Origin of the sequence: Microbacterium sp. (assembly GCF_041909575.1) — a bacterium.
Classification (GTDB): Bacteria; Actinomycetota; Actinomycetes; order Actinomycetales; family Microbacteriaceae; genus Microbacterium.
The window spans coordinates 47,443-98,255 of record NZ_JAYRDE010000001.1; the positions used below are offsets into that span (position 1 = coordinate 47,443).

The following is a 50,813-nucleotide window of genomic DNA, read 5'->3' on the forward strand; positions in this document are numbered from 1 at the left end:
GGCGGCGACGGTCGGACAGCTGCCGGTCGTCTACACAGGCCCCGTCGACCGCTACTTCGACTACGCCGAGGGCGCGCTGTCGTGGCGCACGCTGGACTTCGAGGAGGAAGTGCTCGAGGTCGGCGACTTCCAGGGCACCCCCGTCATGAACTACGCCGACGCGGACGTGCCGTACACGCGCATCCACGAGTTCAAGCACTTCCACCCCGAGCGCGCCGACCGGTACCCGGCCGACCGGACCGTCGTGATGCGCGAGTACTCGCGGTTCGCCACGCGCGAGGACGAGCCGTACTACCCGGTCAACACCCCGGAGGACCGCGCCGGGCTGGTCGCCTACCGCGAGCTCGCGAGGGGCGAGCGGGGCGTGCTGTTCGGCGGCAGGCTCGGCACGTACCAGTACCTCGACATGCACATGGCCATCGGCGCCGCGCTGTCGATGTGGAACAACCAGCTCGCGTGAGCGGCGCTGCGCGCGAGCCGCGGCGGTTCCTCAGTCGCTGAGCAGTGCTTCGATCTCGTCGGCCAGGTACGGCGCGACGGTGCGGGCGTAGGTGTCGGTGATGTGCCGGCCGTCGCGGTACACGACGACGTTCCCGATGACCGGTCGGCACAGGTCGTCGCAGTAAAGGTGCGTCAGGTCGATCGCGTGCGCGTTCTCGGCGATCGCGACCGCTTCGCGCACGCCGTCCGGCGGCATCACCGACGACAGCGGCAGAGCGCACTCCTGCGCGCCCCGCTCGCCGCTGCGCACGACGCAGTCGACCGTCTCGGCCGTCAGGCGCGGGTTGTCGACGAGGGCGATGAGGGGGATGTCGAGGTCGCCTCGCGCGTTCCACGCCGATGCCATTCCCTCGACCATCGTCGACATGGCGACGGCCGGGTCTGCGATGTCGACCTCGTCGGCGAGCGCCCGTCGCGCCTTCACCGCGAGGATCGCATCGAGCCCAGCCTGCTCCTGGACGTACTCCTGCAGACTGGCGCGCCATTCGGTGCATGCGTCGGCGAGCGCCCTGCTGTCCTGATGAAGGTCGTGCGTGGTCCAGTAGCACGCCGCGCGCCCCGCCAGGTCGATGCGCCAGTTCCGATCTTCGGCAACCTCTTCGAGGCCCGCGAGAAGAGCTTTCGCGTGGGAGTCGCCGACGACCAGGAGGTGGCGCTCGTAACCGGACGCCGGCCCCAGCGTGCACACGTTGAGGGTCGCGTCGGTGCCCGTCGACCAGCAGTCGGGCCGAGCGGAGATGTCGTTCGGGGCATCCTCCGGCGCGGGGAGCAGCACGCCCTCCAGTGCCGCTGAGTGGGCGCAGCCGGGATCGGCCATCGACGCCGCCCCGAAGCACGGCAGATCCTGCTGGAGGATCTCACCCGCCAGCAGGGCACGGTTGGAGGCGTCCTGAGCCGCCACCACCAGTCCGCTCGCGGGGATCGCCGCGACGGCGACCATCGAGACGGCCATCACGATGGCGACGGTCCTCGGTCGCGCGCGGCCGAGGAGCCGGGGCGAGAACCGGATCGGGTCCTCCCAGAACTTCGTCGAGAACCAGGCGACGGCGAACGTCCCTGCGAGGATCGCGACCTTCTCCAGATTGGTCAGCGGGTGGCCGGTGACGTAGGGGAGCAGCACGATGGGCGGCCAGTGCCAGAGGTAGATCGCGTACGACGTGCCGCCGATAACCGCGATCGGGCGAAGCCTGCCGCCCGCGGCGAGGATCGATCCCGCCCCGGCGTACAGCACGAGTGCCGTGCCCAGCACCGGCAGCGCAGCGGCGTATCCGGGGAACGGCGTCGCCGCGCCATAGCCGGCGATCGCGACGAGGATCATCGCGACTCCGGCGGTCACCGCGACCGCCTTCACGAGCGTGTGCTTCGCCAGTGCGAGCGCACCGACGAGCCCGCCGATGCCGAACTCCCACATCCGCGTGGCGGTCGAGAAGTACGCAGTGGCCCCGGACCAGCTGGTCAGCCAGATGCTGTAGCCGAAGGACAGAGCGGTGAGTATCGCGAGGCTCACGACGATGGATCGCCGCGCGCCCCACTTCATGCGGCGCGCCCACGCGGCGACGCCGAGCATCACCAGCGGAAGGGCGATGTAGAACTGCTCCTCGACCGACAGCGTCCAGAAGTGCTGCACCGGCGACGCGATGTTGTCGGCGGCCAGGTAGTCCACGCTGCTCTGCGCGAGTGCCCAGTTCTCGACGTAGAAGATCGAGGCCAGCGCCTCCCGCAGCGTCTGGGCGAGCACGGTCGGCGGCATGACCATGAGGGCGGCGACGGAAGTCAGTGCCAGCACGAGCAGGGCCGCCGGGAGAAGTCGCTTCGCCCGGCGCGCCCAGAACTGCCCGATGCGGATCCGTCCCGTCTCCGAAACCTCCCGGAGCAGATGCGCGGTGATGAGGAAGCCGCTGATGACGAAGAAGACGTCGACGCCGACGAACCCGCCCGTCACGCGGTCGGGCCAGAGGTGGAAGAGCACGACGGCCAGCACGGCGAGTGCTCGCAGGAGCTGGATGTCGGGCCGGAACTCCTCCCGGGCGCGGGCGGCTCGACGCGTCGACAATGACCGCCGCGTGCCGGCCGAGCCGGTCGCGTCGATGATGGCGACCCTCTCGGAGGAGCCAGCCGGAGCGGCCATGCCCTCTCCATTCGTCGGTACCGCGCGCAAGTCTAGGTGACGCGGACCGGTGCATCCGCCCGCGCCCGTGGGTCGCCGGCGTCGAGCACCGGGACGATTCGGACTGGCCCCTAGAATCGAGACCGTGACCACCGCAGCAGTCGGCGCGCCCGGATCGCCGAGGCGGTATCTCCACTCGCTGTGGCTGCTGTCCGCACGCGACCTCAAGGTGCGGTACGCGACGAGCGCGCTGGGCTATCTGTGGTCGATCCTGGATCCGCTCGTGATGAGCGCCATCTACTGGTTCATCTTCACCCAGGTGTTCCAGCGCTCCGCGGGCCTCGAGCCCTACATCGTCTTCCTCATCACGGCGCTGCTCCCGTGGGTGTGGTTCAACGCGTCGGTGTCGGACTTCACCCGCGCGTTCAACAAGGATGCGCGGCTCGTGCGCTCCACGGCGATCCCGCGGTCGATCTGGGTCAACCGGATCGTCCTGTCCAAGGGGATCGAGTTCCTCTGCTCTCTGCCCGTTCTGGCGTTGTTCGTGATCGGTGCCTCGTTCACCAGCACCCCCGTCCAGCTGAACTGGGGCCTGCTCCTGTTCCCGGTGGCGGTGCTGCTGCAGACGGTGCTGCTGGTCGGACTCGGCCTGCTCGTTGCTCCGCTCTGCGTGATCTGGACCGATCTCGAGCGCACCACGAAGCTGATCCTGCGCGCCCTGTTCTACGCCTCGCCCGTGATCTACGGCGTTTCCGACCTCCCCGGTATCTTCGAGACGCTCGCGGCGTTCAATCCGCTGGCCGGGATCTTCGCGCTGTACCGAGTCGGTTTCTTCGCCGAGGAGTGGGACCCCTGGGTCATCGGCGTGGGAGCGGCTATGAGCGTCGGGTTCCTCGTGCTCGGCCTGCTGGTCTTCCGCCGGCTCGAGCGTCCCCTCCTGAAGGAGCTGTGATGACGGCATCCGACCACGCCATCGAGGTTCAGGGCCTCGGCGTGCGCTTCCGCCGCAACCGGCGCGGACGCCGCAGCCTCAAGGACCTGTTCGCAGACTCGTCGCGTCGCTCCAAGCCGGGCGAGTTCTGGGCGCTGCGCGACGTGTCCTTCGACGTGCGTCCGGGCGAGTCGATCGGGGTCGTCGGGCGCAACGGCCAGGGCAAGAGCACGCTGCTCAAGCTCGTGGCAGGCGTCCTCATCCAGGACGAGGGCACGGTGACGGTCAACGGCGGCGTCGCCCCGCTCATCGAGATCACCGGCGGCTTCGTGGGGGATCTGACGGTGCGCGAGAACGTCCGCCTCACCGCGGGACTGCACGGGATGCCGAAGGCCGAGGTCGCTCGCCGGTTCGACGGGATCATCGATTTCGCCGAACTCCGGGAGTCCATCGACACGCCCTACAAGCACCTCTCCAACGGCATGAAGGTGCGGCTCGCCTTCGCCGTGGTGTCCCAGCTCGAGGAGCCGATCCTCCTCGTCGACGAAGTGCTCGCGGTCGGCGACAAGGCCTTCAGGGAGAAGTGCTACCAGCGCATCGACGAACTGCTCGCCGAAGGTCGCACGCTGTTCTTCGTCAGCCACAGCGAGCGCGACCTGCGACGTTTCTGCACGCGCGGCCTGTACCTCGACAAGGGGCGCCTGCAGATGGATGCCCCGATCGGCGAGGTGCTCGACAGGTACAACGCCGACTACGGCACCTGACAGGCAACCTCCAGCAGGACCTCGGCTAAGATGCTGAGGGCCGCAGCTGTGACCGAGTTGCTCATCGTCCTCACCTCGGCCACGGCATTCGCCTCGCTCCCCGCCGGTTCTGCGGAAAGACCAAGTATCCCAATGCGCGTATTCATCCAGATCCCTTGTCTGAACGAGGAGCAGACCCTGCCCCTCGTCCTCGCGGGGATCCCCACTCACATCGACGGGGTCGACGAGATCCACATCCTGATCGTCGATGACGGCTCGACCGACCGCACCGTGGAGGTCGCCCGCGAGCTCGGCGTCGAGCACTTCGTCTACCACACCCGCAACATGGGCCTCGCGCGGTCGTTCCGCGACGGCGTCGACTACGCCCTCCAGCACGGCGCGGACATCGTCGTCAACACCGATGGAGACAACCAGTACCCGCAGGAGCGGATCGCGGACCTCGTCCAGCCGATCCTGCGCGGCGAGGCGGACATCGTGATCGGCGACCGGCAGACGAAGACGATCGCGCACTTCTCGCCGTTCAAGAAGCTCATGCAGGGAGTCGGCAGCGCCGTCGTGAACTTCGCCGCGGAGACCGACCTCCCGGATGCCGCGAGCGGCTTCCGCGCCTACTCTCACGAGTCGCTGATCCGCCTCAACGTCGTCACGCAGTTCAGCTACTGCATGGAGACGATCATCCAGGCCGGCAACAAGCGGCTGCGGATCGCGAGCGTGCCCGTCACCACGAACCCGAAGACTCGCGAGTCCCGCCTCTTCAAGAACATCTTCCAGCACATGGGACGCTCCGCGCAGGCGATCATGCGCAGCTACGTGATGTTCAAGCCGCACGCGGTGTTCCTCACCCTCGGCGCACTGTTCTTCATCGGCGCGGCGATCCCGTTCGGGCGTTTCATCGTGCTCACGGCGATGGGCGTGGCGGGTGACCACATCCAGTCACTGATCCTGGGATCCGCGATGCTCGTCGGGGCACTGCTGAGCATCGCGCTCCTGGTCATATCCGACATGCTCCGCACCAACCGGACGCTCGTCGAGGACGCCCTGGAGAGGATCAAGCTGCTGCAGTATGCGCCCGATCGCACTCTCGACCCCCGCCAGGTCACCGCAGCCGAGGGAGCCCAGCACCCCTCACTGACCGTGAGCGCCGTCGCCGTCGAAGCGCGAACGCCCTCGCAGCATCGAGCGACACGAGGATGACGACATCCTCGCCGACGACGTTCCGGGAAGCGGCGTCGTCGGGCGAACGGGTGATGACGGGATTCCGTCCCGAGATCCAAGCCCTGCGGACGGTCGCCGTGCTGGGCGTGATCGTCTTCCACCTCTGGCCCGGTGCGCTCCCCGGCGGATACGTCGGCGTGGACGTCTTCTTCGTGATCTCCGGCTACCTCATCACCCTGCACCTCGTGCGAGAGCACGAGCGGACGGGGCGGATCGCGCTCAGCCGGTTCTATGCGCGCCGGATCCGTCGCCTGCTGCCGGCGGCGATGCTCGTGCTGATCACGACGGCGATCGCCGTGATCGTCCTCGTCCCGATCGATCGCATGATGGGATTCCTGCGGCAGATCGCGGCCAGCGCGCTCTATGTGGAGAACTGGGTCCTGGCCGCCGAGTCGGTCGACTACTTCGCCACTGACGGCCCCGAGTCACCGGTCCAGCACTACTGGTCGCTGTCGGTCGAGGAGCAGTTCTACCTCGTCTGGCCGCTGCTGATCATCTTGGCCCTGGTGGTGGCCGCGCGACGCGGCGGGGACGCGTCCCGCGTCGTGCTCGGCATCCTCGGGGCCGTCGCGATCGCGGGATTCGGGTTCGCCGCGTTCGCGACCGCCCTCGCTCCGCAGCCCGCCTACTTCTCCACGTTCGCCCACGTCTGGGAGTTCGCGGCGGGAGCGATCCTGGCAGTGATGCACGCCCGCGGGTCGGACCCCGGCCGAGTAAACGCCGGCTGGGGTGCAGGGCTCCTGTGGGCGAGCTTCGCGGCGATCGCCGCCTCGATGTTCCTGTTCTCGTCGGGCACCGCCGTCCCGGGACCGTGGACCGCAGTGCCCGTGGCGGCGGTGATCATCATCATCGCGGTGGGACAGTCATCCGCGAGGTGGTCGCCGACGCCGCTCGTGAACTCCCGTCCTGTGCAGTTCCTGGGAGACACGTCCTATTCGGCGTATCTGTGGCATTGGCCGCTCATCGTGCTGATCCCGTACGCGATCGGGCGCGAACTCGACCTCGTCGACAATCTGATGATCTTCGCCGCCACGATCGTGCTCGCGTGGGGGACGAGGGCGCTCATCGAGAAACCACCCGTGCGCAGCGCCTTCTGGTCGAAACGATGGGTCAGCTACGGGTTCGCCGCCGTCTCCGCCGCCGTCGTCGTCGCGGTGTGCGTGGTGCCTACGGTGGCCATTGCCGAGCAGTCGTCTGACGCCGTGGATCGCATCATCGCAGGGGTGGACGACCCGACCTCGTGCGTCGGCTCGCGCAGCCTGGCGCCCGCGGCGGTGTGCGAGCCGAGTGCGGCCGAGGTCGCCGACCCGACGCTCGCCCTGGGAGAGACCGAATACGAGGACCTTGCGGTCGACGTCGCGGCACGGACGGGTTCGGCGGCAGACTGCGCGGCAGGACGATTCGACTCCCGCGTGTGCACATTCGAGCCTGACGTGGCATCTGGAACGACGATCGCCGTGGTGGGCGACTCGCACGTCGAGCACCTGCTTCCGGCCCTCGCCTGGCTCCCCGCGAGCACCGGCTGGACCGTCGATGTGTACGACAAGCGGTCGTGCCCCTTCATCGATCCCGCGTGGCGGGCCGAGGGCGGCGCGGAGTACAAGCAGAACGAGCCCGACTGCATCCGCTGGAGGGAGCAGATGCTCACGGACCTGGCCGCCGATCCCGAGATCGCCGCGGTCGTCACGACGACGTACGCGCATCGGGTCGGCGTGGACGGCGACGCCGCCGCCCAGGAATCGATGACGGCCGCTCTCCGCCAGACCTGGAAGGTGCTCGAGGATGCCGGCAAGCGCGTGGTCGTGATCGCCGACACCCCTCTGGCCAGACAGAATGACATGACGCAGTGCCTGGAGGACGCGGGATCCCCTCTGGACTGCGCGTGGGACCGGGAGTCCGCACTGCCGTCCGATCCACTCGCGGCGTCGGTCGACGCGTCGTCGACGGCGCAGACCCTCGTCGACCTGACCGACGATTTCTGCCGTCCCGAGGCGTGTCTCGCGCTGGCGGGAGGGATGCCCGTGTATGCCGACCGGCACCATATCCTTCCCGGGTACGCGCTCACTCTGGCGCCCGCTCTGCGGGTCGGGATCGAGCGATCACTCGCCCGGTGATCCTGTTCGGAGCGGCCGTATCAGGGGTGTACAGTCGCACGGGTGGAAAGCACGGCCGTAACCCCCGAGCTCGTCATCCGCGCCGCGCTGGAGTGCCTGTTCGTGGTCGCGGTGCTCGCTGGGCTCCTCTGGTTCACCGACCTGCGAAAGCGCTTCTTCGCCCTCGGGGCCGGCGCCCTGGCGGTGGTGTACATCGTGGTCGGCGCCTGGTTCGTCGTGCAGATGGTGGACCGCTGGCAGTACGACTACGCGCAGAAGGTCTCGTACATCCCGCTCACCAGATTCGCCATGTACCAGGCGCAGCTCGCCGAGTCCGTCGAGCAGAGCTACTCCTGGCAGGCCACGCTGGCCGATGGCACCCAGAGGGAGGTCAATATCGCCGAGGAGTTCTCGGCGATCGGTCTGCCCCCGTTGTCGACCCGCATGCGGGTCCTGCTGGAGTGGGTTCAGGAGCCGGACGGCTCCGAGCACCGCGCGCAGGCCGAGGAAGAGCTCTCCCTCTACGCGCTCGCGCTCGCCCGCGCGCTCGAGGAGGACGGCGTGGAGCCGGTCGAGATCGGGTTCTACCGCGTCACAGGAACTCCGGGCGACGTGACGTCTGAACTCATGACGTCCTGGCCCGTCGAGGAGTTGGTCGAACGATGATCCGTGTGAGACTCCACGAAGGCGCCACCGCCGAATCCCTCGGCCTCGCGAGGATCCTGATCTTCGCGATCTGGGCCGTGTACGTCCTCGTGGACCCGATCCAGCGTCTCGCGCTGATTCCGAGCGAGCTCTTCCATCCGTTCGGGGTCTTCCAGTGGCTGCCGACGGAGTTCTGGACGGCGCTGCTCACGCCCGCGGGTCTCCTTGGCCTGACGCTCGTGTGCCTCGCCCTGTTCGTCTGGGCGGGGATCGGTCTGCCGGCGGCACGATGGGCTGCAGGCGCGGCGGTGGTGTGCGCACTGGTGTACCTGCAGGTGAAGAAGGGGTTCGGGGGCCACTTCGATCACCGCGAACTGACTCTGGTCTACGTGACAGCGGCGCTGCTGCTCACTCCGGCATGGGATGCCTTCGCTGTGCGACGGCCTGCGGCGCGCCCACGACGGCAGGATGTGTACCGCGCGTCGCTGATCCTGCTGAGCCTCGTGGTGATCCTGCAGTACGTGTTCATCGGCGCCGCGCGCATGTTCATCGGCGGGCCCGGGGTGTTCATGGGCGGCACGCTGCAGAACTGGATCGAGAACCGAAATCTCCGCCCGAATCCGTTCGGGTTCGACATCGGAACCGCCTTCCTGGATCCCGTCTGGGCCGTCCCGCTCGACCTGCTCTTCCTCGGGGGAACGATCCTCGAGATCGCCGCGATCATCGTCCTGTTCCTGCCGCCCGGCTGGTTCAAGATCCTGTTCGTCGTCGGGTTCGCGGTGTTCCACATGTCGATCTTCCTGCTGATGAACGTCGCCTTCCCCGAGAACATCGTCCTGCTCCTGCTGTTCTTCGATCTCGCGTGGCCGCTGCGTCGGATGCGGCGAGGCCACGAGGACGCGGGCGTCGCGTTCGTCGACCCCGGCAACGCGCGCGCGACGACGGTGCGCCAGCGAGCGGCCGATGCATCGCGGATCTCGTTCGAGGATCGCATCGACGCACGGGGCGGACTCGAGTTCCGCGCGGAGTCGGGGGCGATAGCCGAGGGCGAGGCCGCCCGCACAGAGATCCTCTACCGCACTCCCGGGCGACTGGTTGCCGCGTGGACGCGCGACCGCATCCTGCGACGTCGCGGGCCCCTACGGTCCGACCGATCCGGGGTCGGGCGATGGCTTTTCGGCCCCGTCGCCTCGTGAGATCTCAGTCGTCGACCCCGAGTTCCGGTGCGCCGAGTCCGAAGCGGTCGCGGAGGGCGAACAGGGCCGCCTGATAGCCGGACATGCCGTGGACACCCGTCGCCGGAGGGGTCGAGGATGAGCCCAGGTAGACGCCCGGGATCGGAGTGCGCCACGGCACCGGCGAGAGGATGGGACGTCGAAGCAGCTGCGCTAGTGTGACTGCGCCCGCCGAGATGTCGCCGCCGACGTAGTTCGGGTTGTAGTCGGCGAACTGTGCCGCGCTGCGTGCGGCGCTGCCGAGGATCGTGTCGCGGAACCCCGGTGCGTGGCGCTCGATCTGGGCGGTGACGATCTCCGTGGGGTCCAGCGTGGATCCGCGCGGCACGTGCGTGTACGCCCAGACCACGTGTTGCCCGGCCGGGGCACGGCTCGGATCCACGACCGTCGGCTGCGAACCGAGGACGTAGGGCCGGGACGGGTGGCGTCCCGCCGCCACCTCGGCCTCGGAGTGGGCGATCTGTGCGCGCGTGCCGCCGATGTGGAAGGTCGGCGCGGCGCGCAGGTCGGGGTCCGCCCACGGCACCGGCTCGGACAGCGCGAAGTCGACCTTCGCGACGGCGTCACCGTAGCGGAATCGTGACAGCGCGCGGCGGTACGACCCGGAGAACGTCGTGCCGCCGAGCTCGAGGAGGCCCCGCGCGCTCACATCCAGCACGGTCGCCCGTGCGGCGGGCAGGTCGCGGAGATCGACGATCCGCGTGCCCGTGGTGATGCGGCCACCATGCGCGATCAAGTCGGCAGCCATCGCATCCGCGATCGTCTGGCTCCCTCCGATCGGGATCGGCCAGCCGTGGGCGTGCGCATGGCCGGCCAGCGTGATGGCCACGCCGGCCGGGGCTATGCCGGGCAGTCTGCCGATGGAGTGGGCGGCGACCCCCGTGAGCATCGCTGGCGCGATGTCCTCCCTGAACCGCAACGACCACGCGGGGGATCCTTGCTCGAGCACCCGCAAGCCGAAACGGGCGACCGTCACCGGGTTCGCGGGAATCCTCAGCAGAGGGGATCCGGTGAACCGGCCGATCCGGTCCGGGTGAGCCGACACCGGAGCGAACAGACGGCGCCATGCCGTGCCATCGCGCCCCAGGCGCTCCGCCGTGCGGTCGAGATCGCGGTAGGCGATTCCGGCGGGTCTGCCTTCGAGGGGATGCGCGTACGAGATCTCGGGTACGACCATTTCCACCCGTCGCTCCAACTCGAACGCGCGGAAGAACGGAGATGGGGGAGCCATGGGATGAACGGCCGAGCAGACGTCATGGCGAAAGCCGGGCAACGTCAACTCCGCGGTCCGGGTGCCGCCGCCCACGGTGCCCGCCGCTTCGAACAGCTCGACCCGGAGACCGGCACGGGCGAGGGTGACCGCGGCGGCGAGCCCGTTCGGCCCGGCCCCCACGACCACGGCATCGACTGAGCTCACGGGAACCCACCCTAGTCGCAGCCCTGCGCGCAGGGCGATCAGCAGGCGCCCGGGGCGATTGCGGTAGGCTGTCTCGGTCCCCGCGCCGTCCCCCACGGCTGTTCCCTGCCACCCGCCACCTCTGGAGCGCTCCTCCGTGTCTGAACCGAGTCTCGGCGATGCCGGAGAGATCGACCCCGCCGTGTCGCGTCGACGGCGGAGGCGCCGCCTCGTGCGGTGGGTCGTCACCATCGCCGTGCTGGCGATCGTGGGGTGGTTCTTCGCGAACTCCCTGGTGCAGAACTGGTCAGAGGTCGCGGCCCAGGACCTCGAGTTCCATCCGCTCTGGATTCTCACGACGGTGCTGTTCATCATCGCCGTTCCGGTGTCGGGCGTGCTGTGGGGAGGCATCGTGCGGACCTTGGACAGCTCCGCGAGAGTCAGCCTCCGGGAGGCTGTCGCGGTCCAGTGCGCGTCGTGGGTGCTGAAGTACGTCCCCGGTCAGGTCGGCTCCGTCGTGAACAAGACGGTGTGGGCGGGGAAGAAGAGCATCAGCCGGACGCTGGTCATCATCAGCTTCATCTATGAGAACGTGTTCCTGCAGCTGGCGTCGCTGGTGCCGGGGACGATCATCATCCTCATCAGCCTCGGCCCCGATGTCTTCGGGGACAACGTCACGCTGCTCCTGCTGCCCGTGCTCGCGATCGTGCCGCTCGCGATCGTCAGCTGGAAACCGGTGTTCCACCGGATTCTCGATTTCCCGGCTCGGCGCGTGCTGAAACGGGAGATCCCGCGGGAGTACTTCCTGTCGACCCCCCGGACCATGCTGTTCGCGGCGGGCTTCGGCGTGCCGCGAGCCATCAACGGCGCAGGGTTCGTCGTTCTCGCGGCGACGATCGTTCCACTGTCGCCCTCCGACTGGCTCCCCTTCGCAGCGGCGTACGTCCTGGCAGGGGCGATCGGCGTACTGGCGGTGTTCGTCCCCAGTGGCCTGGGAGTGCGCGAGGCGGTCATCGTCGCCATCCTCAGCGCGTACATCCCCGTCCCCCAGGCGATCGTGCTCAGTCTGATCGCGCGACTGCTCGCCACGGTCGGCGCCGCCGGCGTCGCCCGGGTCTAAGCCCGCGTCCCTCTCACCATCCCCAAGGAGCATCGCCCATGACCGGCCCCCGCATCACGATCATCGGCTCGGCGCTGTCCGGCAACAAGGGGGCGGCGGCCATGCTGGAGGCGGCGATCCAGACGCTCGAGGAACGACTCGACGACCCGCGATTCACCCTGTTCAGCATGTATCCCGCCGAGGATGCAGCACAGAACCCCTATCCGAACCTCGACATCGTCGCGGCATCCCCCCGGCAGCTCGGCGTGACGATCAACAGCCTCGCCCTCGCCTACCGGATCCTCCCGTTCCTGCGTCCGCTGCTGCGCCGCCGGTCGAAGGCGATCGACGCCCTCGCGGGCAGCGCAGTCCTCCTCGACCAGGGCGGGATCACCTTCACCGACGGTCGTGAGAAGTTCCTCCTGTACAACATCGCCTCCATCCTCCCGGCGCTGAACACCCGGACGCCGGTCTTCAAATGCGCGCAGGCGGTCGGCCCGTTCACCAATCCGGTGAACCGTCGTGCGTCCCGCACGTTCCTGCCGAAGGTGCGCACTCTCGTGACCCGGGGGCGAATCACCCACGAGTACGCGGAAGGCCTCGGCCTCCGCAACCTGTTCGCCGGGGCCGACTACGCCTTCTCCCTCGAGCTCGACGGGACGGAGGAGGCGGCAGTGGCGGCGCACGTCGATCTCGGCTTCTTCGACGGCGACGTCGTCGGCGTGTGCCCGAGTGTCGTCCTGCAGAAGAAGGTGGACCAGCGCGGCGGCGACTACGTCGGCCAGCTCGTGACGTTCATCGAGGCGGTCCGCGCGCAGGGCAAGCGGGTCCTCCTCATCCCGCACAGCGTCCGCACCGGCACGGAGAAGACGCACAACAACGATCTCCCGCTGTGCCGCGACATCCACGCCCGGCTCCAGCCGGGCGACGACCTCCTCTTCGTGGATCGCGAGCTCACCTCGCAGCAGCTGCGCTACCTGATCGGTCGGTGCGGGCTGTTCGTCGCGAGCCGCTTCCACGCCATGGTCTCCTCGCTGGCCATGGCGGTGCCGACGCTGGTCATCGGATGGAGCCACAAGTACCGCGAGGTCCTGGAGATGTTCGACCTCGAGGAGTGGGCCTTCGGACACGACCAGCTGACCCCGGAGCATCTCGCCGCGCGCTTCGCCGACCTCGACGCGCGGCGGGCCGAGGTGAAGACGAAGCTGGACGACCACCTGCCGGGCGTGAAGCGCACATCGGTCAGGCAGGCCGACCTCATCGCCGACCTCGTTCGAAGCCGGTCGTGACGGGTTCTGCGCCCGCAGCCGCCGCCGACGATGTCGGAAGCCGCGCGTCGGGGCGCTTCGCGTACCCGGCCGCGGTGCTCGGCCTGGTCCTGCTCGTCCTCGGTCTCGCGGGCTCCTGGGCCCTGACCATCCCTCCGTTCCAGGGCCCGGACGAGGTGGCGCACTACAACTCCGTCGCGCGTCTCGTGGAGGGCGGCGGCTGGCCCCGCCCGTATGACGCGAAGATCACGGACGCCACCGTCACGGCCGTCGCGGAGTCGGGCTCGGCCTACCAGGATCAGGGCCTGCCCGTGCTGCCCCGCCCGGATGACAGGTCACTGCTCCTGGAGGGGCAGGAGTGGGAGCGCAACGGCACGGACCAGATGGTGCAGCATCCGCCTCTCGCCTACGCGGTGATCGCGTCGGTGGTGAAGGTGCTCGGTGGGGCCGACCTCCGCTGGGATCACGCCCAGCTGATCATGCGCGCGGTGTCCGCTGTGATGCTGTGCGCGTCGGTGCCGTTCCTCGTCGGAACCGCGCGCCGTATGACTGGGAGCCGGATCGCCGGCGTCGTCGGCGGGGCCGGCGTGCTGCTCGTCCCGTTCTTCTCGAACGTCGGAGGCTTCGTCACCAACGATGCCCTTCTGATCACCCTCTGCTCAGCTGCGCTCTTCTTCGCCGTGAGCGCGACGACGGGCAGGCGCCCGCTCCTCCTGCTCGCGGCGGCCGGGGCCGCGCTGGGCCTGGCTCTGCTCACCAAGGGCCTCGCTCTCTTCCTCATTCCGGTCATCGCGGTCTTCGCGATCATGACGGCGGTCACGCTGACGGGCTGGCTCCGCAGATTCGCGGCCGTCGCGATTCCGCTCGCGGTCGCCTTCTGCGTAGGCGGCTGGTGGTGGCTGCGCAACATCCTGATTCTCGGGCGGATCCAGGCCAACCAGCTGGGGGACAGGGAGTCGCGCCTGGAGGCTGCCGACGGGTACGACCCGTGGCTGTTCGTGGGCAACTTCATCGTGCGCTTCAACCGGACGTTCTGGGGCCGGGGCGCTCGCGAGGATCTCGCCTTCCCGACCTGGATCGTCGACGCCGCGGGCGTGCTCCTGGTGCTGGCGGTCATCGCCTCGTTCTTCCTCGCGCGCCGTCGACTCGCGCTGGCGGTGCTGTGGGCGTTCCCCGTGCTGATCCTCGCCACGATCGCCGCGAATGCGCACTCGATCTACTGGGACCTCGGGGATCCGTCGCGGGGTGTGCAGGGCCGGTACATCTTCGCGGGCATCGCCGCAATGGCCGCGACCCTCGGCATCCTGTTCGCGGCGCTCTCCAAGCGGCTGCCGATCCGGGCGGGTGTCAGCGGGGCGGTCGCCCTCATCGTGGGTGGCGTGGTCTCCGCCGCGGGACTCGTCTGGGTGTTCGGCCGCGTGTGGGGAGCAGCGGGCGTGGCTGCCGCCGGGCAGGCCCACGGAGTGGCTCCGTGGCTCTACGTCGCCACCGGCGTTCTGGGGCTGTGCGGGCTGGTGATCGCGGCTGCCGCGCTGGTCTCCGCCGAGGATGCCCAGGGGCGTCTCCGCTAGACTCGAGCCGGGTAACGGTCGGCCGTCCGTGCGTGGTCGGTGCAGGAAGGAAGCGATGCGCGCTGGCGTCAAGACTCGGGTGATGAACAGAGCGAAGGCGCTTGCGCTCTCCCGGCGACTGGACGGTGTCCTGAATCTCCTCGCCCTTCCCGTCGCCATGCGCCGCCGGGGTGTCAACCCGGTCGTCGCCGACTACTACGGCATGGTCATCGGGCGCCGGTTCGAGAGCGACGAGGCGGCGGCGGAGCACTACTTCCGCGAGGGATGGCGCCTCGGCGTCATTCCGACGCCCTTCCTGCACGTGCCGGCGGCACGAGTTTCCACGGCGATGTCCTTCCTCCTGCGGCACGAGCTCGCGAGGCTCGCCCGCGGCGCCGAACCGCGCGGTGCGATCATCGGCGATCCTGCGCGGATGCTGGACCTCGTCGACCTGCAGGGGTTCGTCGGGGCCCGTGGCGGCTGGCTGGCCGAGCTGACGCGGCGCGTGCGCGCCGATCCGCAGTCCGTGACCCTCGTCCTCGGCGTGAGGCGCGTGGTCTGGCGTGACTTCCTCGCGAGCTGCCGCGACCTCGTCGACGCATCACGGGCCGTTGTGGCCAACGGTCTGATCGACCGGCCCCTCTACGAGCACCAGGTGCGGGGCTACGTCTTCCTCTCGGACGAGGCCGCGCTCGACGATTACATCGATCGCGGTGAGCTCGACGGCCGCTCGATCAACCCGTTCTTCGAAGCCGAATGGTACGAGGTGAGCGAGAAGTCGCAGGTGCGCCGTGGCCGTCCCGCGAACCAGTTGCTCGATTTCGTCGCCCGCGGAGAGGTCGGCCAGGCGAGTCCGCAGTTCTGGGGCAAGCGCTACCTGGACGGCCTGCGCGGCGGCACGCGTCCCGCGAGCGTGCTTGCGCACTTCGCAGCGACCGCGGGAGCAGAGGATCCGACCCCGGCCTCAGAGGGTGTGGCGGCGGTGTCCCGCGCGACCGCGGAGCAGACGACGCGCGCCCGCGTGAGCGAGTATCACCGGCATCTGGGCAGACTGACGGCCTCGGGCCCGCTGATCCGCCGTCATCGACAGGTCGCCGCGACGCCGACGGCGGAGGGAACGTGCCTCGTCGTCGTCGACGAGCGCCACATCCGTTCGGGCGCGGCGGTGGCGGGGCTGAAGAGGGCGGCGGATCAGACGATGCGCGGCGCGCGTTTCGTCGTCGTGGAGTCGGATGCCGTCGCCCGCCGCTCCGACCTCCAGGAGCTGGTCGACACGACGCTCGCGATCGACTTCCTCCCGCGGACCGCCGGTGAGGAGTTCGGGGCATGCGTTGCGAGAGCGCTCGCGGAGTCCCCTGCCGAGGCGTGGACCCAGTGGACGCCGCGCCAACGATGGAGCAGCGGCTACCTGGGAGCCGCTGTCGGCACGCTGCGCGGCAGCAAGGATGCCGCAGCCGTCGCCTTCACGAACGGCAGCCTTCCTCAGCCGTGGCTGAGCACCGAGGACCCCACCTGGCTGGACGAGCTCGACGCGGGCGGCGTGATCCTGCGCGCGCCTCGCGCCGGCGGCCTCGAGCCCGATGCCGGGCTGGACGCCGGCGTCATCTTCGACCTCGTTCTCCGGATCGGCGCGTCGGAACGGGCCGTCGCGGTCCGCTCGAATGACGTCGTGGCGACGTCGTCGGCTGATGTCTCGGCGCACGAGGATCGAGCCGGAGCCAATGCAGCGCGCTCGAAGGTCATCGTGGATTTCGCCTCAGAGCCTCGCCCGGGGGTGGCGGTCGTGGTCCCGACGTTCGAGGACTGGCACATGACCTTCGTCGCGGTCCGTCGCGTGTTGGACAGCACGAGCGACGCCGAGGTGGTCGTCGTGGACAACGGCTCGCGTCGTCCCGTCGCGTCGATCCTCGCCTCCGCCTTCGCGGGCGAGCCGCGCGTGCGGGTCGAGCGGCTGCCCCGCAACACCGACTTCGCCACCGGGTCCAACCACGGTGCATCACTCGCGCGCGCTCAGCTGACGGTTTTCCTCAACAACGACACGGCCGTGCTCGACGGCTGGCTGGAGCCGCTGCGTGCCGCGCTGCAGGACGAGTCCGTCGCGGCTGCGCAGCCGCTGCTCCTGTTCGGCGACCGGACGGTGCAGACGGCCGGCACCATCTTCCTCGGCGGGATGACCATGCCGCGGCACCTCTACGTCGACGTGCACCCGTCCGACATCGACCCGTCGCTGGACGACTACGAGTTCTCCGCCTTGACCGCGGCCTGCCTCGCTGTGCGCTTCGAGGACCTCGCCGCTGTCGGCGGGTTCGACCCCGATTACATCAACGGCATGGAGGATGTCGACCTCTGCCTGCGGCTCAAGCAGCACACCGGAGTCTCGCTCCACGTGCGGACCGCGTCGCGCGTCGTGCACTTCGAGAGCCGGACCGCCGGTCGCCACACCCACCAGACGACGAACCGCGATCGCTTCGCCGCACGCTGGCGACGCGAGCTCGTGGAGGAGCTCGACGACCGCGCGGTGTTCGACACCGGCCGGATCCGGCTGGACGACATCGTCTGGTCCCGCGAGCCGGAGAGCCCGATGTGGACGCCCCAGCTCGTGCTCGGACTCCGGCGGCCGGCCATGAAAGTCGATGAGCCCGCTCCCCGGCTGCGGTGGGCGATCAAGTCGTCCGCCACGGGCGATCTGGCCGGCGACAGCTGGGGAGACACCTTCTTCGCCGCCGCCCTCGGCGACGCCCTGGCCCGACTCGGGCAGGAGGTCGTCGTCGACCGGTCCAGCTCCCACGCGCGCGACACCGGATCGTGGGACGACGTGACGCTCGCACTGCGTGGCCTCGCGCGATACATCCCTCAGCCCGGCGCCGTGAACCTGCTCTGGGTGATCAGCCACCCGGACCTCGTGACGAAGTACGAGCTGGAGTCCGGCTACGACCGCATCTACGCCGCCGGCCAGGGGTGGGCGGACTTCGCGCGCGAGCGGTGGGGAACAGACGTGTCGGTGCTGCTGCAGGCGACGGACTCGACCAAGTTCAACCCGCAGGCGCGGACGGCGGCTCAGCGATCCGGGACGATCTTCGTCGGCCGCACGCGCGGCGTAGCGCGCCCCATCGTCACCGACGTGATCGCCGCGGGCGGCGAGCCCCGCGTCTTCGGAGACGACGGCTGGGAGCAGTTCATCGATCCCGTGTTCCTCGCGGCCTCGGGCATGGACAACGACGAAGTGCCGGCGGCGTACGCGAATGCCGGCATCGTGCTCAACGACCACTGGCGCGACATGGCGGACTACGGATTCTTCTCGAATCGGCTGTTCGATGCCGCGGCCGTCGGCGCCAGGATCGTCAGCGACGACGTTCCGGGAATGGGGGATGTGTTCGGCCGGCAGGTCCAGTCATACGCCTCGCTGGACGACCTGCGCACGCTGCTCGACCCCTCCTCGGACGCCTGGCCGTCCGAGGAGTCGCTGTCGGAATCCGCGGAGAAGATCGTCACCGACCACTCGTTCGACCGGCGGGCGCGCACCCTGCTGGACGACGCACTCGCCCTTCGGAAGGAGCGCCGCTCATGAGTGATCCGAAGATCGTCATGACGCTCATGGTTCGCGACGAGGCCGACATCATCGCGGCGATGGTCGAGCACCACCTCGCGCAGGGCGTCGATCTCATCATCGCCACCGACAACGGCTCGATCGACGGGACGCGCGACATCCTCGCGGCGTACGCCGAGACCGGCCGGCTCGAGCTGCACGACTACCTCACGCACGACAAGAACCAGTCCGCTGTCGTCACCGAGATGGCAGCCCGCGCTGCCACCGAGCACGGTGCGACGTGGGTGATCAACGCGGACGCGGACGAGTTCTTCCTTCCTGTCGATCCTGCGCTCACCCTCCGGGACGCGCTCCGGCACATCCCCACCGGAATCGGCGCTTTCGAGGCGAAGGTGGTCAACTTCACGGGCGCGCCGGCGAAGTCCGGCGGCGCGCTGACGCGGCTCGTGCGGCGCGACCAGCGCCCCGAGGAGAGCCTCATGGAGACGGTCGCGCTCCACGCGCACCCCTCGAGCGACATGATCCACGTCGGCCGGGCCGACGTCCAGGTGGTGCAGGGCAACCACAGCGTGAACATCCCGAGCATGGGTGAGCCGCCGAAGGGCTTCGCGATCGAGGTGCATCACGTGCCATGGCGCACATACGAGCAGTACAGCACGAAGATCATGAACACCGGACGCTCCTACGACGCGAACCCGACGCTCAATCCGAGCCCACGGCACCACGGTATGCGCGATTACCGGCTCTGGAAGGCGGGGCTCCTCGAGCACCTCTACGTCGTGCGCCACCCGGGCGATGACCCCGGCCCGTCCTTCCCGCTGGACGACCGTGTGGTGCGGGGTCTGCTCCGCTCCGTCGACACCGGCACCGCTCTGCGCCCCGACCTGCTCGCTCCGAGCCTCTCGATGGAGTGGGAGGAGTACACCGCCGAGGAGCGCGCCACCGCGCGACAGATCGCCGACCTCGTCATCCCGCTCGAGGTCGAGCATCTGGCGGCGAGCACCAAGTGGCGGGACCTCTACCGAGGAGAGGCGGCGGCACGCCGTCGCGACCTGGCGGAGAAGGACCGCGCGGTCGCCCTCGCCGACCGGCTGCAGCGTCGGCCGGAGGCCCGCCTGCGCTCGCTCGTCGGACGTGTGGTGCGCGCGCCGCGGGCGCTCGCGCGCCGGGTGCTCGCGCGGATCTGACTCAGGGCAGGCGCAGGCGCGTCTTCGCCCTGTCCATCGACTCGAACAGCTGCCAGCGCCGGCTCGCGCGGATCGCGTCGAGCTCGGACCTGATCGTGTCGGTCCGCTTCGCTGCCGCGTCGACCAGTGCTCGCTGCCGCTCGACGCGCTCGGCAGCCAGCCGGATCTCCGCGGAGGCCCGCTGCGCGACCAGGGCCGCGTCGTCCGCTTCCTCGCGGCAGGCCGCGAGCCTGGTCCGGACGGCGGCGGTGCGGTCACCGGCGACGGCGGCGTCGAGGGCGCCGGCGACGACGGTGAAGTTCTCGAGCGACTGACGCGCCAGGTCGTCTCTGGGCGCGGATTCGGCCGCGAGTGCTGCGGCGATGGCCTCAGCCAGCGTGTCGATCGTCGCGCCGTACGGCTGCTCGGCGTCCCAATCGGCCGCGTACGCGTCGACCTTGGGCTTGGCGAGGCTGACGCGAGGCACTCCATACGCCGATGCGATGATGCGCCCGTGCAGGGAGGCTCCGACCCAGAGCCGGGCGGCGGCGATCTCGTCGACGCGATCCCAGATTCCGCTCGCGGGGCTCACCGTGACGTCGCGTCCGGGGGAGAGCCGCAGCAGCGCGTCCGCGATGCTCTCGGCCGAGGCGGTGGAGTCATGGCCCGGCGCGAGCCCCGCGGTGAACATCCGAAGCGGCACGCCGGCGTCAGGCACGGCCGCCAGCAGCGCGGCGGCCCAAGCCTCCGCGTCGTGCTGGTGGAGGGCGTGCTCCGACAGGTGCACGAGCACGGGACCGGCGGTGTCGCGGGGGCGGGGCCGCTCCAGGGCGACGATGTGGGCGAAGTCGGGGGCGAGGGTATGGCGGATGCCGAGCTCGTCGAGGTACGCGCTGGATGCGCGATCGCGCACCGAGACGACGTCGGCCTCGCGGAGCGCGGCGATCAGGCGCGGCTGACGCCACCCGGGCTCTCTCGCGATTCCTGCGAGGCCGACGGAATTGATCACGAGCGCGATGTCGGCGTTCCGCGGATAGGCGGACGGGCGGGGGATGTACGGCGGGTCGAGCACGCGCCCGCCCATCGCTTCGGCGAGGGCGGCGCGGGACTCCTCCAACGACGCGTGGGCGAGTCGCCGGCGCGCGTCCATGCCGTGCGTCGTGAGGTACGCGTACTCGGGCGGCGTGGCGCCCACCTCACCCCCGACGACCCACGCTGCGGCGAAGTCCTGCGCATCCAGCAGAGTGGACCAGTTCGCCACCTCGGCCTCGAGCGGGGAGACCGCGGGCGCGATCGGGGCGCCGAATGAGAGCGCCCACCCGGGGAGCCGCTCGGCGAGCAGGACCGCGTACAGGAGGTCGCCGAAGTTGTCCCGCTCGATCGCTCCTGTCGCCAGGAGGGACGGCCGATCATCGGTGGTCGGCTGTTGCATGGTGGGCCCTCTCCGCGCGCGCGACGCTCGCGGTTCTCGGGTCGACCGCGCTGGCGTCGCTCCGATGCTACCGACCATGGCGCGGGAGTGCGTGCGCGCTCGCTTAGAATCGATCGACCGTGTGAGAGGAGCCTCGTGGCCGCCCCTGTCCTTGACGACGTCGGTTCGGCGGCGCGAGCCCACCCGCCTGTCAGCCGCCCTGAGCGACGCGTGCTCGCGGCCATCACTGCGAGCGTCCTCGGGGTGATGGTGCTGTGGGCGTTCCTGGTTCCGATCTACGGCGCACCGGACGAGCACGCGCACATGAACAGCGCCGTGCGACTGACCCAGGAGATCGCCTGGCCCGCCCCGGGCGACGCGAGGATGTACGGGATGGTCGCCGCGGCGCGCGACGAGGCCTCGAAGCCAGCCGGCGATCGGTCCACGTTCGCGGAACTCGCCGAGCGCGTCGACGGCCCCGGGGGCGTGGACCAGATGACCCAGCATCCTCCGCTCTACTACGCGTTCGGTGCGCTCGTGCTCCAGTCGATCGGCTTCATGGACCTCCGCGCCGATGTGGCGCTCATCGCGCTCCGTCTCGCCGGGCTCGTCTTCGCCATCCCGTTGACGCTGCTGCTGTGGGACTCGGTGCGACGGCTCACCCGCTCACCCAAGGCCGCCGTCCTGGCCGCCGCGAGCATCCTCGCCGTCCCGCAGCTCGCGCACATCTTCGCCGCGGTGTCGAACGACGGGCTCACCGTCCTGCTCTGCTCCGTCGTCGTCTGGCTCGCCATCCGGGTGATGACGGGCGATCACCGGCGACGCACGCTCGTCGCGATCGGAGTCGCGCTGGGCCTCGCGCTGCTCGTCAAGGGGACGGCGCTGCCGTTCATCCCCTTCGTCGCCGCGGTGCTGCTGATCTGGCCGCGGCGGACCCCGGTGGGGCGCCGTCTGGTGCGCGCGGGGATCGCGCTGCTCACCGCGTTCGCCGTCGGCGGGTGGTGGTGGCTGCGCAATATCCTCCGGTTCGGAGACCTTCAGCCATCCGGACTCGTCCACGTCAGGGAGACGGTGCCGTGGGAGCCGGGCACCCAGCCCAACGCGATCGAGTTTCTGGATCGCCTGTGGTCGCGGGCCTCGGTCAGCTTCTGGGGCAACTTCGGCTGGCTCGAGTTCCCGCTGCCACAGCTGCTGACCGATGTGCTGACGGTCGGCGCCCTGCTGGTCGTCGCGCTGTACGGCTTCCGTCGCGGTGCGACGCGTCTCCAGGCGATCGTCCTCACGGCACTGCCGGCCCTGCTCCTGGTCATGCTGTTCGCGAACACCTGGCGTCACTACCTCCGGACGCAGCAGGCCACCGGCATGCAGGGGCGCTACTTCTTCGTCGCCATCGTCGTGCTCGTCGCCGTGAGCGCGATCGCGTGGCAGAGATTCATTGCGGCCGAGCATCGCGTGCGCGTGGGGCTGGCCCTGCTCGGCGTCTTCGCCGGACTCGCCGTGTACGGCCTCTTCCGTGCGTACATCGGCCTCTACGAGGGCAGCACCTACCGGGTGACCGTCGGCGGCATCCTCCACTGGGTCGGCGCTGTGCCCGGCGGGGCGGCGTCGATCATCGCGGCCGCCGTCATCGCTGCTGCCGCGGGCGTGACCGGCCTGATCCTCGCCTGGGGCTTCATCGGCCGCCCGCTTCCGGCATCGGAGAGTGCGCCCGCCGAGGCCCCGTCCGACCCTGCCGCGCCTTAGGACCGGCGGACGGCCTCCAACGGCGGCATCGGCCGCCACGAGGCATCCTTCGCGATCTTCCTGCCCTCGCGAAGCCCGCGGAAGAGGTGCGACGTGCCCCGCACGGTGTGCTCCACGAACAGCAGGCGGATGAGCTCCTTGCCGAAGGTGAGCGCCGTGCCCAGCGCGAACGGCACCCGTCGGTACACGCCCAGCGCGCGGTAGTACTGCTTGATGTGGGCGCGGTTGCGCATGATGTAGAACCGGTAGGCGTTGCTCGAGGCGTTCATGTGCCGGACGCCCATGTCCCACTGCTTGATCTCACGGGTGCGCCGGAGGACGAACTCGTCGACGATGACGGAGGCGGTCTTGCGCGATGCGAGCCAGCCGTAGGTCTGATCGTCCCAGTAGATGAAGAAGCGGGGATCGGGCAGGCCGATCTCGGCGACGACGTCCCGATGGATGAACATGCCCTCGAAGCATCCGGAGTTCATCGGACGGTAGCCCGACGCGTCGAACCCCGCGGGTGCGAACGGAATGGGGATAGCGAGCGGCTCGGCGACACGGTACTGCCAGTAGAACTCGCTGCCGTCGTAGTCGTAGCGCCGGCCCTGGATGCTCTTGAAGCGGGGCGCCCACTTGCCCATCTTCGCGAGGCCCTCAGGGAGCACCTCCACGTCGTCGTCCATGAGCCAGATCCACTCCGAGCCCAGCTCGTAGGCGACGCGCATGCCCTCGCTGAAGCCGCCCGAGCCGCCCGTGTTGGTCTCCATCCGGCGGTACACCAGCGTGGTGCCCAAGCGTTCGCGGAACGACTCGACGAGCTCGGTGGTGTCGTCCGTCGACGCGTTGTCGACGATCACGACGTGGCCCGGCTTCGGATCCATCGCCGCGATGCTCGTCAGGAGCCTCGTCAGCAGGCCCGACCGGTTGTAGGTGACGACGGCGATGGTCGCCGACGCCGGGTCGAATGCGGCGGCGGGCGCAGTGCTCACGAGTTCCCCTCGAAGATGCGCTGCCACGACGGCAGCGACGTGAGATCGCCCAGCGCGGACCGGTACTCGCGCGACAGGCGAGGCCATTCACGTCGCAGGCGGCGATGGAGGCGGATGCTGTCGAGCACCATCCGGCGGAACTTCCCGCGATCGCGGGTGTAGATGTTCTTCCCCGACCCGTCCGCGGCGCTCACGAGGGCGCTGTCGTAGACGGGAAGCCGCCACCAGTAGGCGTCGCCCTTGCCGAACTCCACCTCGGGGTGCGTCACGTTCTCGGGACGCGGCGAGTGGAACCAGTGCGAGACCAGCGTCGATGCCGTGAACCACCGCAGCCGCAGCCCCGTGGGGTTGTCGAGGTCGTTCGCGCGTCGGTGGGCGAACACCACCCGTCCGCGGCGCGACCGCATCGGCACCCCGGAGTCGCGGTGGACGACCGTCTCGGGGAACTGCTTCGCGATCTCGCGGGCCGCCGGCATGGCGGTGGCGATGTTGGCGGGCATGTGCCGCGGTCCGGACAGGATGTCGCGCAGCGCCTGGTGGCGCAGGGCCACTGGGTAGTACTGCATCATCATGAGGTGCTTGAGATCCACCCGACGGCTGTGCCGGGGGAGCGTGCCGCCGCGGGGCGCGTGGGAGTGGAGGAGCCCTGCCACGATGCGGTTGCGTGCGTGGAAGTAGGCCTGCCAGTCGATCGTGTCGTCCTTGCCCACCCAGGACACGTGCCACAGGGCGACCCCGGGCATCGAGACGGTCGGGTAGCCGGCGTCGCGCGCGCGCAGGCAGTACTCGGCGTCGTCCCACTTGATGAAGGCCGGCAGGGCCAGGCCGATCTCGCGGATGATCGAGACGGGGATGAGGCACATCCACCAGCCGTTGTAGTCGGCGTCCAGCCGCATGTGCAGCAGGGGCGACTGGCGGAGGTTGGCCACGCTGAAGTCGTGGGGGAGCTTCTCCTGGTAGAGCGCGCGCCACATGAAGGGCGCCTCGTCCACGACCTCGGCCCAGGCGTGGAGCTTCGGCCGGTCGAGCAGATCGAACATGTGGGCGCCGACGATCGTCGGCGTGGTCGCGTACCGGCCGAACACGACCGAGCGCCGGATCGATTCCGGCTCCACCCGCACGTCGTCGTCGAGGAGCTGGACGAAGTCGCTCTCCGGGCGCGCGAGCGTCTCGCTCATGGCGCGCGAGAACCCGCCGGATCCGCCGAGATTGGGCTGGGTGATGACCTGCAGCGTCTCTCCGAGTGCCTCGGCGACCCCGCCGAACCCGTCCTGGGCCTCGACGCGCTGCGTGCCCTGGTCCACGAGGAAGATCCGGTCGACGACCTCGAGCACGTCCGGGGACTCGGCGAGGCTCTGGAGGGTCTCGACGCAGTAGTCGGGCTTGTTGAAGGTCGTGATGCCGATCGACGCCTTGCCGGTGCGCACGGGCTCCTGGGGCGTCGACCACTGCGCGCCCTCGAACACGGCCGTCTTCTCATCGGCGACGATGTCGAACCAGATGAAGCCGCCGTCGTTGTAGCGGTCGAGGACGAGGTCGAAGGTCGAGGTGGTGTTCCCCTCCACCTCCCGGGTCTCGAGCCGCTGGCGCACGCCGTCTCCGTTCGAGCGGTAGACGAGGATCGTGGCGGGACCGGCCGTGCGGACGGTGAGCGTCACGTCGCGCACGGCGGTCCAGTGCTGCCAGTACGAGGCGGGGAAGGCGTTGAAGTAGGTGCCGAAGGACACGCGACGGCCCGCGACGATGCGTGCGGAGCGGCGGTCGAGGATGTTGCCGAGCTGAGCCCGATTCGAGACGCGCACCGGCTCGTGGCCGATCAGCGACCAGGTCTCGGGGTCCACATACAGCGGCAGCAGATCGGGATCGCGGTCCGCGGGGAAGACGACGTTCTGGAGGACGTGGGGCACGGGGGATATCTCCGGTGGACTGACAGGGGCCGAGACGTCGGGCCGAGAGAGAAGCCTACCGTGCTGATTCGTGCGCTTTCCTGAGCGTCGCGTGCGCGACTCAGGCCCCGGCCGCGTCGTGCGGCAGTCCGCCCTCGGTGCCCGGCGCGTCGATCCGCTCGCGCCACGATCGTGACTGGCCCGCGCGCACGGCGCACAGCACCAGCATCATCCAGCCGATCCCGACAAGCGTGAAGCTCTCGAACACCGAGTCGATGAGCAGCGCGACGAGGATGAGCGGCGTCCAGGCGTACACGACCGATCGCCGTTCGCTCGCCGCGAGCCAGCCGCGCACCAGGGCGATCGCCGCCAGCGCGACGAGCAGGCTCAGACCCACCCAGCCGAGCTGGAGCAGCACGTCGAAATAGGCGTTGAGCCCGGTCGCGTGCGAGGCATCCAGGACGTAGTTGATGTAGCTGAACGGGTACTCGCGCGTGCTCCACGCGCCGAACCATCCCCAGCCGAGCACCGGCTCGAACCGCACCCAGTCGACCATGACGTTCCACAGATCGACGCGCATCGAGAAATCGGTGCCGGCCCCGATCCACGCGATGATCGGATGCCGCGCGAGATAGCCCGCGATCACGCCGACGACGACCAGCGTCCCGAGGCCGAGCTGCAGCGCGCCCCGATGCTCCGGCCGGGTGTGCCGCACCAGCGCCAGCGCGCCCACCGCGAGGCCCACCCCGACGGCCAGCACGAGGACGGTCGGAGAATCGCTGAGCGCGGCCAGCCCGCCGGCGAGGACCACCGACGCGAACGAGACGCCGGGGCGCACGGACTGCGTCCGGTACTCGATGAGGAAGGTGATGAGTGCGAGCACCGCGACGAAGCCGAGCATGTTGCGGGTGCCGAAGATGCCCTGCACCGGCCCGAGCTCCGCGAGGTTGCCCTGCACGCCGAGGAACGCGAAGGGCACGTCCAGGAGGATGCCGGAGAGCACTTCGATCGCGAGGGACACCGCGAGCAGCGCGCGCAGCACGTCGCCCAGCGCGCGGGCGGTCTGCAGCGTGTCCCTGACGTGGCCGATCACCACCGCCAGGAAGGCGAGGGCGAGGGTCGTGACCCAGCTCCAGAATGAGGTCGCGGCATCCGAGCTCCAGAAGACGCTGGCCAGCGCCCATCCGAGGAACAGCACCAGGGTGGTCGGGACGAGTCGCAGGAGGGAGATCTCCTGGCGTCGTGCGACCAGCACCGCGACGCCGAGCACGCACAGGCCGACGATGATCGAGACGTACGTCACGCGGCCGGCGAGACGCTCGATCGCGAATGACGCGAACACGGCGCCCAGGACGGCGACGGTGTAGGCGCGCGCGAAGTCGGCCGACTGGAGGAGCGCGGAGAACCACCCGTGCGACGGCGGCGCCTGGGCGGGCGTCACGGCGCCTGCTTCGTGGGCTCGCCGCGCTCGATGGCCAGGCTCTGCTCGGCCGGGCCGACGCCGACGTGCGGGGACTGCTTGATCTTCGCGCCGAGCATGACGACGAACAGCCAGCCCCACAGCAGCAGCGGGCTGGACTCCGCGAGCCCCTGCACCAGCACGATCGCGCCCACCAGGGTCGGCAGGAGGGTGATGGGGGAGTAGGGGCGATCGTCGCGCAGGTCCCAGCGCGGCCGGTCGACGGCGAAGAACCACGACCGCCAGACGAAGGCGAGGTACACCATCGCCGTGATGACCACGCCGACGATCCCGAGCTGCATGCGGATGTCGACCCACATGTTGTGGGCCTGGAGCACCGTCTGGCCGTGGTCGACGATCCACCCGTCGAACGCCGGATCCCAGGGCGCCCACGGTGTGGCGTATCCCCACCCGAACCACGGGCGCTCCGCGGCGCGGGCGAGGACGGCATCCCAGATCGCCTCGCGGCCGGTCAGGTCGGCACTGCGCCCGAGCGCGGTGAAGATCGCGTCGCGCAGGAAGTACAGCGCGGCGAGGCCCCCGAGCCCGACGAGGGCGTAGGCGACGTAGTACTTGGTGCGCTCGTGGGGGCGCCGCGCCCGGCGCATGAGCAGCACGGTCGCCAGGACGATCAGGACTCCGGCGGCCGCCACGTAGGCGGTCGCCGACGACGCCCGATAGAAGAGGTACGCCGACAGGGCGATCCACGCCCACAGCAGTCCGCGCCGCGGGGCGCGCAGCGCGATCCGGATGCCGAACACGATGATCGCGAGGAGGGCGGCCGGTGCGAGCAGGTTGGCGTTGCCCATGATGCCCTGCAGGCGCCCGCCGTCGAAGAGGTTGTTCCGCGACCAGTACTCGATGGGGTCGTCGGCCGTGGCGACCTCGAATCCGGGGAGGAGCGGCGCCTGCACGAAGAGCGACACCGCCAGCTCGAACAGGATCGAGAGCCCCATGACCCATTTCAGGGCGGATGCCGCGGCGCGCACGAGTTCGCGCCACGTCAGCACACTGCCGATGAAGAGGGCCTGGATCGTCGTGATCCACAGCAGCAGGAGGGTCAGCGCGGTCGTCTGCGGCCAGGCCGACCACAGCAGCGAGAGCGTCGCCAGCGCGACGAAGGCCACCACGAACCAAGGCAGGCGCCGCCACTGCACCGGGGGCCGGATCACGATCCACAGCACGACCGACAGGATGCCGCCGCCGATCGTCACCACGGCGGCGGTGAGCGCGCCGAAGGCGTGCACCCACGCCGTGCCCGACAGCGACATGAACATGACGAAGATGCACCAGCCGCGCAGCATGAGGTGGCCCGTCTTCTCACGGACCGGGGGCGCGGGCGGCGCCGCCGCCGGGTGCTTCGAATGGACGGCCATCGCTCACAGGGTACCCCCGAGATCCTGCGGGTTCCGCTCGACGCGGGGCCGCGGCGGACGCACCCGTACGCTGGTGGCATGCTCGTGCCGATCGCGAACGAACCCCGGGAGTACGCATGGGGGTCGACGACCCTCATCGCCGGCCTCGAAGGCCGCGCGCCATCGGGTCGTCCCGAGGCCGAGGTGTGGTTCGGCGATCATCCGCAGGATCCGTCTGTCACGCCCGACGGCCGCACGCTGGACGCGTGGCTCGCCGACGAGGGGACCGCGCTCGCCGTCCCGCGACCCATGCCGTACCTCCTGAAGCTGCTGGCCGCGGCATCCGCTCTCTCCATCCAGGCGCATCCCTCCAAGCGACAGGCGGAGGAGGGTTTTGCTCGGGAGGAGTCCGCGGGTCTGTCCCGCGACTCCGCCGCGCGCACGTACCGCGACGACAATCACAAGCCCGAGCTGATCGTCGCGCTGAGCGACGAGTTCCGCGCCCTCGCCGGCCTGCGCGCCCTCGACGCCAGCCGCCGCCTCGCGGCAGCCCTCGGCGCAGGCGGCAGCCCGCTCGCCGATCGCCTGGCGCAGCCGGATGCCTCGCTCCGCGACGTGCTCGGCTGGGTGCTCTCGCCCGCCGCACGCGGCGACGTCGAGCAGGTGATCGCGGCGGCGGTGGCGGCGCGATCGGAGGAGTTCGCCGCCGAGCTCGACGTCGCCCGCACCCTCCAGGAGGGATTTCCCGGCGATCCCGGCATCGTCCTCGCGCTCCTGATGAACCTCGTCACGCTCCGCCGCGGCGAGGGGCTGTTCGTGCCGGCCGGCGTCCTCCACGCCTACCTCGAGGGGCTGGGCGTCGAGCTGATGGCCGCCAGCGACAACGTCCTGCGCGGCGGACTCACGCCGAAGCACATCGACGCGCCCGAACTGCTCGCCGTCCTCGACGATGCTCCCGGCATCCCGCCGACGATCCGGCCCCGGCGGGTGATGGAGGGGATCGAGCGCTACGACGTTCCCATCGCGGACTTCGCGCTCGACCGCGTCAGTGTGGTGCCAGGCCGCGACGTGGTGCTCGCCCCCGCGGGCCCGACGATCCTCCTGGCCACAGCCGGCACCGTGTCGGTCTCCGCCGGTGCGGAGACGCCGCCCGTTCGGCTCGCACCCGGTCAGGCTGTGCTGGCCACGCCTGACGAATCGCGCCTCGCGCTGTCCGGCGAAGGCGAGGTGTTCGTCGCAACGCCCGGGCGGACACCCACCCTGCCGGCTTGATGAAACACTTCTCATCGGACCGTTACCACTCGGCGATCCACGGCGGCGAGTCGCGAAGGTTCAAGAGCGAGTTGAGCCTTTAGTATCTGCGACTTGACCTCGGGGAACTACACCGGTGTAATTAGCTGCAACACGCAGACCGCGTGGCGGGGGATCCGCGGGGGGAGATCGAGATGACGGCATCGCACTACCGTTCCGGCGTTCCCGACAATTGGTTCGTCGATCCGGTGCAGCTCGGTGTGCCGGGCGTCCGCCGGCCGGTCGAGGGCGAGGACGACAATCCGCTGTCCTGGCAGACGGACGCGCTCTGCTCGCAGACCGATCCCGAGGCGTTCTTCCCCGAGAAGGGCGGCTCGACCCGCGACGCCAAGCGCGTGTGCGGTTCGTGCGACGTCCGCGGCGAGTGCCTCGAGTACGCGCTGCAGAACGATGAGCGCTTCGGCATCTGGGGCGGGCTCAGCGAGCGCGAGCGCCGCAAGCTCAAGCGCCGCGCGGGCTGAACCGCCGGCAGCCCGACTTTTCTCGGCCGATCCGCCGCGCGCGGCGCGTACGACTGCCGGTCGTGCCGTTGCCGCCTAGGCTGACCACGTCATGCCCGCCCGAGTACACGCCATCCTCGTCGTGCGTCCCGATGGCCGCACGCCCGCCGCGTACCACCTGCGACGCACCCTGGCCGCGCTGGGCGAGCAGAGCAGGCCCGTCGACGTGCTGACCATCGTCCTGTGCGGCGGAGACGACATCCTCGAGGACGTCGCCCGGTCTTCCTCGGCGGAGTCGGTCGTCACAGCACCGGCATCCACGGGCTACGCCGCAGCGACGGCCCTGATCACGCCGCGGCTCGACGGCGACGCGGTGTGGCTCCTCGCGCAGGACACGGCTCCCGAGCGCGAGGCGCTCGCCCGGCTCGCCGGTGCGCTCGAGCTCTCGCCGTCGGCCGCCTTCGCCGCCCCCAAGCTCGTGCGCTGGGACGACCGGTCGGAGATCGTGTCCCTCGGCGTCGGCATGACGCGGTTCGGCCGGGCCGTCGGGCTCGCGGACGGCGAGCTCGACCAGGGCCAGCACGACGCGCGGTCGGATGTGTTGGGCGCCGACGTCCGCGGGCTCCTGGTGCGCACCGAGGCGTGGCATGCCCTCGGCGGCCTCGACGGCGCGCTCCACGGCGCCGATGAGGGCCTCGATCTCGGCGTACGCGCCCGCCTCGCGGGGGCGCGCGTCGCCCTGGCGCCGGGGGCGATCATCGCGACGGCGGGCGACGGTGTCGCCGGCCCTCCCGCCCCGCTCAGCCCGCAGCGCCGCCGCCGGCGGGACTTCGCGTCCCGGCTCGCGCAGCTGCACCGCCGCCTCGTCTACGCGCCGGCCCTCGCCGTGCCGCTGCACTGGCTCACGATCCTCCCCCTCGCCCTCTGGCGGACGGTCGTCGACCTGGTCCGCAAGGAGCCCGGCAGCATCCTGCCCGAATGGGGCGCCGCCGCCGTCGCGATCGTGCGCCCGGTCTCGGTGGCACGCAGTCGCAAGCGGCTCGGCCGCCCCAAGCGCTCGGCATGGGCGCAGCTCGCTCCGCTGCGCCTCTCCCGCGCGGAGCTGCGCGAGCAGTTCGGCGACGATGCGGTCGAGCCGATCGCCGGCGCGCCCCGCCGATCCGAACTGCGGTTCTTCTCCGGCGGTGGCGCGTGGCTCGTCCTCGGCACCCTCGTGGTCTCGGTCGCCGCGTTCCCGGCGCTCCTGGCGTGGCCCACCCTCGGCGGCGGCGCCCTGCAGCCGCTGCGGACGACGCTCGCCCAGCTGTGGACGGACGCCGCCTTCGGCCAGCGCGCTCTCGGCCTGGACACGATAGGTCCGGCCGACCCGTTCGCGGCCGTGATCGCCGTCCTCGGCTCGCTGTCGGCGTGGGAGCCGTCCCGCGCCGTCGTCGTGCTCTGGATCCTCGCGCTTCCCCTCGCCGCTCTCGGCGGGTGGTTCGCCGCCACCCGCGTCACCGATCGCTCGCTGCTCAGGCTCGCCGTGGGCCTGCTGTGGGCGCTGTCGCCCTCCTTCCTCGCCGCGCTCACGCAGGGTCGCCCGGCCGCCGTGGTCGCCCACCTGCTGCTCCCGTGGCTCCTGCTCGCCGGTTCCGTCGCGCACCGATCCTGGGCGGGTGCGGGTGCGGCATCCGTGCTCCTGGCCGCGGTGGTCGCCGCCGCGCCGTCGCTCGCGCCCGCGCTCGTGGTCGCGTGGGCGGGGGTCATCGTGATCGCCGTCGTCGTGCGCGCCGGTCGTGGCGTCGCCCGGCTGATCTGGGTCGTCGTCCCGAGCCTGGTGCTCTGCGCTCCGCTGGTGTGGAGCGCGGTGCGCCGCGGCCAGGCGTGGGGACTCCTGGCGGACCCGGGCGTGCCGTGGGCGGGTCCGCAGGTCGCGGCCGACGCGGCCGGCCGTGCGCTGCTCGCGGCCGGCATCCCCACCCCCGATCTCGCGGGGTGGACGACGCTTCTGCCCGACGGGCCGACGTGGTGGGTGCCGCTGCTGGTCGCCCCGGTCGCACTGCTCGCGCTGGTCGCGCCGCTGACCCAGCGCTGGGCCGCAGGGATCACACTGCTGGCCCTGACCGCCCTGGGGCTCGGCACCGCATTCGCCGCGGTCGGGATCTCGGTGTCGTTCGAACAGTCCCTTCCGGTGGCGATCTGGCCCGGCGCCGGTCTGAGCCTCGCATGGCTCGGCGCGATCGGCGCCGCCGCCGTCGCCCTGGACGCCGGGCTCGCCCCGCGCCTCCGCCTCGTCCGCGGGCTCGCGACGACGGTGGCGGTGATCGGGATCGCCGTGCTCGCATTCCCGTCGCTCACCGCGATGGCGCGCAGCACCGCACTCCTGACCAACGGGCCGCAGTCGACGCTTCCCGCGTACGTCGCCGCCGAGGGCAACGACGATCCGGATGTCGGCACGATCGTGCTCACGCCTCAGAACGCCGGCGGAGTGGCGGCCGAGGTCGTGTGGGGCGGCAGCGAGACCATCGGCGGCCAGACGACGCTGCTGTCGACCCGCACGGAGCCGGATGCGCTCGACGTCGAGCTGGCCGAACTCGCCGCCGACCTCGTCACGTCCTCCGCCGAGAACGTCGTGGCGGATCTGGCGGCCCGCGGGATCGCCTTCGTGCTGGTCGCGCCGGCGAGCGCGCCCGAGTCCGACACGGCACGCACCATGCGGCTGTCGGCGACCACGTCACTGGATCAGCGCGACACCCTCGATGCGGTGGGGGAGACCACGAAGGGCTCGCTGTGGCGCGTGACCGCCGACGTCGCCGACCGGCCGCGGGTCGCGGCATCCGTCCACGCGACGGCCGCGCTCATCGCGGCGACGCAGGCGGCCGTGCTGGCAGCGGCTCTTCTGCTCGCCCTCCCCACCGCCGCCTCACGCCGCGAGGCGCGCCAGACCCCGCGCGTGGTGGGACCGCATTGGCAGGAGGGGCGATGAGCGATCGACGCGTGTTCCGCTGGGCGACCACCAGCACCCGCATGCTGGCCGGCACCCTGGTGTCGGTGGCGGCGGTCGTCGCAGCGGTGACGGCGGTGACCCTGCCATGGCCCACCGTGGCCGAGGAGCCCGCCGCGCTCTCGGTGGTGCCCGCCCCGGCGGCCTCGGTGGTCGCGTGCGACGGGCCGCTCCTGTCCGTCGGACGGGACGTCGCCCAGGCCGACGCGGTCTCGGCGGCGGCCGCGCAGCAGGTGACGAGCGGGGCGAGCGAGGGTGCGCCACCGCCGCAGGAGCAGGTCCTCGCCCCGGCGGGCCAGGAGACCGGGGTGGGACCGCTGGTCTTCACGGCCCAGCCCACCGATCGCACGCGCGTCGACGTCGCCGCAGCGGGTTCGGCCACCGTCTTCGCCGAGGATCTGGCCGGGTTCGCGGCATCCGCGTGCCGTCCGCCGCTCCTGGAGTCGTGGCTCGTGGGCGGATCGGGCGAGACGGGCGCCGCCGACCTCGTGCTCCTGTCCAATCCCGGCGTGGTCCCCGCGACCGTCCAGCTGACGGTCTTCGGCGCGGCGGGGGCGCAGACTCCGCCCGGAGGGACCGACGTCATCGTCGCGCCCGGAACGCAGCGCGTGATCCCCCTCGCCGGCCTGCTGCTGGGCGAGGCGAGCCCGGTGGTGCGCGTCTCGGCCGTCGGCGCACCCGTGCACGCGTCGCTCCAGGCGAGCATCACCCGCACGCTCACGCCGGGCGGCGTCGACCAGGTCGGTCCCGTCTCCGAGCCGCTCACGACGCAGCTGATCACCGGCGTCGCGGTGACGCGCACCCCCGGCACGGCCGGTGCGTCGGATGTCGCGACGCTCCTGCGGATGCTGGCGCCGTCGGCCGACACGACCGCATCGGTCGTCGTGACCCCGGTCGGTCAAGACGTTCCCGCGCTCGAGCCCGAGGAGGTCTCGCTGACCGCCGGGCAGCCGATCGAGGTCGACCTCGGAGGTCTGCCCGTGGGTTCCTACACCGTGCGGGTCGACGCAGCGGAGCCTCTGGTCGCCGCCGTCTGGCAGGCCACCGGCTTCGGAGCGGGGGACGACTTCGCGTGGTACACGCCGTCGCCGGTGGTGTCGGTCCCCAGCCTCTTCGCCGCCCCGGGCGGCCCGGCCCCGGCGCTGACCCTGGTCAATCCCGAGGAGGTCCCGGTCGATGTGATCGTGAGCTCCGCGGACGGCTCGTACCGCCTCGAGGTCTCGGTCCCCGCCGGCGGCAGCATGACGGCGCGGCTCGCGTCGCGCACGGTCTACGTGCTCGATCCCGGTGACGGGGCGATCCGCGCCGGGCTCTCGCTGACCGGAGACGGCGCGCTGGCGGGCATGCCGGTGTGGCCCGCGGATGCCGCGGCCCCCGAGATCGTCGTCTACCCCTAGCCGGGCTCGCGACGCGCGGGGGGCGGGACGGAGGTTCGATACGCCGCCTGCGGCGGCTGCTCAACCTCGACCCGCCGTGCGTCAAAAGAAGCGGAAGCGCTCCGGGCCGAGATCCCACGGATCGCGATCGAGGTACTCGGCCGCGGCGCGGAACACGCAGCTCTCGATCATCATGCGGCGGTGCAGATCGTCGTTGCGGTGCAGGTGGCTGAGCCGCTCGATGGGCAGGCGGTAGACGATGATGCGTTTCGCATCGCGCAGAGCCGTCCAGCGCGGGATGCCGTCCTCGTCGGTCGCCGGCGGCATGTCGGCGATCTCGAAGCTCACGTCGCGGAGCTCCGGCCACGCCGACCGCAGGAACTCCGCGGCGGTGCCCACGGCGAGGTCGAAGCGGTCGATGCGCGTGTCGAGCGGCGGGAGTGGAGGCCGCACCACGGGGCTGCGGTCCTCGCGCCCGTGCCGGCCGTGCCGCGAGCGCCTCACGGACGGGATGTCCGTGCTCCGGGTCCGCCGCCACGCCATGCTGACATCCTAGGCGCGGCGCGGCGCCCCGAGCCGAATCGGAGGCGGCGGGCGCGGCATCCGCCCTCACTCCCGCGCGGCGGATAGTGTCGACCCGATGCGCGAGAGACTCTGCTCCAAGGTGGGATGCGCCCGCGAGGCTGTGACGACGCTGACCTACGACTACGGCGATCAGATGGCCGCGCTGGGTCCGCTCGGCGGTGGGGGCGACCCGCACGCGCACGACCTGTGCGCCATCCACACGGACCGCCTGTCGGTGCCGAAAGGCTGGGTCGTCGTGCGGCACGAGACGCTGCGCGTCTAGCCACGGCGCCACGCACCCGGCGGGTGCGAGAATGGGCGGATGCCGACCGAATCGCCCGCTGCCGCCGCCGTCCGCACGCTCGAGTTCGAGGTCGCCGACCTCTCCCTCGCCGAAGCCGGTCGCCACCAGCTGCGTCTTGCCGAGAACGAGATGCCGGGCCTCATGGCCCTGCGCGAGGAGTTCGGCCCGCTGCAGCCCCTGCGAGGCGCTCGCATCGCAGGCTCGCTCCACATGACCGTGCAGACCGCCGTGCTCATCGAGACTCTCGTCGCGCTCGGCGCGCAGGTGCGCTGGGCGAGCTGCAACATCTTCTCGACTCAGGACGAGGCGGCCGCCGCCGTCGTCGTCGGTCCCGCCGGCACGGTGGACGCCCCCGCCGGAGTGCCGGTCTTCGCATGGAAGGGCGAGACCCTCGAGGAGTACTGGCGACTCGCCGACCGCATCTTCGACTGGTCGGCCGAGGGCGCCGGCGCCGACGGACCCAACCTCATCCTCGACGACGGCGGCGACGCGACACTGCTGGTCCACAAGGGCGTCGAGTTCGAGGCGGCGGGGGCGGTTCCGGATGCCGCGCCCTCCGATTCCGCCGAGTACCGAATCGTCCTGGAGACCTTGCGTGCGAGCCTCGCGCGCGACCCCCGGCGCTTCACCCGCATGGCCGAGGGGCTCATCGGGGTGACGGAGGAGACGACGACCGGCGTCCACCGCCTGTACGAGCTCGCGGCATCCGGTCGCCTGCTCTTCCCCGCGATTAACGTCAACGACTCCGTCACCAAGTCGAAGTTCGACAACACCTACGGCATCCGTCACTCGCTGCCCGACGGGCTCAACCGCGCCACCGACGTGCTCATCGGCGGCAAGGTCGCCTTCGTCGCCGGCTACGGCGACGTCGGCAAGGGCTCGGCCGAAGCGCTGCGCGGCCAGGGTGCGCGCGTGATCGTCGGCGAGGTGGATCCGATCTGCGCCCTGCAGGCCGCGATGGACGGATTCCAGGTCGCACGCCTGGAGTCGGTGATCGACCAGGTCGACATCGTCGTCACGGGCACCGGCAACACCCGCGTGGTGACGCCCGAGCACCTCCTCGCCCTCAAGCACCTCGCGATCGTCGCGAACGTCGGCCATTTCGACGACGAGATCGACATGGCCGGACTCGCCGCCATCCCCGGCGCAGAGCGCATCGAGATCAAGCCGCAGGTGCACGAGTGGCGCCTGCCCACCGGTCGCAGCGTGCTGGTCCTGAGCGAGGGACGCCTGATGAACCTCGGCAATGCGACGGGGCATCCGTCGTTCGTGATGAGCGCCTCCTTCACGAACCAGGTGCTCGCGCAGCTCGAGCTCTACACCAAGCGCGAGGACTACCCCGTCGGCGTGTACACGCTGCCGAAGTCGCTGGACGAGAAGGTCGCGCGCCTGCACCTCGCCGCGCTGGGGGTCGAGCTGACCACGCTCACCCCCGAGCAGGCCGCCTACATCGGCGTCCCGGTGGACGGCCCCTACAAGCTGGACCACTACCGCTACTGAGCCCCCTCCCGCTCGCCCCCTTCTCCTGCCCCGTTCCGCCGCGCCAAAGTGCGGCTCGGTGTCGCCTTTTGCCGCGATTCGGCGCGGTGGAACCCGGGATTCGGCGCGGTGGAGCCCAGGTGGGGGGGAAGGGGGCTCAGCGCTCGGGGAATCCGCGGGGCGCGGCCGGCGCCGCCGAGGTGAGCGCGCCGACGCGCGCGGCCTCGAGCTGCAGCGCGCGCAGGTCCCGGTGGCGCCGCAGCGCGACGACGCCGATGATGAGCGTCTCGGGGTCGACAGCGGGCACCGGTGAGACGTGCTCGGACGCTTCGCGGGCGAGGGATGCCGCAACCCGCGCTCGCGCGGCCGGCTCCATGTTGCGCGCCGCGACGGCGAACTGCGCCAGGCGGCGGGACAGACGCTCGGGCAGGCGTCCGACGTCGGCCACCGCGGCCCACTCCACGAGCTGAGGCGGGATGCCGAACTCCGCGTCCGGCAGCCGAGGGGTCCGGGTGCGCTCCGAGTACGTGCCGGCCAGGAGGTCGCCGAGGCGCTGGGACCGCGGGGTGAAGGCGCCGACGAGCGCCGCCACGGCCCCGAGCGTGAACCACAGCTCGAACACCCCGACCAGTGCGCGGATGAAGGCGTGGCGGAATCCGGCGGCGCCGCCGTCGGCGCGCACGATCCTGCCTCCGACGGCGAGCTTGCCGAGGCTCCGCCCGCGGCTCGTCGTCTCGACCACAGTGGGCAGGGCGACGAGCACGAGCACCAGGACGGCGACCGTGGCGATCGTCAGCGTCGACTCGTCGAGGGCGCCGATGCTCAGCAGCCACGTCGTCAGCAGCACGAAGAGGATCAGCAGGATCACGCCGATCAGCATGTCGATCAGCACGCCCAGGGCCCGCAGGAAGTAGCCGATGGGCTGCACGTCGAGGGCGACCGCCTCACCGGTGAGCACCTCGTCCTGGTGGAGGTCGATGATCGAGGCGCGGCCGTCCGGCATGGGTACAGTGAAGCACATGGACCTCGACGCCCTCACCGCCGCCCGCCGCGGCGAGTGGGCCCGCCTCGATGAGCTCAGTCGCCGCCGCCGGCTCACGGGCGCCGAGGTCGACGAGCTCGTCGACCGGTACCGTGCCGCGTCGGCGGACCTCGCCGATGCGAAGACCTCGGCCGGGCGCAGCGTGCAGGGCGACCACGTCTCGACGATGCTCTCGAGGGCGCGCCTGCGTCTGACGGGGGCGCCCGAGAACGTCCTGCGCAAGGTGCCGCGCTTCTTCGCCCTGCAGCTGCCCGCGGCCCTGTACCGGCTCCGCTGGCCGACGCTCGCGATCGCCGCCGGGTTCATCCTGGTCGGCACCGTGGTGGCGCTGTGGGTGTCGGGCGACGAGGCGCTGGTCGCGACCCTCGGCAGCCGGTGGCAGCTGGAGCAGTATGCCGAGAACGATTTCACGGACTACTACAGCGAGAATCACCCCGCCGCGTTCGCCGGCACGGTGTGGTTCAACAACGCCTGGATCGCCGTGCAGTGCGTCCTGTTCGGCATCACCGGCTTCTGGCCGGTCATGGTGATGGTCCAGAACGCCGTCGGCGTCGGCACGGCGGCGGCCGTCATGATCGAGTTCGGCCGCGGCGACGTCTTCCTGCTCTACATCGCCCCGCACGGCCTGCTGGAACTGACCAGCCTGTTCGTCGCCGCGGCGGCCGGGCTCGGCATCTTCTGGGCCTGGGTGGCTCCCGGGCGCCGCACGCGGGGAGAGGCCCTCGCCGCCGCGGGCCGTTCGCTCGCGACGGTGGCGATCGGTCTCGTCTTCGCGCTCGCGCTCGCAGGCCTCATCGAGGGGTTCGTCACCGCCCAGCCGTGGCCGTGGCCGATCAAGATCGGGATCGGTGCCCTCGCCCTGGCGCTCTTCCTGGTCTACATGATCGTGGTGGGCGGCCGCGCGCATCGCCTCGGCGAGACCGGCGATCTCACCGAGTACGAGTCGGGCACGCCCACGCTCACCGCGGGGTGACCGCCGGGCTCAGGGGCGTGCGGCGTCGTCTGCCGCGCCGAACAGCGCGCGATACGCGTAGCCGGCGATGAGCGCGCCGACCACGGGGAACACCAGGAACACCCAGACCTGTGCGATCGCCTCGGGACCGCCGTAGATCGCCGTGGCGATCGACCGGGCGGGATTCACGGACGTGCTGTCGATCGGGATGGTCGCGAGGTGGATGAGCGTCAGCGTCAGTCCGATGACGAGACCCGCGAAGGCGGGATTCCCGCGGGTGGGGTGCGTCGCGCCCAGGATGACGAGCACGAAGACCGCCGTGAAGAGGACCTCCACGGCGATCGCGCCTCCGATGCCGAACCCGGCCGGGGACAGGCCATCCCAGCCGTTGCTGGCGAAGCCGCCGTCCTGGGCGGAGGAGAGCCATCCCTCGGGGCCGAACAGGCCGATGAGGACGATCAGGGTGGTGGCGATGGCACCGCCGACGATCTGCGCGATCACGTAGCCGACGGTGCGGTTCCACGGGAATCGCCCGGCTGCGGCGAGGCCGATCGTCACCGCCGGGTTGAAGTGCCCGCCCGAGACCGGGCCGAAGGCGTAGATGCCGGCGGCGAGGGCGAGCCCGACGGCGAGCGCGATGCCGAGGAACCCGACCCCTCGGTTGGCCTCGTCGGTTCCTTCGCCGTATCCCGCGGCGAACAGGGCCGTGCCGATCACGGCCAGAACCAGCACGAAGGTGCCGATGGCCTCCGCGACGAGCGGCGTGCTCGCGGAGCGGGGGGTGGTGGGCTCGCTCACGGCGGCTCCTCTCGGACGCAGACGGGGGACGCCCGCACCGAATCTAGTGGATCGCCCGGTGGGTCGCATGTCGGTCCGCGTCCATCAGCTGTTCCCCCGAGGGGGCGGCGCGGGATCCCTGGGAAATCGCTGAACGTCCGCTAGTGTCGTGGCCGTAAGTCGTGGCGGGGCACTTCGCGCCGCCCGTTCCGAATGGAGGAACTCCCCATGACGGGCACGGTTCGCAGTGCAGTCGCCGAGCTGGTCGGCACCTTCGTCTTCGTCTTCGCCATCATCGGCGCCGTCAACAGCGGCAGCGACCTCACGCCGCTGGCGATCGGCTTCGCGCTGATGGTCATGGTGTACGCCACGGGCCACATCTCCGGCGCGCACCTCAACCCCGCCGTCTCGGTCGGCGTCTGGCTCCGCGGAGCGATCGACGCCGTCGGCCTGGCGGTCTACATCGTCGCGCAGCTCGTGGGCGCGGCGCTTGCCGCGGCGCTCAGCTTCGCGCTGTGGCCGGCCGCCGCCGCTCCCGTCGAGGTCGAGGTCGGCCCGGCGCTGATCGCCGAGGCACTGTGGACCTTCGTCCTGGTCTACGTGGTGCTCAACGTCGCCACGTCGAAGGATCACCCGAACAACTCGTTCTACGGCCTCGCGATCGGCACGACGGTCTTCGTCGGCGCCGTCGCCTTCGGCTCGATCTCGGGCGGCGGCTTCAACCCCGCGGTGGCCCTGGGCCTGTCGATCACGGGCGCCTTCGCGTGGGGTTCGTACTGGATCTACTTCCTTGCTCCGATCGTCGGCGGCGCCCTTGCAGCTGTCGTGTTCCGCGTGCTGAACGCGCACGACAAGCTGCCCGCCACCGCCAAGTAGGCCAGAGCACGCGAACGGCCCGGGTGGGATGTCACCCGGGCCGTTCCGCGTCCGGCGGCGCGTCGGAGGTCAGAGGCGTCCGGCGGCCTTCAGCGCCAGGTAGCGATCGGCGATGCGGGGCGGCAGACCCTCGGGGGAGTCCGAGATCGCTTCGGCCCCTGCTCGAGCCATCGCGGCAGCGACGGTCGCGGCATCCCGTGCCGTCTTCTGCTCGGCGGCTTCGCGGTAGACGGATGCCGCGTCCGGCCGTTCCTCGCGGGGATCGGGGTCGTCGGCGACAGAGCCGACGAGCACCTGCGTGCGCCGGGTGAGCGCCGGCAGCGAGCCGAGGAAGCCGCGCGCGGCCTCGGCGGCGTCCTGCGCGGTCAGGAGCACCACGAGCGACGGACGCGACGTCAGGGTGCGCACCTCCGCGAACGCGGCATCCCAGTCGGTCTCGATCAGCTGCGGCTCGACGGGGGCCATGGCGTCGACGAGCGCCGGAAGCAGGCCCGGACCGTCGACCCGCGTCACACGGGCCCGCACTCTCCGGTCGAACATGAGCAGATGGGTGTGATCGCCCGCGCGCGACGCCAGTGCGGCGAGCAGGAGGGCGGACTCCATCGCCGCGTCGAGTCGCACGCCGTCGCCCACACGCGCGGCGGAGGTGCGTCCGGTGTCGATCAGGATGACGACGTGGCGGTCGCGCTCCGGGCGCCAGGTGCGCAGCATCGTCGTCGTGGACCTGGCCGTCGCGCGCCAGTCGATCGAGCGCACGTCGTCGCCGCGCACGTACTCGCGCAGGCTGTCGAACTCGGTTCCCTGGCCGCGGACCTGCACGCTCGTGTTGCCGTCCAGCTCACGCAGTCGCGCCAGCCGCGAGGGCAGGTGCCGGCGCGACGTGAACGGCGGCAGCACGCGGAGCGCGCCCACGCTGTCGAGCTTCGCCTGGCGGCCGGCGAGGCGCAGCGGCCCGTCGGAGCGCACGACCACGAAGCGCGAGGTGAGCTCGCCGCGACGCCGGGGCAGGAGGGGGATCGTGAAGGTGCGGCCCTCCCCGGGCGGGAGGCTGAGCGCCACCCGTTCGAGGGGCGCTCCTGCGGTGGGCTGCCACGCGTCGCGGAAGCGCCCCCGGATGGTGCGGTTCCCCTCGTTGCGCAGCCGCACCTCGGCGGAGGCCGGCTCTCCGAGCAGCGCGCGGCGCGGCATCCGTCGCTCGACCCGGATCCGGCGCGGATCGGGCGCGATCGCCGCATCGGCCAGCGCCAGGATCGCGCACAGGGCGATCCACGCGCCCGCCGCGAGCCACGCGTCCACGCCCGCCGTCGAGAGCAGCACGACGGGCACTGCGCCGACGGCGACGAGCAGGGGGAGACGGCCGGTGAGGTACATCTCAGATGGGGACGCGGGTCTGCTGGACCACCGAGCCGAGCACGGCGTCGACGGAGACGCCCTCGAGCTCGGCGTCGGGACGCAGGCGGATGCGGTGGCGCCACGTGGGAAGCAGCATCGTCTGCACGTGGTCGGGCGTGATCGCGGGGTACCCCCCGAGCCACGCCCACGCCTTCGCGGCGGCGAGGAGCGCGGTCGTCGCTCGGGGGCTGACCCCGAGCTGCACCGACGGGCTGCGGCGGGTGGCCTGCGCGAGGTCGACGACGTAGCCGAGCACGTCGTCCGAGACGGTGACGGATGCCGCGGCCCGCTGTGCTGCGTGGATCTCGTCGGCGCTCGCCGCACGCTGCAGGCCGGCTCCGGCGAGGTCGCGGGGGTCGAAGCCGCTCGCGTGGCGACGCAGGACGGCGAGCTCCGCATCCCGCGCCGGGATCTCGACGAGGAGCTTGAGGAGGAACCGGTCGAGCTGCGCCTCGGGGAGCGTGTACGTGCCCTCATGCTCGATGGGGTTCTGGGTCGCCGCCACGAGGAAGGGGTCGGGGAGCGGACGCGTGACGCCGTCGGTCGACACCTGGCGCTCCTCCATGGCCTCCAGCAGCGCGGCCTGCGTCTTGGGGGGCGTGCGGTTGATCTCGTCCGCGAGCACGATGTTGGTGAACACCGGGCCCTCGCGGAACTCGAGCTCGCCGGCCTTGGCGTCGTAGATGAGCGAGCCCGACACGTCGCCCGGCATCAGGTCGGGCGTGAACTGGATGCGCTTCGTGTCGAGGCCGAGCGCGGTGCTGAACGACCGCACCAGCAGGGTCTTGGCGACGCCGGGGACGCCCTCCAGCAGGACGTGGCCGCGCGCGAGCAGGGCGATCAGCAGCCCGGTGACGGTGCCGTCCTGGCCGATCACGGCCTTGCCCACCTCGAGGCGGACGCGGTTCATCGCCTCACGCAGCTCCGCATCGTCGGGCCGCGCCGGGCTGGTCGGGGGAGTGTCGCTCATCAGGGGTTCCTTTCGGGGCGGACGTGGGCATGCACGGCGTCCTCGAGCCGGCGCAGGCGCATCGCGAGGTCGACGAGGTCGGCGTCGGTGGCGGGGATGTCGTCGAGGAGGGTGCGTCGCACGGCGCCGCGGTCGATCCCGGCGCGGGCCGCGGCCGCGTCGGAGATCTCCTGCGCCGACGCGCCGGGGCCGAGGCCGAGGAGGCGCGCGAGGCGTTCGAGAGCGCCGATCCGCAGCTGGTCGGCGGCGTGGAGCGCATCGCGGGCATGCGCGTACAGGCGGGCCCGGCCCTCTGTGGTCTCCGACGCGCGCACGGTGACCGGCAGCCGCTCCGCCACGAGCGGGCCGAAGCGGCGCCCGCGCCAGATGGCGGCGGCGAGGGCCGCGACCATCAGCAGCACGATCACCGGGCTGACCCAGGGCGGCGTGAGCTCGCCGAGCGTGAACTCCGTGTCGGCGAGGTCGGTGTCGCCCAGTGCCGGCTGGTACCAGACGACGAGCGGATGCCGCCCCATCAGGTTCACGGCCAGCGCGGCGTTCCCGTTCTCGGCGAGGTGCTCGTTGGTGAACAGCACGGTGCCGTCGACGACGCTCGACCGGTCCTCGCCGGTGAACGACGTCAGAAGGCCGTGCCCTCCCTCGACGGGATAGCACGCCATCGTGCCGCCGGAGGCGCTGAAGAGCGCGCCCGGCTGGATGCCGCCGGAGCGCTCGGCGGCATCCAGGGAGCATTCCGGCTGGACGACGCCATCGGGGGCCGAGCCGGCCATGGCCGCGCTGGGGATCAGCAGGTCGATCGTGCGCGAGCGCGGTTCGATGAGCACCACGTCGGTCGCGAGGCCGACGAGCTCCCGGAGGCGCCCGTCGGAGAGGGCGGGAGTGTCGGTGAGCACCAGGGTCGCCGTGCCTGACTCGAGAAGTGTCTCGACCTCTTCGTGGTCGCGGGCAGCGCGCACCTGGACGCCGTGCTGGCCCAGGATCTCGGCGAGGGCGCGCGTGCCGGTCGGCCCGGCGGACTCGGGATCCAGGCTGTCGCGCTCGATCCACTGCGAGCCGGCCTGCATCACCGCTCCCACGCCGCCCACGATGAGCAGGACGAGGCCGATCGCGATCCAGGTGCCCCGGCGCCGGCGGCGCGCGGGCGGCGCTGCGGGCGCCGGTGCGTCGACCACGGGGGCGCTCACGCGAGCACCTCGGCGCGGACGGCCGGTCGCGCCGCGACCACGGCGTCGTCGGCGTCGGCGACGAGCCGGTACAGCTCCGGGGTGCCCGGGCGCCGGAGGTAGCGGACGTCGTCGAACGCGGATGCCGCCGTTTCGAGGTCTCCGGCGAGGCCGGGGAACGCGCGGGCCGCCGCGCGCGCGAACGCGTGCACGGTCGCACCGGGCGGCGTGTCGACGACCCCGCGTTCCACGCATCCCCGTGCGAGCGCGCGGAAGCGCAGCACCACGGCCTCGTCCCACCGCTGGGCACGTGCCGCGGACGCTGCGGCTTCGCGGAGCTGGGAGGCCGAGCGGCCCTCCTCCTCGCCGAAGAGCGCGGCGCTCGCGGCGCGCGCACGCCGGGTGGAGCGCGGCACACCCCAGACGGCGAAGGCGACGGCGATCACGGCGATGACGACGGCCGCGGCGATGACGGCGAACAGCGAGCCCCACTCGCCGGACAGCTCCGTGGAGAAGAGGCCGGCCAGGAAGTCGCGGATCGCCTGGGCGGCGCGGTCGAGCAGCGTCGGCTCGGCGATGTCGTATGCCGGATCGGAGAGCTCGGTCTCGGCCCAGCGGCGCGCCTCGTCGCCGTCCGGCTCGAGGGGCGGGACGGTGTCGGCGGCGCGGGCGGCGAGCACGGCGCCCGCGCCCGCTGCGATGCCGAGCAAGCCGGTCAGGCCCACGGAGACTCTCGGTCGACGCCGTCCTGGGCGGCCCCGGGCGGGGTCCAGGTCGTCCGCGCCGGGTCGGCGCCGTCTTCGGTCTCTCGGGCAGCCCGGTCGGCGTCCGGCGATGCCGGAGCGGCCGATGCCGGAGCGGCCGAGGCCGGACCGGCCGGCGCCGGGGGCGCGACCGGGGGCTGTGCGTACGGTGGGTGCCCGTACGCCGGAGCAGCGTAAACGGACGGCTGGGCCGGCTGGGCGTAGGCCTGCTGCGCATAGGGCTGCTGTGCGTAGGGCTGCTGTGCGTACGGCGGCTGGCCCTGGGGCGGCGGTCCGTAGGGCGGCTGTCCGTATGCGGGCGCCTGCTGGCCGTATGCCGGATACATTCCCGGGGCGCTGTAGACGGGGCGCGGAAGCACCGCTCGGCCGATGTTCTCGAGATAGGGGTCCGGGAGCGCAGTGGCTCCGGCATCCCGTCGCTCGACGTAGGCGAGGAGATCGAGGTCGAGGCCCTCGCGACGCATACGGCAGTCGATGTAGATGATCGCCGTGGCGGTGGACTGCACCACGATCGCGACCGACTGGATGAGAAGCGTCACGACCTGGGTCAGCAGCCCGCCGGCGATGATGCCGATGATCGCCGTCGGCTCGGCGGATCCGGTCGGGGCGATGATCGTGCCGAGTCCGGAGCTCAGCAGACTGAACGGGATGCTGACCGCCTGCGCCACGAATCCGAACACGAACGAGATCAGGACGATCACGCCGAGAACGGGCCAGAACCGTCCGCGCGTCAGCGTCCAGGACCGCGCGATAGCGGTCCCGAGAGTCGCGCGCTCGAGGATGATCGCGGCGGGGACGAGCAGCAGCTTGACGGACAGCCACATGGTGAGGGGGATGGAGGCGAGGAAGACGAGCAGCACGAGCACGATGGCGGCGGGTCCGGCGACCGCCGCGATGGCGACGGTCGCGACGCCGACGACCGCGATTGCGCCGACGATCACGAGCATGAGGAGCGCCGCGTATCCGATGAGCCGCCACGCGATCGGCTTCACCTGGCGCCACAGCGCTCCGAGTGTCAGTCTTTCGGCAACGGCGGCATGGGCGACCTCGGTGACGACGATGCCCTGCACGAGGACCCCGAGGGCGCCGGCCGCCAGGGCGAGCACGACCCCCGCGATCAGCGTGATAGCGACCGACCCCGCCATGACGGCGTCGAACTCGTCGCTCCCCGGCTGGAGGGTGTCCAGCCGGCTGAACGACGCGAAGGCGATGCCCAGCACGGCGACGAGGACGACGATGTACGCGAGCGTCTGCACGACGAGTGCGAAGCCGAGCAGCACCCGCGGGTTGCTGCGCAGCGCCGAGAACGAGCGACCCAGGATCGTGCCGAACGAGAGGGGATGCAGCGGGATGATCCCCGGTCGGGATGCCGGAGTCCAGGCCGGATAGGCGGTCACGGGGGTCCCCCTCTGGGTCGTGCGCCTGCGTCTTCGGGCGTTCTCCCATATCGTGTCACACCGGCCGCGCGCGGCATCCGCTTTCCACCGCTTTCGGCGCGGTCACGGGCGGTGCTCGGCCTGTCCTCAGGCGGTGTCGACTACTCTGTGGGGAGCGCAAGGGGAAGGCGCCGTCCGCGCCCTGCCCGTGCGATGAAGAGAAGGACGAATCCGCGCGATGACATCACGCATCCTGGTGGTCGACGACGACACCGCCCTCGCCGAGATGATCGGCATCGTGCTGCGCACCGAGGGATTCGACACCGTGTTCTGCGCCGACGGCGCCCAGGCCGTCGACGCGTGGCGCACCGAGCGCCCCGACCTGATCCTCCTCGACCTCATGCTGCCCGGCATGGACGGCATCGAGATCTGCACGCGCGTGCGCGCGGAGTCCGGCGTGCCCATCATCATGCTCACGGCGCGCACCGACACGGCCGACGTCGTGAAGGGGCTGGAGTCGGGGGCCGACGACTACATCGTGAAGCCCTTCAACCCGAAGGAGCTGGTCGCGCGGATCAAGACGCGACTGCGCCCCGCCAGTCAGCCGGCGAACGACCACCTGCGCATCGGCGACCTGACCGTCGACGTCGCCGCCCATGAGGTGCGCCGGGGCGAAGGGCCGATCGCCCTCACGCCGCTCGAGTTCGAGCTGCTCGTCGCGCTGGCTTCGAAGCCGCAGCAGGTGTTCTCACGCGAGATGCTGCTCGAGCAGGTGTGGGGCTATCACTACAAGGCGGACACCCGGCTGGTCAACGTCCACGTGCAGCGGCTGCGCGCGAAGGTCGAGCAGGACCCCGACAACCCCAAGATCGTGACCACGGTGCGCGGCGTCGGCTATCGCGCCGGCGCGGTCGTGTGAGGCGCACATGGCGACCCCGACCACGGGGGTGACGGCGACCCGGACGCCGCTCGGCGGGTGGCGTGACTGGCGCGCGTGGCCGGGCAACCTCGCGACCCTGTGGCGCCGGTCGCTGCGGTTCCGGACGATCCTGGTGACGCTGGGGCTGACGGCGCTCGCGGTCGTCGTCGCGTGCGTGTGGATGGCGCTGGCCATCCAGAACGACCTGTTCGTCTCGCGCAAGGACCAGGTGCTGCTCAACGCGCAGCGCGCCACCGCCGCCGCGCAGGTCACCCTCGACAGCGCCACGGGTCAGGATGACGTGCAGCTCCAGAACGCGATGCAGCTCGTGCGCACCACGCTGAATCAGCAGTCCACGAGTGACGCGTACGCCGCATTCCGCATCGGCCCGCTCTCGCAGAACGCCCCGCAGGACTTCACGTCGGACCTGGCGTTCGAGAGCCTCCTCACCGACGGCATGCGGGAGAGCGTGCGCGCCAACGACGACCGCCAGGTCTGGCAATCGGTCGCACTGCCGACCGAGGACGGCACGACCACTCCCGGCATCGTGGTCGGGCAGCAGCTGAACGTCCCCGGCGTCGGGCCCTACGAGCTCTACCTCGCCTACGACCTCGCCAACGCCCCCCAGACCCTCGGCTTCGTGCAGGGCACGCTGTGGATCGTGGGCATCGGCCTGGTGCTGCTCATCAGCGGCATCGCGTGGTTCGTGCTGCGGTCGGTCACCACCCCGATCGGCGAGGCCGCCCAGACGAGCGCCCGGCTCGCGTCGGGGCAGCTGGGCGTGCGCCTGCCGGTGCGCGGCGAGGACGAGCTCGCCACGCTCGGCCGGTCGTTCAACGCGATGGCCGACAGCATCGAGTCGCAGATCAAGGAGCTCGCCGACCTGTCCCTGGTGCAGCAGCGCTTCGTGTCGGACGTGTCGCACGAGCTCCGGACGCCGCTGACGACGATCCGTCTGGCCGCCGACATGATCAACGACCAGCGCGACGCGTTCGATCCCGCCACGGCGCGTGCCGCCGAGCTCCTCAACAACCAGGTGCAGCGCTTCGAGACGCTGCTGACCGATCTGCTCGAGATCAGCCGCTACGACGCGGGGTCGGTGCAGCTGGAGCTGGAGCCGACGAGCCTCGCCCATCTCGCCGAGGACGTGATCGCGTCGATGGAGCAGCTCGCCGAGCAGCACCGCACCGACGTGCGGCTGGTGGCGCCGGGGGGATATTCCCCCGTCGACATGGACCCGCGCCGCGTGCGGCGGGTGGTGCGCAATCTGCTCGGCAACGCGATCGAGCACGGCGAGGGTCGCCCCATCGTGGTCACGGTCGACAGCGACCAGCAGTCCGTCGCCCTCGGCGTGCGCGACTACGGCCTGGGCATGAAGCCCGAAGACGTGGAGCGCGTGTTCGACCGTTTCTGGCGGGCCGACCCGTCGCGCACGCGCACGATCGGCGGCACCGGACTCGGCTTGTCGATCGCCCTCGGGGACGCGCGGCTGCACGGAGGCGAGCTCGGCGTGTGGTCCGAGCTCGGCCGCGGCACCAACTTCGTGCTCACCCTTCCCCGCAAGGGCGCCCGCCTGACCGGGCCGTCGCCGATCCCGCTCGACCCGGGAGACGACTCGATCGCCGCCGTCGACGACCTCGGGCTCACGCAGCCGATCCAGGTCCCGCTCGCCGACGTGAGGACGCCGGATGCCGCATCCCCGGGCGGTGCATCGTGACGGCGCGTCGCGGCATCCTGTCGCTGATCGTCGCGGTGCTCGCGGTCGTGCTCACGGCATGCGCGGGCCTTCCGACCAGCGGCAAGGTCAACTACGGACTGAGCACCTCGGATGCCCCGGACTCCGAGGACGTCTCGTTCCTCCTGCCCGACAGCCCGCAGCCGGGAGCCACGCCCGAGCAGATCGTCGAGGGGTTCATCCGCGCCGGATCCGGTCCTGGCGCGCGCGCTCAGTGGGACCGCGCGCGCGAGTTCCTGACCCCGGACTTCGCCCAGGCGTGGGATCCCTCCGCAGGCGTGATCGTCGACGTGTTCGAGGATCGCGTGGCGAGCGAGACCGACGAGGGCGTCGTGACCCTGGCGACGACGGTGGTGGCGACCGTCGACGACGGCGGGGCCTACGAGCGGGCCGAACTCGCCGAGCTGGCGGAGCTCCCCTTCGAACTGGCCCGGATCGACGGCGAGTGGCGCATCTCGTTCGCGCTGGACGGCGTCGTGCTGGACAGGGACGAGTTCCCGCGCGTGTTCCACGACTACTCCGTCATGTACTTCGACCCCACGTGGCAGTTCCTCGTGCCCGATGCGCGCTGGTTCCCGACCACGAGCGCCGCCCGGGATGTGGCGCTCGCCCTCAACGACGGGCCCAGCACCTGGCTCGCCGAGTCGGTCGAGTCCGCCTTCCCCGAGGGGGTCGAGGTCGTCGCGGCGGTTCCCCGGCCGGGGAACGCCTACGAGATCGAGGTGTCCGAGGCCGCGCTCGCCATCGACCGGGAGACCACCGATCGGATCTACACGCAGCTGCGCGCGAGCCTGGCGTCGGCGGGTGTCTCCGAGATCGAGCTCACGGTGCGGTCCACGCCGATCGAGGCCGAGGCGGTCGGCGTGCGATCGACCCGCGTTCCGGGTGCCCCGCTCGTGCTCACCGAGGACGGCTTCGGCTTCCTCGCCGGCGGCGACGAGCTCGAGCCGATCCCCGGTCTCTCGCAGATCGTGGCGGACTTCGATCCGGTGGCCGTCCAGGTCGGCCCGGAGCGCGAGGCGGCGGCCGTGCGCCAGTCCGACGGAGCCGTGTCGATCGTGCGCGCCGACGAGACCTACGACGTCCTGGACACGCGTGACGGGGTCATCGACCCCTCGATCGACCCCTTCGACATCGTGTGGACCGTGCCGCGCGATCAGCCGGGCGGCGTGCAGGCCTACCTCGCCGACCTGAGCCCGGTCATCATCGCCGACGCGTGGCCCGGAGCCAGCGCGATCCACGCGATGTCCGTCTCGCGCGACGGCTCCCGCGTGGCGGCCGTCGTCACCGCGGGCGGGCGCAACGCGCTGTGGGTCGCCGGCATCGTCCGCGGCGCCGACCAGGTGCCCGAGCGACTGGGGGATCCGGTGCCGCTCGCGACGGTGCCCGGGTCGAGCCGCGGGCTGGCGTGGCTCGACGACCTCTCGATCGGCGTGCTCTCGGGCGACGACGAGGGCACGACGGTGATCGAGCAGGTCGTCGGCGGGCTGACCGCGGAGCCGAGCGGCGCGCCCGCGAACATGACCTCGATCGCCGGCGGCACGTCGCTCTCCAGCGTGCGGCTGCTCGCCGACGACGGCACCCTCTCGGTCAAGCGCGGCACGAGCTGGCAGCCGACCGCCACGGGCGTGCTCGTGCTGGCCACCCAGCAGGGCATCCCCCAGTAGGCTGCTCCTCCCCAGCGGGCCGGGGTGCGGCATCCGTCCCCCGGTGCGCCCGCGACGTGCGGGCGCGACCTGAACCGGTGGGAGCGTCGCGGAATGCTCTTCTCCGATTCCTCGCCCGCCGTCGTCCGAGCGGCCCTCTCCGACGCGCTCGCGCTCGTGCTGCCCGTGGTGTGCGCGGGATGCGGCGCCCCCGACGCGTCGCTGTGCGAGGAGTGCGCGGCTGCGCTCCGGCCGTCGCCGGCGCGGCGGATCATCCGCCCACCCGGCGGACCCGTGGAGGTGTGGAGCGGTCTGCCGTTCGACGGCGTCGCGGCGCCGCGACCCCCCCACACCAAAGAACAACCTCGCACCCCCCAACCCCCCCCCCCACCAACCCCC

The 50,813-nt window shown here is 71.2% G+C and carries 39 protein-coding genes; 24 read left to right on the forward strand and 15 right to left on the reverse strand.

Annotated features, from left to right (window positions below; translation table 11 throughout):
- Nucleotides 1-460, forward strand: a 460-nt coding sequence (locus tag ACE3O1_RS00215) for a UDP-galactopyranose mutase (RefSeq protein ID WP_374311212.1), incomplete at its 5' end; no start/stop codon positions are given.
- Between the two features lie 30 nt (nucleotides 461-490).
- On the opposite strand, the gene ACE3O1_RS00220 is transcribed toward ACE3O1_RS00215, so the two are convergent.
- Nucleotides 491-2,629 carry an acyltransferase family protein gene (locus ACE3O1_RS00220; protein WP_374311214.1) on the reverse strand — a complete coding sequence of 713 codons (2,139 nt, stop codon included), beginning with the start codon at nucleotides 2,627-2,629 and terminating at the stop codon, nucleotides 491-493.
- Nucleotides 2,630-2,753: 124 nt separating this feature from the next.
- Here ACE3O1_RS00220 and ACE3O1_RS00225 point away from each other — a divergent pair, with 124 nt between their 5' ends.
- From ACE3O1_RS00225 to ACE3O1_RS00250, 6 genes are all read left to right on the forward strand, one after another.
- Complete coding sequence (locus tag ACE3O1_RS00225) at nucleotides 2,754-3,560, forward strand: ABC transporter permease (protein ID WP_374311216.1); 807 nt, start codon at nucleotides 2,754-2,756, stop codon at nucleotides 3,558-3,560.
- Complete coding sequence (locus tag ACE3O1_RS00230) at nucleotides 3,560-4,303, forward strand: ABC transporter ATP-binding protein (RefSeq protein WP_374311218.1); 744 nt, start codon at nucleotides 3,560-3,562, stop codon at nucleotides 4,301-4,303. The genes ACE3O1_RS00225 and ACE3O1_RS00230 overlap by 1 nt, the downstream gene beginning before the upstream one ends.
- A gap of 132 nt (nucleotides 4,304-4,435) precedes the next feature.
- On the forward strand, nucleotides 4,436-5,497 hold the full coding sequence (locus ACE3O1_RS00235) for a glycosyltransferase family 2 protein (protein WP_374311220.1): 1,062 nt from the start codon (nucleotides 4,436-4,438) through the stop codon (nucleotides 5,495-5,497).
- Nucleotides 5,494-7,632, forward strand: a complete 2,139-nt coding sequence (locus ACE3O1_RS00240) for an acyltransferase family protein (RefSeq protein WP_374311222.1) — start codon at nucleotides 5,494-5,496, stop codon at nucleotides 7,630-7,632. The genes ACE3O1_RS00235 and ACE3O1_RS00240 overlap by 4 nt, the downstream gene beginning before the upstream one ends.
- Nucleotides 7,633-7,674: 42 nt before the next feature.
- On the forward strand, nucleotides 7,675-8,277 hold the full coding sequence (locus tag ACE3O1_RS00245; protein WP_374311224.1) for a hypothetical protein: 603 nt from the start codon (nucleotides 7,675-7,677) through the stop codon (nucleotides 8,275-8,277).
- A gap of 5 nt (nucleotides 8,278-8,282) precedes the next feature.
- Entirely contained in the window at nucleotides 8,283-9,452 is a 1,170-nt protein-coding gene (locus tag ACE3O1_RS00250) for a hypothetical protein (RefSeq protein ID WP_374311226.1), read from the forward strand.
- 4 nt (nucleotides 9,453-9,456) lie between these two features.
- Here ACE3O1_RS00250 and ACE3O1_RS00255 read toward each other — a convergent pair whose 3' ends face one another.
- Nucleotides 9,457-10,908: a phytoene desaturase family protein gene (locus ACE3O1_RS00255; RefSeq protein ID WP_374311228.1), complete on the reverse strand. Its 1,452-nt coding sequence runs from the start codon at nucleotides 10,906-10,908 to the stop codon at nucleotides 9,457-9,459.
- A 136-nt stretch (nucleotides 10,909-11,044) separates the two neighbouring features.
- Here ACE3O1_RS00255 and ACE3O1_RS00260 point away from each other — a divergent pair, with 136 nt between their 5' ends.
- The 5 genes from ACE3O1_RS00260 to ACE3O1_RS00280 all read left to right on the forward strand — a co-directional run bounded on the left by ACE3O1_RS00260 (nucleotide 11,045) and on the right by ACE3O1_RS00280 (nucleotide 19,538).
- On the forward strand, nucleotides 11,045-12,007 hold the full coding sequence (locus ACE3O1_RS00260; RefSeq protein ID WP_374311230.1) for a lysylphosphatidylglycerol synthase domain-containing protein: 963 nt from the start codon (nucleotides 11,045-11,047) through the stop codon (nucleotides 12,005-12,007).
- A 38-nt stretch (nucleotides 12,008-12,045) separates the two neighbouring features.
- Nucleotides 12,046-13,275 carry a polysaccharide pyruvyl transferase family protein gene (locus ACE3O1_RS00265; RefSeq protein ID WP_374311232.1) on the forward strand — a complete coding sequence of 410 codons (1,230 nt, stop codon included), beginning with the start codon at nucleotides 12,046-12,048 and terminating at the stop codon, nucleotides 13,273-13,275.
- Entirely contained in the window at nucleotides 13,272-14,825 is a 1,554-nt protein-coding gene (locus ACE3O1_RS00270) for a DUF2142 domain-containing protein (RefSeq protein ID WP_374311234.1), read from the forward strand. The genes ACE3O1_RS00265 and ACE3O1_RS00270 overlap by 4 nt, the downstream gene beginning before the upstream one ends.
- A gap of 82 nt (nucleotides 14,826-14,907) precedes the next feature.
- On the forward strand, nucleotides 14,908-18,372 hold the full coding sequence (locus tag ACE3O1_RS00275) for a glycosyltransferase (protein WP_374311236.1): 3,465 nt from the start codon (nucleotides 14,908-14,910) through the stop codon (nucleotides 18,370-18,372).
- Nucleotides 18,369-19,538 carry a glycosyltransferase family 2 protein gene (locus ACE3O1_RS00280; protein ID WP_374311237.1) on the forward strand — a complete coding sequence of 390 codons (1,170 nt, stop codon included), beginning with the start codon at nucleotides 18,369-18,371 and terminating at the stop codon, nucleotides 19,536-19,538. The genes ACE3O1_RS00275 and ACE3O1_RS00280 overlap by 4 nt, the downstream gene beginning before the upstream one ends.
- Before the next feature lies 1 nt (nucleotide 19,539).
- Here ACE3O1_RS00280 and ACE3O1_RS00285 read toward each other — a convergent pair whose 3' ends face one another.
- On the reverse strand, nucleotides 19,540-20,949 hold the full coding sequence (locus tag ACE3O1_RS00285) for a polysaccharide pyruvyl transferase family protein (RefSeq protein ID WP_374311239.1): 1,410 nt from the start codon (nucleotides 20,947-20,949) through the stop codon (nucleotides 19,540-19,542).
- Between the two features lie 135 nt (nucleotides 20,950-21,084).
- On the opposite strand from ACE3O1_RS00285, the gene ACE3O1_RS00290 reads away from it, so the two are divergent.
- Entirely contained in the window at nucleotides 21,085-22,671 is a 1,587-nt protein-coding gene (locus ACE3O1_RS00290) for a DUF2142 domain-containing protein (RefSeq protein ID WP_374311241.1), read from the forward strand.
- Here the strand turns inward: ACE3O1_RS00290 and ACE3O1_RS00295 are convergent.
- From ACE3O1_RS00295 to ACE3O1_RS00310, 4 genes are all read right to left on the reverse strand, one after another.
- The gene (locus tag ACE3O1_RS00295) at nucleotides 22,668-23,645 is read right to left on the reverse strand and encodes a glycosyltransferase (RefSeq protein WP_374311243.1); all 978 of its coding nucleotides are present in this window, start codon (nucleotides 23,643-23,645) and stop codon (nucleotides 22,668-22,670) included. The two genes, ACE3O1_RS00290 and ACE3O1_RS00295, sit on opposite strands and share 4 nt — an antisense overlap.
- A complete protein-coding gene (locus ACE3O1_RS00300) occupies nucleotides 23,642-25,552 on the reverse strand; it encodes a glycosyltransferase (protein ID WP_374311245.1) in 1,911 nt (636 codons plus the stop codon). The genes ACE3O1_RS00295 and ACE3O1_RS00300 overlap by 4 nt, the downstream gene beginning before the upstream one ends.
- Before the next feature lie 100 nt (nucleotides 25,553-25,652).
- Nucleotides 25,653-26,972 (reverse strand): O-antigen ligase family protein, encoded by a 1,320-nt coding sequence (locus ACE3O1_RS00305; RefSeq protein WP_374311247.1) that lies wholly within the window; start codon nucleotides 26,970-26,972, stop codon nucleotides 25,653-25,655.
- A complete protein-coding gene (locus ACE3O1_RS00310; RefSeq protein ID WP_374311249.1) occupies nucleotides 26,969-28,366 on the reverse strand; it encodes an O-antigen ligase family protein in 1,398 nt (465 codons plus the stop codon). Before ACE3O1_RS00310 ends, ACE3O1_RS00305 begins: the two co-directional genes overlap by 4 nt.
- Nucleotides 28,367-28,444: 78 nt before the next feature.
- Between ACE3O1_RS00310 and manA the strand changes: the two genes are divergently transcribed.
- The 4 genes from manA to ACE3O1_RS00330 all read left to right on the forward strand — a co-directional run bounded on the left by manA (nucleotide 28,445) and on the right by ACE3O1_RS00330 (nucleotide 34,476).
- Entirely contained in the window at nucleotides 28,445-29,617 is a 1,173-nt protein-coding gene (manA, locus tag ACE3O1_RS00315; protein ID WP_374311251.1) for a mannose-6-phosphate isomerase, class I, read from the forward strand.
- A 173-nt stretch (nucleotides 29,618-29,790) separates the two neighbouring features.
- Nucleotides 29,791-30,117 carry a WhiB family transcriptional regulator gene (locus ACE3O1_RS00320; RefSeq protein WP_374311253.1) on the forward strand — a complete coding sequence of 109 codons (327 nt, stop codon included), beginning with the start codon at nucleotides 29,791-29,793 and terminating at the stop codon, nucleotides 30,115-30,117.
- Between the two features lie 91 nt (nucleotides 30,118-30,208).
- Nucleotides 30,209-33,061: a glycosyltransferase gene (locus tag ACE3O1_RS00325; protein ID WP_374311255.1), complete on the forward strand. Its 2,853-nt coding sequence runs from the start codon at nucleotides 30,209-30,211 to the stop codon at nucleotides 33,059-33,061.
- Nucleotides 33,058-34,476 carry a DUF5719 family protein gene (locus ACE3O1_RS00330; RefSeq protein ID WP_374311257.1) on the forward strand — a complete coding sequence of 473 codons (1,419 nt, stop codon included), beginning with the start codon at nucleotides 33,058-33,060 and terminating at the stop codon, nucleotides 34,474-34,476. The genes ACE3O1_RS00325 and ACE3O1_RS00330 overlap by 4 nt, the downstream gene beginning before the upstream one ends.
- An 81-nt stretch (nucleotides 34,477-34,557) precedes the next feature.
- On the opposite strand, the gene ACE3O1_RS00335 is transcribed toward ACE3O1_RS00330, so the two are convergent.
- Nucleotides 34,558-34,911, reverse strand: coding sequence for a metallopeptidase family protein (locus ACE3O1_RS00335; RefSeq protein ID WP_374311259.1), 354 nt, complete (start codon nucleotides 34,909-34,911; stop codon nucleotides 34,558-34,560).
- Between the two features lie 184 nt (nucleotides 34,912-35,095).
- Here ACE3O1_RS00335 and ACE3O1_RS00340 point away from each other — a divergent pair, with 184 nt between their 5' ends.
- Together ACE3O1_RS00340 and ahcY are read left to right on the forward strand one after the other, a co-directional pair.
- Nucleotides 35,096-35,302: a DUF3499 family protein gene (locus ACE3O1_RS00340; protein WP_214465781.1), complete on the forward strand. Its 207-nt coding sequence runs from the start codon at nucleotides 35,096-35,098 to the stop codon at nucleotides 35,300-35,302.
- A 39-nt stretch (nucleotides 35,303-35,341) separates the two neighbouring features.
- The gene (gene ahcY / locus ACE3O1_RS00345; RefSeq protein ID WP_374311262.1) at nucleotides 35,342-36,823 is read left to right on the forward strand and encodes an adenosylhomocysteinase; all 1,482 of its coding nucleotides are present in this window, start codon (nucleotides 35,342-35,344) and stop codon (nucleotides 36,821-36,823) included.
- Between the two features lie 136 nt (nucleotides 36,824-36,959).
- Here the strand turns inward: ahcY and ACE3O1_RS00350 are convergent, their stop codons facing one another.
- Entirely contained in the window at nucleotides 36,960-37,805 is an 846-nt protein-coding gene (locus ACE3O1_RS00350) for an RDD family protein (RefSeq protein ID WP_374311264.1), read from the reverse strand.
- Nucleotides 37,806-37,821: 16 nt separating this feature from the next.
- On the opposite strand from ACE3O1_RS00350, the gene ACE3O1_RS00355 reads away from it, so the two are divergent.
- Nucleotides 37,822-38,817: a stage II sporulation protein M gene (locus ACE3O1_RS00355; protein WP_374311266.1), complete on the forward strand. Its 996-nt coding sequence runs from the start codon at nucleotides 37,822-37,824 to the stop codon at nucleotides 38,815-38,817.
- Nucleotides 38,818-38,826: 9 nt separating this feature from the next.
- Here ACE3O1_RS00355 and ACE3O1_RS00360 read toward each other — a convergent pair whose 3' ends face one another.
- On the reverse strand, nucleotides 38,827-39,594 hold the full coding sequence (locus ACE3O1_RS00360; protein WP_374311268.1) for an aquaporin: 768 nt from the start codon (nucleotides 39,592-39,594) through the stop codon (nucleotides 38,827-38,829).
- 207 nt (nucleotides 39,595-39,801) lie between these two features.
- Here ACE3O1_RS00360 and ACE3O1_RS00365 point away from each other — a divergent pair, with 207 nt between their 5' ends.
- Nucleotides 39,802-40,449: an MIP/aquaporin family protein gene (locus tag ACE3O1_RS00365; RefSeq protein ID WP_374311270.1), complete on the forward strand. Its 648-nt coding sequence runs from the start codon at nucleotides 39,802-39,804 to the stop codon at nucleotides 40,447-40,449.
- A gap of 69 nt (nucleotides 40,450-40,518) precedes the next feature.
- On the opposite strand, the gene ACE3O1_RS00370 is transcribed toward ACE3O1_RS00365, so the two are convergent.
- Genes ACE3O1_RS00370 through ACE3O1_RS00390 form a run of 5 tightly spaced genes read right to left on the reverse strand, consistent with a single transcriptional unit; the run spans nucleotide 40,519 to nucleotide 46,135 of the window.
- A complete protein-coding gene (locus tag ACE3O1_RS00370) occupies nucleotides 40,519-41,820 on the reverse strand; it encodes a DUF58 domain-containing protein (RefSeq protein WP_374311273.1) in 1,302 nt (433 codons plus the stop codon).
- Between the two features lies 1 nt (nucleotide 41,821).
- Nucleotides 41,822-42,811 (reverse strand): AAA family ATPase, encoded by a 990-nt coding sequence (locus tag ACE3O1_RS00375; protein ID WP_374311275.1) that lies wholly within the window; start codon nucleotides 42,809-42,811, stop codon nucleotides 41,822-41,824.
- Entirely contained in the window at nucleotides 42,811-43,995 is a 1,185-nt protein-coding gene (locus ACE3O1_RS00380; protein WP_374311278.1) for a DUF4350 domain-containing protein, read from the reverse strand. Before ACE3O1_RS00380 ends, ACE3O1_RS00375 begins: the two co-directional genes overlap by 1 nt.
- Entirely contained in the window at nucleotides 43,992-44,699 is a 708-nt protein-coding gene (locus ACE3O1_RS00385) for a DUF4129 domain-containing protein (RefSeq protein WP_374311280.1), read from the reverse strand. The genes ACE3O1_RS00380 and ACE3O1_RS00385 overlap by 4 nt, the downstream gene beginning before the upstream one ends.
- Nucleotides 44,690-46,135: a hypothetical protein gene (locus ACE3O1_RS00390; RefSeq protein ID WP_374311282.1), complete on the reverse strand. Its 1,446-nt coding sequence runs from the start codon at nucleotides 46,133-46,135 to the stop codon at nucleotides 44,690-44,692. The genes ACE3O1_RS00385 and ACE3O1_RS00390 overlap by 10 nt, the downstream gene beginning before the upstream one ends.
- A gap of 217 nt (nucleotides 46,136-46,352) precedes the next feature.
- Between ACE3O1_RS00390 and mtrA the strand changes: the two genes are divergently transcribed.
- The 3 genes from mtrA to ACE3O1_RS00405 are packed head-to-tail and all read left to right on the forward strand — an operon-like array spanning nucleotide 46,353 to nucleotide 50,435.
- Nucleotides 46,353-47,033 (forward strand): MtrAB system response regulator MtrA, encoded by a 681-nt coding sequence (gene mtrA / locus ACE3O1_RS00395; RefSeq protein ID WP_374311284.1) that lies wholly within the window; start codon nucleotides 46,353-46,355, stop codon nucleotides 47,031-47,033.
- Between the two features lie 7 nt (nucleotides 47,034-47,040).
- The gene (gene mtrB, locus ACE3O1_RS00400; protein ID WP_374311287.1) at nucleotides 47,041-48,750 is read left to right on the forward strand and encodes an MtrAB system histidine kinase MtrB; all 1,710 of its coding nucleotides are present in this window, start codon (nucleotides 47,041-47,043) and stop codon (nucleotides 48,748-48,750) included.
- A complete protein-coding gene (locus ACE3O1_RS00405) occupies nucleotides 48,747-50,435 on the forward strand; it encodes an LpqB family beta-propeller domain-containing protein (protein ID WP_374311289.1) in 1,689 nt (562 codons plus the stop codon). The genes mtrB and ACE3O1_RS00405 overlap by 4 nt, the downstream gene beginning before the upstream one ends.
- Nucleotides 50,436-50,813: the final 378 nt, after the last annotated feature.

Coding starts and splice junctions, on each gene's coding strand:
- ACE3O1_RS00220 (WP_374311214.1), bottom strand. CDS start 2,629: ATGGCCGCTCCGGCTGGCTCCTCCGAGAGGGTCGCCATCATCGACGCG.
- ACE3O1_RS00230 (WP_374311218.1), top strand. CDS start 3,560: ATGACGGCATCCGACCACGCCATCGAGGTTCAGGGCCTCGGCGTGCGC.
- ACE3O1_RS00235 (WP_374311220.1), top strand. CDS start 4,436: ATGCGCGTATTCATCCAGATCCCTTGTCTGAACGAGGAGCAGACCCTG.
- ACE3O1_RS00240 (WP_374311222.1), top strand. CDS start 5,494: ATGACGACATCCTCGCCGACGACGTTCCGGGAAGCGGCGTCGTCGGGC.
- ACE3O1_RS00265 (WP_374311232.1), top strand. CDS start 12,046: ATGACCGGCCCCCGCATCACGATCATCGGCTCGGCGCTGTCCGGCAAC.
- ACE3O1_RS00275 (WP_374311236.1), top strand. CDS start 14,908: ATGAACAGAGCGAAGGCGCTTGCGCTCTCCCGGCGACTGGACGGTGTC.
- ACE3O1_RS00280 (WP_374311237.1), top strand. CDS start 18,369: ATGAGTGATCCGAAGATCGTCATGACGCTCATGGTTCGCGACGAGGCC.
- ACE3O1_RS00285 (WP_374311239.1), bottom strand. CDS start 20,949: ATGCAACAGCCGACCACCGATGATCGGCCGTCCCTCCTGGCGACAGGA.
- ACE3O1_RS00310 (WP_374311249.1), bottom strand. CDS start 28,366: ATGGCCGTCCATTCGAAGCACCCGGCGGCGGCGCCGCCCGCGCCCCCG.
- manA (WP_374311251.1), top strand. CDS start 28,445: ATGCTCGTGCCGATCGCGAACGAACCCCGGGAGTACGCATGGGGGTCG.
- ACE3O1_RS00320 (WP_374311253.1), top strand. CDS start 29,791: ATGACGGCATCGCACTACCGTTCCGGCGTTCCCGACAATTGGTTCGTC.
- ACE3O1_RS00325 (WP_374311255.1), top strand. CDS start 30,209: ATGCCCGCCCGAGTACACGCCATCCTCGTCGTGCGTCCCGATGGCCGC.
- ACE3O1_RS00330 (WP_374311257.1), top strand. CDS start 33,058: ATGAGCGATCGACGCGTGTTCCGCTGGGCGACCACCAGCACCCGCATG.
- ACE3O1_RS00340 (WP_214465781.1), top strand. CDS start 35,096: ATGCGCGAGAGACTCTGCTCCAAGGTGGGATGCGCCCGCGAGGCTGTG.
- ahcY (WP_374311262.1), top strand. CDS start 35,342: ATGCCGACCGAATCGCCCGCTGCCGCCGCCGTCCGCACGCTCGAGTTC.
- ACE3O1_RS00350 (WP_374311264.1), bottom strand. CDS start 37,805: ATGCCGGACGGCCGCGCCTCGATCATCGACCTCCACCAGGACGAGGTG.
- ACE3O1_RS00355 (WP_374311266.1), top strand. CDS start 37,822: ATGGACCTCGACGCCCTCACCGCCGCCCGCCGCGGCGAGTGGGCCCGC.
- ACE3O1_RS00365 (WP_374311270.1), top strand. CDS start 39,802: ATGACGGGCACGGTTCGCAGTGCAGTCGCCGAGCTGGTCGGCACCTTC.
- ACE3O1_RS00370 (WP_374311273.1), bottom strand. CDS start 41,820: ATGTACCTCACCGGCCGTCTCCCCCTGCTCGTCGCCGTCGGCGCAGTG.
- ACE3O1_RS00375 (WP_374311275.1), bottom strand. CDS start 42,811: ATGAGCGACACTCCCCCGACCAGCCCGGCGCGGCCCGACGATGCGGAG.
- mtrA (WP_374311284.1), top strand. CDS start 46,353: ATGACATCACGCATCCTGGTGGTCGACGACGACACCGCCCTCGCCGAG.
- mtrB (WP_374311287.1), top strand. CDS start 47,041: ATGGCGACCCCGACCACGGGGGTGACGGCGACCCGGACGCCGCTCGGC.